This window comes from Serratia sp. OS31, from assembly GCF_014164835.1.
Taxonomy (GTDB): domain Bacteria; phylum Pseudomonadota; class Gammaproteobacteria; order Enterobacterales; family Enterobacteriaceae; genus Serratia; species Serratia liquefaciens_A.
The window spans coordinates 1-57671 of sequence record NZ_JACJFQ010000021.1 but is presented as its reverse complement, the minus strand read 5'-3'; the positions used below and the strand labels follow the sequence as shown (position 1 = coordinate 57671).

The following is a 57671-nucleotide window of genomic DNA, read 5'->3' as shown; positions in this document are numbered from 1 at the left end:
AATATCCGGCGTTTACCAACCTAAAGTGCCGCAACGAAAGGTGGGATCCAAAAGAAAAGAGACCTGCTGACAAAAAACATGCTTCGCCTGAAGATAAAAAAATGCCGCGCCCGCGATGCATAGCAGCGAAATAACGATCCGTACTGACAGCTTCATGACCTTCCCTTCTCCCCGGCGATAAACTTTTGCAGCATACCGATGGCAACCTCAACTAAAGGCCAACGGCCTTCAGACCGGCCGAAGAGATATTCTTATGCCCGCAGCGGCAGGGTTGGGCGATTGTGTTAATCTTATCTGCAAACGCAGCGCATAACCCCGAGCCAACGGCGGTGACAAAGCCGGGCAGATTCAACGCGATGCAGCAAAAAATTGACGCGCCGGCGCTGCCCCGCTAGCGTAAACGCTGATACCAAGGTCTCGCTGTGCGTGCCCGTAAGGACAAAAGGACAAGAGAAAGTTATGCCAATCCGCAAAGTTAGTTTGCTACGCCTGATCCCGCTGGCCAGCCTGGTGCTGGCTGCCTGTACCACCACCAAACCCAGCGGCCCGGCCACCAGCCCGACATCACCGCAATGGCGCGCCCATGAGCAAGCGGTGCAGCAGCTTGAGCAGTACCAGACCCGGGGCTCTTTCGCTTACCTGTCAGATCAGAAAAAAGTCTACGCGCGCTTCTTCTGGCAGCAGTATTCGTCGGATCGCTACCGCCTGCTGCTGACCAACCCGCTTGGCAGCACCGAGCTTGATCTCAACGTGCAGAAAAATGTGGTGCAGTTGACCGACAATCAGGGCAAGCGCTATGTCAGCGACAATGCCGAAGAGATGATCCGCAAACTGACCGGTATGGCAATCCCGCTGGATAACCTGCGCCAATGGATGCTCGGCCTGCCGGGGGAAGCCAACGACTTCAAGCTGGATGATCAGTATCGCCTGAACTCGCTGACCTACCAGCAAGGCGGCCAGACCTGGACCGTCGACTACCAGGACTACAACAACAGCCTGCAACCGCAGTTGCCAAGCCGACTGGAGCTGAAACAGGGTGACCAGCGCATCAAACTGAAAATGGATAATTGGACGCTCAAATGATCCGTCAGTGGCCATCGCCAGCTAAACTAAATTTGTTTTTATACATTACCGGCCAACGTGAAGACGGCTATCACCTGTTGCAGACGCTGTTTCAGTTTCTGGATTACGGCGACACGCTGACCATCGATGTGCGACAGGATGACCGTATTCACCTGCTGACCCCGGTGGCGGGCGTGCCGGATGAAGAAAACCTTATTGTCCGCGCCGCACGTCTGCTGCAACAGTATTGCGATCGCCATGGGCTGGATACCGCGCCACGCGGCGCCGACATCAGCATCGAAAAGCGGCTGCCGATGGGCGGCGGGCTGGGCGGTGGCTCCTCCAACGCCGCTACGGTACTGGTTGCGCTGAATGAACTGTGGCGCTGCGGTTTGAGCGACGACCAGCTTGCTGAAATGGGGCTGGCGCTCGGTGCCGACGTCCCTGTCTTCGTGCGTGGCCATGCGGCGTTCGCCGAAGGCATCGGTGAACGTTTGCAGCCGGCCAACCCGCAGGAAAAATGGTATCTGGTGGCGCATCCGGGGGTCAGCATCCCTACCCCGGCGATTTTCGGCGATGCGGAATTAAAAAGAGACACCCCGGTTCGTCCGTTAAGTGTGCTGTTACAGGCAACTTACGCAAATGATTGCGAACCTATAGCAAGAAAACGTTTTCGCGAGGTTGAACAGCTTGTTTCTTGGCTGTTAGAATACGCGCCGTCACGCCTGACTGGCACAGGTGCTTGTGTGTTTGCTGAATTCGACACAGAAACCGCCGCCCGTCAGGTGTTAAATCAAGCCCCGGAGTGGATACGTGGTTTTGTAGCGCGTGGCGTTAACGTCTCTCCACTACATCGCATCCGTTCCGGGCAGATGAAACCGTAGTTCTCGTTTCGCTGCGCAGGGTCATTCACACCTGGCCCTGTAATCCCTGCGCCGCTTCGGTTTCACGTTGTTTTTTTACACACCCGTATGATATTGCGCCGGCGTCGCTAACTGCCCCTTAGCGAAGGCCGAATGACAATATCTTCTCTGGACGCATGCCTGAGGTTCTTCTCGTGCCTGATATGAAGCTTTTTGCTGGTAACGCCACCCCGGAACTAGCACAACGTATTGCCAACCGTTTGTACACCAGCCTTGGTGACGCCGCTGTAGGTCGTTTTAGCGACGGCGAAGTGAGCGTGCAAATCAACGAAAATGTACGCGGCGGTGATATTTTCATCATCCAGTCCACCTGTGCCCCTACCAACGACAACCTGATGGAACTGGTCGTTATGGTAGATGCCCTGCGTCGCGCCTCCGCAGGTCGTATTACTGCTGTTATCCCTTACTTCGGTTATGCCCGCCAGGATCGCCGCGTGCGTTCTGCTCGTGTGCCAATCACGGCCAAAGTTGTAGCCGATTTCCTCTCCAGTGTAGGGGTTGACCGCGTTTTGACGGTGGATCTGCACGCTGAACAGATCCAAGGCTTCTTCGATGTTCCGGTAGATAACGTGTTCGGTAGCCCGATCCTGCTGGAAGACATGCTGCAACAGAATCTGGAGAACCCAATCGTGGTTTCCCCAGACATCGGCGGCGTAGTGCGCGCCCGCGCTATCGCCAAACTGCTGAACGATACCGATATGGCTATCATCGATAAACGCCGCCCGCGCGCGAACGTTTCTCAGGTGATGCACATCATTGGTGACGTAGCAGGCCGTGACTGTGTGCTGGTTGACGATATGATCGATACCGGCGGTACCTTATGTAAAGCGGCTGAAGCGTTGAAAGAACGCGGTGCCAAGCGCGTATTTGCCTACGCGACGCACCCGATCTTCTCCGGTAACGCCGTGGAAAACATCCGCAACTCGGTAATTGATGAAGTGATTGTCTGCGACACCATTCCGCTGTCTCCAGAAATCAAAGCACTGAAAAACGTACGTACTCTGACGCTGTCTGGCATGCTGGCTGAAGCCATCCGCCGTATCAGCAACGAAGAGTCAATTTCTGCGATGTTCGAGCATTAATCAGTTCTCTTTTCGGTGCGGCGCCCTGCCGTACCGAAGGGATTGATGGCCCGAAAGCAGAAAAAGAAAAACCCGTTGGTGCATCTGCAGCAACGGGTTTTCTACGGGTAGTCAAACATGACCTTAAGCCTTAATGCGCGGCACGACTCCTTTGCCGTAATACCTGCTCCCTTCTCTCTTTCTAATCAATGCGACGAACGATGATGATCGTTGCGGCAACGTTTATCAAAGTGTTTTACCCACCAGTAACGATCCGCTACCTGCTCACGACCGCCAATACGCGCACCTACCAACCACAACAACGCCCCCACGAAGATACTCATGATTGCGCCATGGGCGAAAAACTGCGGCAGGTTGAACTTGGAAACTTCAGCAATAATGGAGTATCCGACGCCGCCGATCATCACGACCAGGCCCAGCCCCATAAAAAAGTTGCCCATTCTGTCCGCGTTTCTACGTTTCATATGCCACCTCCATAGTGCCATGTGCCAACCGGGATAACTCTCTAACTGATTAACCCACTTTGATTAGTTAAGTATAGTCTCAGGTTGGACAGGGTGATTGCGGAGACGATCACAAATGGTAAAGAAAACATGACAAAACTTTACCAGAATGAGTCTATTAGCGATCAAATTGAATGATTCCGCTAATGAATTATTCTCTTTTCTGTATATAGTTTCGTCAATGCACGAACGGGCATATCAGGATTTTGTCATTCATGGCGTCGACAGGTAGACTATTGCCCTTTCCATTATATCGATCATAGCGAATCTCCCAGTGAGCAGTATTAAATTGATAGTCGGCCTGGCGAATCCGGGCGCTGAATACGCGCAGACGCGGCACAACGCCGGCGCCTGGTACGTCGATTTACTGGCCCAGCGCCATAACCAGCAGCTAAAAGAAGAGAGCAAATTCTTCGGCTACACCGCCCGACTGAACCTGGCCGGTAACGACGTGCGGCTGTTGGTGCCTACCACCTTTATGAACCTCAGCGGCAAAGCGGTATTGGCGATGGCCAATTTCTATCGCATCGAGCCGGACGAGATCCTGGTGGCGCATGACGAGCTGGATATTCCCCCTGGCGTTGCCAAGATCAAACTGGGCGGCGGCAACGGTGGCCACAACGGGCTGAAGGATATTCAGAACAAGTTTGGCAATAACCCGAATTTCTATCGCTTGCGTATCGGCATTGGCCATCCGGGCGATAAAAACAAAGTGGTGGGTTTCGTACTCGGCAAGCCGCCGGCCAGCGAGCAAAAAATGATTGATGAAGCGATCGATGAAGCCGCACGCTGTACGGAAGTGCTGCTGACTGACGGGTTGGAAAAAACCGTTCGTCGCCTGCACAGCTTCAAGGCGCAGGCCTGATAAACGTTGCAGCGGGCATCGTGCCCGCTGCTGTCGTGCTTAGGTACGTAGTTTGAAGGTTTCTTCGCCGACGTTAGCGTCATCGGTTTGGTAACCTTCTTCCGCCACGTAATATTGCGGATCGTCCAGTTCATGGCTGCAAAACGGGCCGGCCTGTTTCAACAGGCGTACACAGTCACCGCTCAGATGACGTAGCCGAATGATTTTCCCCGCCGCCAGATAGCGCGCCGTCAGCTTATCAATCGCCTCCACGCCGCTGGAATCCATCACCCGGGTACCGGCAAAATCCAGCACCACATTTTGCGGATCGTTTTTGGGTTCGAACAGTTCGGCAAAGGCCGTGGCAGACCCGAAGAACAGCGGCCCGTCCAGCTGATACACCGCCACCTCTCCTTCCACCCGATGCTGACGCACGCGAATACGTGCCTGCTGCCAGGCAAATACCAGCGCCGAAATGATCACCCCGCTGATCACCGCCATCGCCAGATCGGTAAAGATGGTAATCAGGGTCACCAGCAACATCACCAGCGCATCCGCTTTCGGCATCCGGCGCAGACGGCGCAGCGAGCTCCATTCAAATGTGTTGTAACACACCACCAGCATCACCCCGGCCAGCGCCGCCACCGGCAGCAGGCCGATATAGCCCGACAGGCTGACCACAAACAGGATCAGCAGTATCGCGCCAACCACGCCGGAAATGCGCCCACGCCCGCCTGAAGTGAAGTTGATGATCGACTGGCCAATCATTGCGCAACCGGCGAAACAACCAAACAGGCCACAAACCGCGTTGCCGGCCCCCTGAGCGATGCTCTCGCGGTTGCCGTTGCCTTTCTTGCCGCCCATTTCATCCAGCACCGTCATGGTAAGCAGCGATTCGATCAACCCTACCAGCGCAATCACCAATGCGTATGGCAGTACCACTTTCAGCATGTCCAGGGTAAAAGGCGCCATCGGCAGGCTAAAGTGCGGTAATGCCCCGGAAATGTCCGCCAGATCGCCGACCCGTAGCGTTTGCAGGTTAAAGCCGATTGCCAGCGCAGATACCACGATTAGCGCTGCCAGCGACGCGGGGATAACGCGCGTCAACCGTGGGAAGAACACAACCACCAGGATCGCCAGCGCCACCAGCCCATACATCAGCGGCCCCTGCCCGGCAATCATATGCAGTTGCGCCAGCATAATGACAATCGCCAGCCCGTTCACGAAGCCGTGAACCGCGGGCAGCGGCACCAGTCGGATAAATTTGCCCAGGCGGAAAATACCGATCAGGATTTGGATAACGCCGGCAAAAATCGTCGCCCACAGCACGTACCCCATGCCGTACTGCGCCGCCAGGCTCATCAGCACCACCACGATTGAACCGGCCGCACCCGACACCATACCCGGCTTACCGCCAAACAGCGCGGTGACCAGCCCGATAATAAAAGCGGTGTGCAATCCGACGATCGGAGAAAGCCCGGCAACCAGCGAAAAGCCAACCGCTTCCGGGATCATGGAAACGGCCACCACAAAGCCCGCCAGCACCTCGTTCTTGACGGCCGACAGCCTGAAATTGTTCAGGTTAAACATGGATTATTCACTTCTGACAGATAAAACACATTCCCGCAGCACGGGAACCAAGGCCGCAGGGCGCGGCAAACCTCAGGAGGGGGAGAGCTTAGGGTGGACTGGGCAAGAAGGACATCCGGCACGTTTCCTGTAGGTTAATCAGAAGTGTCAGTATGTGTAAATGTGATCTAAATCTCAATCAAAAACCGGCAATGCGTGGCCATTTACCCATCACACACAGCCAGATCGAGAAAAACGGCCATTACGTGTATAATGGCGCCATTATTTCGTCCTTTATGCAGCGGGTTAAACCTAACCGGCTGATAGTTAAGATATTTAAGGTGATAACAACATGGGATTCAAATGCGGTATCGTCGGCCTGCCTAACGTAGGCAAATCCACCCTGTTCAACGCGTTGACCAAAGCGGGTATCGAAGCAGCCAACTTCCCGTTCTGCACCATTGAACCTAACACCGGTGTGGTACCGATGCCCGATCCGCGTCTGGACCAGCTGGCCGAGATCGTCAAGCCACAGCGTATCCTGCCGACCACCATGGAATTCGTCGACATCGCCGGCCTGGTCAAGGGCGCATCCAAAGGTGAAGGCCTGGGTAACCAGTTCCTGACCAACATCCGCGAAACCGAAGCGATTGGCCACGTGGTTCGCTGCTTCGAAAACGACAACATCATCCACGTTAACAACAAAGTTGACCCGGCTGACGACATCGACGTCATCAATACCGAACTGGCGCTGTCGGATCTCGACACCTGCGAACGCGCGATCCACCGCGTGCAGAAGAAAGCCAAAGGCGGCGACAAAGACGCGAAAGCAGAACTGGCAGCCCTGGAAAAATGCCTGCCACAGCTGGAAAACGCCGGCATGCTGCGCGCACTTGATCTGTCCGAAGAAGACAAGGCGGCCATCCGCTACCTGAGCTTCCTGACGCTGAAGCCAACCATGTACATCGCCAACGTCAACGAAGACGGTTTCGAGAACAACCCGTACCTGGACAAAGTGCGTGAAATCGCTGCGGGCGAGGGTTCGGTTGTGGTTGCCGTGTGCGCCGCGGTAGAATCCGACATCGCCGAGCTGGAGGACGAAGATCGCGAAGAATTCATGGCCGAACTGGGCCTGGAAGAGCCGGGCCTGAACCGCGTGATCCGCGCCGGTTACGAGCTGCTGAACCTGCAGACCTACTTCACCGCCGGTGTGAAAGAAGTCCGCGCCTGGACCATCCCGGTCGGCGCTACCGCCCCGCAGGCAGCCGGCAAGATCCACACCGACTTCGAAAAAGGCTTTATCCGCGCACAGACTATCGCTTTTGAAGACTTCATCACCTACAAGGGTGAACAAGGAGCCAAAGAAGCCGGCAAGATGCGTTCAGAAGGTAAAGACTACATCGTTAAAGACGGCGACGTGATGAACTTCTTGTTTAACGTCTAAATAAAATCTGTTGTCTCGTGAGGCTTCATTGGGCTTCATGACAACGATAAAACTCTAAAAAATCCACGCTATTGCGTGGATTTTTTATTTCATAGAATCTTAACTCATAAGCGCGTAAGCAAGTCGCAGAAAGAATCAACCCGGCGCAGGCTCGTCAGCTAGATAAGATCCGTAACATCCAGAACATATCAAACACCTTTGAGCTTATCGCCAAAGAGTGGTTGCAGATGAATGGGTAGGAAGCATATACAGCAATATTGATGTTTCTTAAACCATAATGCATTGGCATTTACATCTTGATAAGTAAGTATTTTTTGTTAGTAACAAGAAAAAGCCACACTTCAACCTACATTTTGTTAACTATCTGATTTTACGATTATTGTTACAATCCTCACTGAACGTTATACTTTCACCTCAACCAGTCACCATTATCGAGCATACTCATGAGCCGATACGACGTTTCCGGCAACGAAGGCCAATATGAGAAAGAGTCTGGCGAGCAGGTTTTGGCCAATAAGCTGGGTATTGCAGCTTCCGATGAGATAGATGAGGCTGAACTTGTCCTATTAGAACAACTCTACCAGTCTGTTTTTGAAGAACAGTTTCCGGAAGGGCAACTCAGCGTAGCTCTCCTAAAAAGCTGGCACCGCCGCTGGTTAGGTAACATCTACGAATGGGCTGGACAGGAAAGAACGGTGAATATCTGCAAGGGTGGTTTTATGTTTGCACCCTCAGCACAATTGTCAAAATTGCTGGATGAATTCGACACCAAGTATCTTGCGCATTACACCCCATGTAGCAGCATGAACGAAGAACAACTCATCACCGCTATCGCCATAATTCATGTCGAGCTGATACTTATCCATCCATTCAGAGAGGGAAACGGGCGCTTGTCGCGACTTTTAGCCGATGTGATGGCAGTTCAGGCTGGTTTTAAACCACTGGATTATCAAAGCTGGGAGCAGAACAAAACCCAGTATATCTCGGCTATTCATGCAGGCATGTCAATGGACTACGAGCCGATGAAACACTGGGTCAGTAAGGGATTAAGGAATTAAGCAAGGCGAAGATGTGCGAACTTCTTGCGTGCGGCTTCAAGCGAGGCTTCGATGCTAGCTGAGGGTTGTCCGGTTTCTACGGCCGTTGATGTCGCCACAGAACGAATAATGTCCGAGCGAGAAGGTTTAGCATAAGTTGCATGCTCTTTTTTTCTGTTATTGGTCATTAAACCCTCTCTACATCCAATGCAGTTACGCAAGAAACAATTATACAAACAGTGTACCAAAACTTTGAAACAACATCACGTTCCTCTGGAGTCACCCTGCCCCCATTTTAGCAACTATTCATTTTTTGAATACGAACAAAGGATCCAGGACGACCATTCAAATCCTGCGGAGGTATCATAGTCTGGTATATCTGATAGCCTGCTTGAATAGCATCTGAGTCCCCCACCTGACGTAGATATTTTACAGCAGCGCAATCCGCATCAAGTTCCGACTCATAACTGAGTGTTGGCAATGTCTGGGGAGGTGCACTGTACTGGGCAAGAACATGACCACGAAAGTGATGAGCATACTCGTGCGCGCGAATGAATCGGAAAGCTGGTGAGCCAATACCACCAAAACGCTCTATCCAGACGCTATCGTATAAAATCACTGGCTGCCCCCTATAGAGGGTAGCTAAACCGGAAAAACCTTGTCCGTTGCCCGGCTCAAGTATCTCGGTTATCTGCCCGACCCCCGGTAAGGGGCCGAGGTTGAGGATCTGCTGAGCAGGGATGCTGTATGAGGCAACTAGCAGGCTTGCCCCTATAGTCACTCCTTTTAACACTGAAAAACGTCTCGTGCTCTTATGCATAACTCCTCCGAAGAAGTACTTTTTTATAAACTCACCGTTTATTAGGGGTCACTCCCGTTGAAATTGGGCTTGGTATTATGGGTCCTGTGCATGGAATAGGACTTATACTCACATTGTGGCCAAAAACATGCCAATTTTTATCCTCGTCTGAACGTACGGATACGGATTCCTGACGACAACCATCAGAAAACTTCGTTCTAAATGAAATGACACGATAAATCCCTGCGGGGTAACCCGGTGGATCAATAATCATATCACTGCCTAACGGAGGAGTTCGCTCAATGACCTCACCATGAATATATCTTCCATTCTCATAGGCTGACTTAAAAAGATTTTTATCAGCTGCACTGGTGATTTTCGCATATTGGTCCAAAGATTCCCAAGCCTTGTCAAGGTGACCATCATCAATGTTTTTCAAATACTCTGAGAGGACTGAAGTGGTGTCTTTTTGTGTGGCCACAATATCTATAGCGGTTTTAACGATCTTGGGTTGATTGATTATAACTAAAACCAACACGGCCAACGCACCTCCAGACTTAATATACGGGAGTTCTACATTGAGTACTCCGGGAATAACGGCCGCAAATCCAGCCCCCGCCAGAGCCATAATAATGACAATCACCCAGCGAGCCATTTCACTGAGATCTTTTACAAATATGACTAAACCAAGAATGACAGATAAAAAAACAACACCAAAAACAAAGGCGAGTAAAACATTAATATTTACACCGCCAATAATTCTAGATCTGGCCATTTGACATCTCCCTCAAGGGGATTCATCTGCTATTCGGGCAGGAGTTGACTTCTCATTTAAAACCATAGCTCCGAGCAAACAATAATGCAAATAACAACGCTTATATAATTGACAATCAATTTTTTTTAAAAGTAGTTTTATCATTTAGATGAATATTATTTTTATTACGGTGCCAATAGCCCCGCGCACATCACTGAATGTACCCTGGCTAACTTTGGGCTCTTAAAAATGGCCGTAAATATCAAGCTATTCAATCTTGATCATTATTACCGTACTCAGTAATAAGACCCCACGCTAGGCTTGCAGAAAACGCAAAATTTTCGACCTGAATCATTCTCTCACTCTCAGCGAGCCCTTAACACCCTATCCACCAGCCCCCATTCCACCGCTTGGTCGGCGCTCATAAAGCGATCGCGATCGAGCGCACGCTCAACCTCTTCGTAGCTGCGACCACAGTGTTCGGCGTACAGGCGGATCACGGTGTGCTTGGTGCGTTTCATCTCTTCGGCGTGGATAAGGATATCTGACGCTTGCCCCTGAAAACCGCCCAGTGGCTGGTGCACATGCAGGCTGGCATTGGGCAGCGCCATGCGGTGGCCGGCTTCTCCCGCCATCAGCAGGAATGACCCCATCGAGCGAGCGGTGCCCATACACAATGTATGCACCGGCGCGTTGATGTACTGCATGGTGTCGTAGATGGCGAAGCCGCTGGTGATCACCCCGCCCGGTGAGTTGATATATAAATTTATGGGTTTTTCCGGGTTTTCAGCTTCAAGAAACAGCAGTTGAGCACAGAGCATCTCTGCCACCTGATCGTTGACCTCCCCATTGAGGAAAACGATGCGATCACGCAGCAGCCGCGAATAAATGTCGAACGAGCGTTCTCCCTGGCTGGTCTGTTCTACCACCATCGGGACCAGCAGCATCGATTCACGCATCGGTGAACTCCTGTTTTCAGATTGGAATGATGAGTTGAGCGTCAGGCAGCGCGCATCAGGTGCAATCCACCGTCGTTCGCGGCCGTCAACCTGGCGTCGTCGAGTCGGTGAATGACGCGTAATAGGCTTCCGCCGTCGGCGGCGGGCAGAATTTGCAAAGTCACGGTGCTCTCAAGGTACGGCGGCCGATCATCACGCATCCGGTAGCTGATTGCTTCGCCCGGCGTTATCGCTACCGGTTCGATATCGGCCAGTTCAGCATTCGGTAACCATTGTTCGCGCAATGCCGGGATCCCCATAGCCCGCCAGACTTTCTCTGGCGGCGCATCGAGTTGATACTCCAGCACCAGCGGCGGCAGCTGGGCGTCGGTCAGGTTCATTGATCCATGTCCTTTAGCAAAACGTTCAGGCTGTCGATGCGTGCCGGCCAGAAGGCGCGGTACCTGTCCAGCCATTGCGCGATAACCGCCAACCCTTGCGGGTCAATCTGATAATTGACGAAACGGCCCTGCCGCGCCTCGCACACCAGGCCCGCCTGCCGCAACACGGCCAGGTGTTGAGACATCGCCGACTGGCTGATCGACATGCCTTCACGCAGTGCGCTGGCATTCATGCCGCCAGCGGCCAGTTTTTCGAAGATGCTGCGCCGGGTGGGATCCGCCAGCGCTTTGAAGAGGTCATTTTCATTCATGACTATACATTAGTATTCACTTATCTAATGCGCAAGTTTAGCGCGGAAAATAATCACACTCACGCCAAAGAAAGGGCGTGATCATAGCGTCACGCTCAAAGCGCCAAGACCGATAAACAACCCGGCGATGGTGGCGCTCATCAGGTTAGACAAGGTGGCGGCCAGCAGCGCGCGCAGGCCCAGGCTGGCAATATCCGAAGCGCGTTCCGGTGCTACCGCGCTGAACGCCCCCACCACCACGGCGATCGAGCCAAAGTTGGCGAACCCGCACAGCGCGAAAGAGATGACGGCGATGGTTTTAGGATCGAGCACCGCGACGCTGTCTTTGAGATAGGTTGAAAAATTCACGTAAGCGACGAATTCGTTGATCGCCAGCTTCTGGCCAATCAGCCCGCCGACCACCCCTGCGTTATCCCAGCTAACCCCCATGATGTAAGCCAAAGGCGAGAACAAATAACCGAACAGCCTTTCCAGGCTAAGCTGTTGCCAGCCCAACAGGCCGCCGACCCCGCCGATCAGGCCATTGATCAGCGCAATTAACGCCACAAAGGCCATTACCACAGTAGCGACGCCCACGGCAATTTTCAGCCCGAGCATCGCGCCGCTGGCCGCGGCTTCGATAATGCTAGCCGGGCGTTTTTCACTGAACGCCATCTGGCTGAACTCGACCTGCGACGCCTCGGTTGCCGGGCTGAGCATACGTGCGAACAGAATGCCGCCGGGGATCGCCATCAACGACGCCGCCAGCAGATATTCAATCGGTACGCCAAGGCCGGCATAACCCACCAGCATCGATCCGGCGATCGACGCCATTCCGCTGCAAATCACGGTAAAGAGCTCATTTCGGCTCATCTTGTTGATAAAAGGCTTAAGCACCGCGGGCAGTTCGTTTTGGCCTAAAAAGATGGTGGTCACCGCGGCAAAAGCCTCAACCTTGCTGATCCTCAGCATCTTTTGGAATACATAACCCAGCAGGTTAATCATCCACCCCATCACCCCAAGGTAATAGAGAATCGAAATCAGTGCGGTAATAAAAATAATGGCCGGCAGAACATGAAAAGCAAAAACAAAGCCTGCGCCGTCAAACAAGACATTCATTTTCGGGCCGACCAATCCGCCAAAAATAAATGAGCTACCGGCATCGCTGTACGAAATCACCTTATTGACCCCGCCGGCAATGGCATTAACCACCCATTTACCGGCGGGCACATACAACATTACTGCACCAAGCAGCACCTGCAGTATTAATGCGCTGCACACGGTTCTCAGACTGATTCTTTTGCGGTTGTTGGAAAAAATAAAAGCAATAAGGAGAAGAATACAGATACCTGACAGGCTGCGTAGTAAGTCCATAAATCCATCCCTTAATTCCCGTGGTATTTCAGCCGTAGCTGAAAATTCATTGGGTATGTAAATGTACCTGTCCTGAAAGGTGAAAAGGGCAAAGCACTCCCCTCCACCTTTCAGGCTGGCGTTTTTATTTAATGTTGTTTATAGGGTAAAACTTAAGGAATAACGCGTCGTCTCAGGCGGCGGCCTCCTGATAACAGCAGGCAATTTGCGCAGCCAGCCTGGCGTTGTTAAACACCAGTTGAATATTGGCGGTCAGGCTGTCGCCCCCGGTCAATTCAGCCACTCTGGCCAGCAAAAATGGCGTGCTATCCTTGCCCTGAACCCCCTGTTCCACCGATTCCCGCACTGCCCGCTCGATGGCGGCATTAATTTTTTCCTCAGGCACCGCATACTGCACCGGGATTGGGTTGGCAATCACCATGCCGCCATCCAGGCCGGTCTGCCATTTGGTGGCCATGGCGCGGGCAATCTCCTCCGGGGCATCCAGCTGAATGCTGACCCTGAAGGGGCTGGTACGGCAAAAGAAGGCCGGCAGCGTTTGGGTCTGGTAGCCGATCAGCGGTACGCCGTGGGTTTCGAGGTATTCGGTGGTCAGCCCCAAATCCAAAATAGACTTGGCACCGGCGCAGATCACCGCGACATTGGTGCGTGCCAGCTCCTGCAGATCCGCCGAGATATCAAACGTGTGCTCTGCGCCGCGGTGCACGCCGCCGATGCCACCGGTGGCAAAGACGTGAATGCCCGCCATCTCGGCAATAATCATGGTTGACGCCACGGTGGTCGCCCCGTGTTTACCGGCGGCGACGATGAACGGCAGATCGCGACGGCTCACTTTCGCCACCTTATGGCCCTCTTTACCCAGCAGCTCTATTTCCTCACGGCTTAATCCCGCCTTCATGCGGCCGTTAATGATGGCGATGGTCGCGGGCACCGCGCCGTGATCGCGGATCTTTTGTTCCACTTCCAGCGCCGTCTGCGCGTTCTGTGGGTACGGCATACCGTGAGAAATGATGGTGGATTCCAGAGCCACAACCGGGCGTTTGTGGGCCAAAGCCTCGGCCACCTCCGGCGAAATGTCCAGATAGTCATGGGAAATCATTTTATTTTTCATGCTTGTAGCTCCAACAGTTTTTGTACGCTGCCATTCGACAGGTTCGGGTTATTGGTAAATTCGGATGCCAGCGTCAATGCCGAGCAGCCCTGCGCAAAACGAATGCTATCCGCCAGCGTCATATCTTCCAGCCAGCAATGGGCCAGGCCCGCCATCATGGCGTCGCCGGCGCCGGTCACATTGACGATGTCGACGACCAGCGGCTGCGACCAGCCTTTTTGCCCATCAATTTCGCTGTAATAAACACCGGCCGCCCCCATGCTGAGTGCCAGGCGTTGCACCCCTTGCTGATGGAACCACTTGGCTACCGTCGGCGCATCCTGCGGCCCGTGGATCGCCATACCGCTGAGGATTTCGGCTTCAAGGCGATTGGGTTTGAGCGTATGGATGTGCGAGAGCCAACGGCGGATTTTGGGCGCTTTAAATGCCGATACGGTGTCAACAAACACTGGCACGCTACCGGAGTGCCCGAATAGCCAGGCCAGTGCATCCTCGGTCAGGTTGCAGTCAACCACCAACACGCCCGCATGCATGATCAACTCTTTGGACGTGGCCAATAACGCCGGCGTGAGTTTCTCGAGGATACGCATGTCGTTAATCGCCACCAGCATTTCGCCGCTGTTATCGAGTAAGGAGACATAGGTCGAGGTATTTTCACCGTGCAATTTATGGAAGCTGTCGACATGGACCCCCGCCAGCTTTGCCTGTTCGAATAAGGTTTCGCCATAGAAGTCGTCACCGACGACGGAAATAAGGTGGCACTCCCGGCCTAATAAGGCGACATTCTGCGCAATATTTCTGCCCACCCCGCCGGGCGTACATTTTATTTTCCCCGGATTGGAATCCTCATACACTAATTTAGATGAGGCATAACCGCAGACATCCATATTGGTGGAACCTACGGTTACCACATAGCTGTGCTCCGACAATATATAACCCTTACCCTTTATATATCCTTTATTCATTAAATTCATAATATGTCCGGCGACACCAGAGCGGCTAATACCTAAAACATCGGCAATTTCCTGCTGTGGGATCAAAGGATCACGTCTCAGAAGCTGCAATATCTGTTTTTCTCTGCTGGTCATATTGGACACTTGTTTGTTTTTAAACATACGTTTGTTTTATATCGGGCATGAAAAACAGTAAAGTGAGATTAAAGGCTTTAGCGAGGATTTGGGAAGAAGATCGTAAGATGAATGAACCGAATTTCAGCGTTAATTCTGTGATGTCCATCAAATAATAAAGTCGGTTTTATCCTTAAAAAAGAGTCAAAAATAATCATTGGCTGCGACACAGCATTTTATTCTTATAATAATCTTAATAAAACAAGTGGATAGAGTTTTCCGAGACACAACCTAACATTTGTTGGGTTAACCGAACTTTACCCTTTTCTGATGGAGTTTAGGCAACCCGTGTTATCACCGAAAAGAGACGGCTTTCACATTTGTATTGAAAGGAAGCCGCGTTATGGAAACTCAATGCCCCTCAGCGAATGCCGAGGGGCGTGGATGAATCACTAATGCGTTTACAAAGGGGTACAGCCCAGATCGCCATTTGGGGTCTTTTTACCCTCCTGCGACTCCAGCGCAATCCTCGCTAATGGCGTGTCCTCATCATACCGGGCTTGCGCGTCCAGGCTCTTCGAATAGCGGTTGTATTTCCACCAGGCGTAGCCGAGGAACACCACCAGGCCCCCGACGTTATAAAACACAATGGTCATGATACTGGCGCCGGTCGGGAAGGTTGACGCGATAAAGCCCACGGTGAAAATGACAATCAGCGTGCTGACAATCGCAATCCCCTGCAGCCGGGAGCCCATTTTAAAATCACGCTCCACGCGATCGTACTTCAAACGCAGGTTTAGATAGGCCAGCATGATGAACAGCGGCGGTAACATCGAAGCGGCGGCGGTCATATTAATCAGCGTATTCATTAACTCCTGCACGCTGTCGGAACCCAACGTCGGGATCAGCATCAGCGGGATGACGATAAAGAACTGCAGCCAGGCGGCACGGGTTGGCACGCCATGCTGATTCAACCGAATGGTCTTCTCGCCAAAGATGCCTTTAGGGATCTCGGTGAAGAAGATTTTGACCGGTGCGGCGGTCCACATCAGCAAAGAGCCAAACATGGCGGTAAAGGAAACCAGCCCCACGAAACGGTTCATCAGCACCGCCGGCAGGCCAAAGTGCGCCGATAGGCCTTCGAACACCTGCACCGTGCCACCGGTAAAGTGCAAATCGGCACGGCTAACGAACACGTTAAGCAGCAAGGACGCTACCGAATACAGCACGCCAATCACCAGCCCCGAGATGACTATCACCTTAACAAAGGAGCGGCTGCCGCCCTTGACGTCGTTGACGTACACCGCAACCGACTCTGCCCCGCCCGCGGCCTGAAAAATCCAGGCGGTGATGCCGAGGAAGGCCCAGTTAAAGCTTGGGGTCATGGCTTCTACGGTGATCGGGTTAGCCGGTTCTATACCGCCAATCACCGCCGCGCCGGCCAGAATGATGTAGGAAAACGTCAGTAACAGCATCAACGATGAGGTCACCGAGGTCATCGGGCCCAGCAGTTTGGCTCCGCTGTTTGAGATATAGGTCGAAAATGCGAACAGGAAAATGCTGATGATCGCGGTAGTTAATGGCGTAAAGACGTAGTCATACCCTAAAAACGCGTAGGAAGCGTAGGCGATGACCCTCGGCAACAGCGCGGTGAAGAAGAATAAATTCACGAACCAGTAGGTATAGGCGGTCATAAATGCCCAGCGCCCGCCTAAAGCGCTTTTTACCCAAGCGTATACCCCCGCCTCAGAGTTTTTATTCAACGAGACGAACTCGGCAATGATCAGGCAGAAAGGAATAAAATAGATAATGGTCGCCACCAGGAATACCGGGGCGGATGCGATGCCAAGCTGGATATTATTATTTATCACATTATTGAAGCTGAACACTGCCGCGAACGTCATCGCCAGCAGGCCAAACTTGCCGATAGTATTTCTATTCGACACAGCCATAGACACTCTCCGAAATTTGTAGGGTACTTATATTTGGAATAAGAGATTGCCGCTATTTATTCACAAAATAGCTGTCTTCGACGGTCACTTTTAAAATGACTTTTTTTACCTGGTGACTCTCTTTAAATCGGTGCGCCTGATGGTTCTCAAAAATAACCACGTTGCCCTCGCCTACGCGGTGTATTTCCCCCTGCCCGTTGAAAAATTCTCGGTCGGTTTCATCCTGATAGGCCACTACCGAAGTCAGTTCGCTTTTATCGGCAACCTCAATGATCTCCTGGCCGGCCAGGTAATAGTGCAGATCAAAATAGCGGCGATTTCCCTCCAACTCACTACGCTGTTGCCCAGGGCCGGACGTCAGTCGGTAGACCAGCGAGTCGCCGACCGAATGAAAGACATTCGGCTTGATATTATTAATATTATTGATGGCCTCCATGCAGCGTAGCCATTTTTTCCCTGAGCGGTAAATGCGCTGAAACTCCGCTAATGATTCGACAATAATCATGAGTTCGCCTTTTCTGACTGAGCGTTATTATTGACCGGCGCGTAATTAAATTCGGCCAGCTTCTCTGCCTGGGTTTCCTGCCGATTGAAAGGCACCAGCGTAAAGCCGTAGCTGAACGGCGACAGATAAACCCGATACGAATCCAACACCTCCGATCCCCAGGAGTTGGAACCAAGGCCCAGAATTTGATCGTCAAGGTTTAACGTCAGGTAATCGCTTTCTTGCAGCTCGTTAATGTGCTGAGCCTGATGCAGCATGTCGGCGCTATAAGGCCACAGGCTGAAATTGATCGGGCGTCGCGGCTGAATAAAGATCCCTTTGCCTTCGCCATCCTGCAGGCTCAGCCAACGGACCTCCTGGCGGTTGCCGTTATCCTGCGGGAACGGGTAGTGTTCAAACAGCTCGCCCACCCGCTGCTGATAATGGCCGATCAGGTTGGCCTGGCAGCTGTCCTGATAGTTTTCACCCGGCCCACGGCCATAGTATTCCACCTGTTCAAAGCGGCGGCTGAGGCCGAAATCCAGCCCAATCTTCGGAATGACCTGTTGGAAGTCGCCGTAAGGCGCGCCCGACAGATCCAGGCTGACATGCCCCAGCGGCGATATCTGCCAGCGGTAACGGCAGCGCATGCCGAAATCGAACACCGGCGGTGCAATCAGGGTGCAAACCTCAATCACCAGATCATCGCCCTGCCGTTCCCAGTGCAGACTGCGGAAGTGATGCTGCATAATCTGCAGGTGGTGCGGATGCCAAATCCCTTCGTACTCTTGCTTATGGTTATCGATCACCGGTTTGAAGAAGGAAAGGTGTGGTGCACGCCCCACCACCTCGTCCCCCGCCACCAGCCAAGAGAGCAGCTCACCGCTCAGATGCGAGAAAGACAGGCTGAAATTGTCGCCGCTGACCACCAACCGGTGGTTTTCGTCATGGCATTGCAGCGGCGAAGCGCGTTTATCTACCGGCGGCGCAATGAGTGTCGGTGCAGCAGGTTGCAACAGATGCTGATACTGGCCAAGCAAATCGCCGCTTTCGCTGTATCGGGTGGCGCTGTCTTTATACACGGCTACGTCAATAAAGGTTTCTTGCGTGCCCAGCGCCAGCTCAGGAAGATGCAGCTCTTCAGACTCGCCCGGCTGCAGGTGCGGCAGCTTGATGTCGTAACTGGCCAGTTGACGCCCCCCGGCCTTCACGCTGACGACCAGCGTAATATCGGCCAATGAACTGAACCAGTAGCGGTTTTTAACCCGCAGCACCGGCCTCCCCTTGCCTGCGCCGCTGACCTCTACCGGGCACAGCACCTGCTTATATTCACGCAGGCCAGGACCGGGGCGCTGATCCGGGTAGATCAGGCCATCCATGCAGAAGTTATAGTTATTCGGGTAATCGCCGTAATCCCCACCGTACTGATAGCGTTCACGCCCCTGCGCGTCATGACTCAGCAAACCGTGATCGCACCACTCCCAGATGTAATGCCCCTGAAGGCTGGCATGGCGGTTAAACACCGACTGATACTCGAACAGGCCTCCCGGCCCATTGCCCATGGCATGAGCGTATTCACACAAAATGCGAGGTTTGGCATGGGGATACTCGCCAAAGGCATTCATCATCGCCACCCGCGAATACATGGTGCTGATCACATCGACCACTTCCGCATCGCGGTCTTCTTCGTAATGCACCAGGCGAGTGGGATCCAGCGCCTTACAACGTTTGGCCATAGCGCGGATGTTGCAGCCATAGCCGGACTCGTTGCCCAGCGACCAGATAATGATTGAAGGGTGGTTTTTTTGCGCCATCACATGACGCTCAATACGCTCGACGTAGGCGTTTTCCCAGCGAGGATCGTCGGTGATGCGGCTAATATCGCCGACGTTAGCGAAACCGTGGCTTTCCAGATCGGTTTCCGCCATCACAAACAGGCCGTAGATATCGCACAACTCATAAAAGCGCGGATCGTTCGGGTAGTGGGCGGTTCGCACCGAGTTGATGTTGTGTTGTTTCATCAACACGATGTCACGCTCCACCCGCGCCATATCAACCGCGCGCCCTTTGCGATGATCGTGATCGTGGCGGTTCACGCCATGCAGCTTCAAATAACGTCCGTTGACGTAGAACAGCCCCTCACGCACGCCGATCTCACGGAACCCGACTCGCTGCGGCACCACCGACACCAGATTACCGGCGTTGTCGTACAGGCTGAGCAGCAATTGATACAGATACGGGTTTTCCGCATTCCACTGCTGCGGCTGGCTGACCGGGATCTCGAATCGGCAGCGGGCGCTGGCCCCGATACTGAGCTCATTTTCCCAGCGTTCGGCGACGCAGTCTTCACCGTCAAAAAGCTGAGCCTGCAGGCGATAACCGCTTGCCACGGCCGGGTTCAGGTTGCCAAGCTCGACATCCAGCGCCAGCACTGCATTGCAATACTGTTCATCGAAGCGAGTAACCAGCGTGAGATCGTGAATATGGGTGCGTTGTTGACCGATCAGATAAACGTCGCGGAAGATGCCGGCCATCCACCACATGTCCTGATCTTCAATATACGTCGAGTCGGCCCACTGCATGACGCGAACGGACAGCAGGTTTTCGCCCGCTTTCACATAGTCGCTAAGATCAAACTCGGCGGACAAACGGCTGCCTTTGCTGAAACCGACATAGCGACCGTTGAGATACACCTCAAAGTAGGTTTCCACGCCGTCAAACTTGATGATGACCTGCTGATCTGCCCAGTCGTCGCCAAGCGTAAACTGACGTTGATAGGCGCCGGTGGGGTTGTTGGTCGGCACGTAAGGCACGTCGATCGGGAAGGGATAGCCTTCATCGGTATACTGCAGTTGGCCGTGACCTTCCATCTGCCACATGCCCGGTACCGTGATGTCGCCCCAATCCGCCATCGGCTGGCTATAGAACGCGGCCGGCACCCGATCGGGGTGTTCGAAGTAACGAAACTGCCAACGGCCGCTCAGCAGTTGAAATGCCGCACTGGCGTTGCGATCAAAGCTTAATGCCTGCGTGGCATTCCGATAGCTGAAGAAGCTCGCTCGCGGCGGTAAGCGATTCTCTGATTGTTTTTCTATGTTTTCCCAATGATTCACGTCACGTCTCCCGACAACTTTCAATGGGAGAACGATAGTAAATATTTAGTAAAAACTACAGATCATATTTACCTAATGACGACGGGATCACAATAAATATGAAATGTCTTTTTTAATCATGACGTTAATTTTTAGCCGTTCGGCCTCCCTGTGCTGCCGCGATCGGCATAGGGCACAGGGGACCTTTTCAAGCAACGGTGGTATCGCGCAACTGAAGCGAGCTGGGAACAAAGATCGATAATGGAATGGTCCGTTCGTCACGAATACGCTCCGTCAACAGATTGACGGCCTGAGCGCCCATGGTTTCGGAAGGTATGCGAACGGTGGATAATGCAGGGAAAATAAAACGTGCGGTGGGGATATCGTTCACGCTGATCAGCGCAATCTGGCCAGGAACCTGAACCGAATGCTCGTGCAAGGCACGCAATACCCCGATGGCGATAGAGTCGGTCGCGACCAACAGGGCTGGCGGATAACCGCCCTTCTTGTCCAGCATTTGCCTGGCGCACTGGTAGCCCGCCTGACTGCTGAAATCGCCGGTGTAAATATCCTGCGGTCGTACCACGTTTTTCAAGCGGCCGTATTCCACAAAGGCTTGTTCACGCTGATCGGCCAGCGCCGGATCGTCGCGTCCGCCGATAAACCCAATCCGCGAGTAACCGCATTCGATGAAATAGTCGATCACCTTCTGGCTGATCTTGGTCAGGTCGACATTGACGCAGTCGAACTGCGGGTCGTCGATGACACCGTCAACGAACACCACCGGCACTCGCTGCTGGCTTAGCTGTTCGTAAAGCGCAGGCTGCGGCCGGCCGATGACCAGCAGCGCGTCAGCCGCAGGCAAGGTTTTTTCACCGTTGAAGTCGTAGCAGGCCACCAGCGAAACATCCAACTTTTCGCATTGAGTTTCAATGCCATAGCGCATCGCCAAATAGTAGGGATCGTTAATCTCTATGGCTTGTTTATAGGTGAAAAGCGCGGCGAAAGTCAGCCGATGCCCGCTGTGACGTTTTGAAGGCTGGACTTTGTATTCGAGACGTTCCGCCGCTTCCAGGATTTTTTGCCGGGTTTGCGCCTTCACGCTCAGCGTGGGGTCGTCATTCAACACCCGTGAAACGGTAGCGACAGACACGTTTGCAGCTTCTGCGATTTCTTTCAGTGTGGCCATAGAGTCTCAACGAATAGACAAAAACGCTAGCTTACCGGGACAGCTCAACGAGGTATACGCCTCGATACTCTCCCCCCTTTAAACCGCCAGAAACGTCCTTTTACCTCCAGCGCGGCGGTATCTGGTGCCATGCGTAGTTCTGCGGTTCGCAACGCCCGTAGCGAAGATACCCATTTCACCCTTTGTGATCAAGTTAACGATTTACTGATATATCGGTATTTTTTACTAAAAAATTTACTAATATGTGCTCCGTTTACCGCCGGTATGCGACGGTGTTTTTATCTCCTCCCAGGGAAAAGGGGCCGACCCACATGGCGTTAACGGTTCAAGTTGGCGGGCCCCCCGCAGGCTCGCCAATGACCCAAACCCAATGCGTGTCCACATGAAAATTAAACCCAAGAATAAAATATTGCGCACGTTACTGCTGATGTTGCCGCTGCCGTTGTTGGCTCAGGAGTCTGTGGTGCCGGCGGAACATAACGTTCTGCCGCCCCCCGAACTGACCAATACCGGCCCTACCGCCCTGCGCTTTTACGGCGAGTTGGGTATCGGCGGCAGCGTCTATTTAAACGGGGAGCACCAGCATAAATACAGCGATGGCACCTATATCGAAGGCGGACTGGAGATCAAGCACGGCCAGTGGTTCGGCCTGCTCTACGGCGAAGGCTGGACGGTACAGGCCGACCATCAGGGTAATGCCTGGACGCCGGACCACAGTTGGGGCGGGTTTGAGGGCGGCATCAACCGCTTTTATGCCGGTTACCGCACCGATGACGGCACCGAAATGATGCTTAGTCTGCGTAATGATTCTTCGCTGGACGATCTGCAATGGTGGGCAGACTTTACCCCGGAATACGGTTATGTGATCCCCAATACCCGCGATCTCACCTATGCAGCCAAGTTGCAGAACCTGACCGGTAAATTCCGCTACAGCCTGACCGCCGCACCGGAAAGTCGCATCGACGAGAGCAAGGCGCTGTTGCACTTTGGCAAATATGACCGCTATTCGGATAAGTACCGCTACCGGGCGATGGTCAACGGCTATACGCAATACGATCTGCAGGAAGGCCTGACGTTGTTAAACGGTCTGGAAATCACCGACGGCATGGGGCAACTCTATTTGCTGGGGCTGAAAGGGGAAAACCTGGCCGGTCGGGTCTGGCAGCACACCGGCAAGGGGGACGGCAATCACCCGGGCTCGGAGTCGGGCCTGATGCTGAGCGCCATGGTTGAAGCCGCCAAGGGGCTGTATTTCTCGACGGCCTACAGTTACGCCCGCCATCGGCTGGATAATGCGCCGGACACCGCAACCTCTTACGCGCAGGCCGGTATCTGGTACGAATATGCCGGCGGCAAGCTGGCCACTGCGTTGGACAGCAAATTTTATATGACCAACGACAGCACCGACACCAGCAACTCGGTGTTTCTGATGCAGTATTTTTATTGGTAACACATAAAGGCAAACATAATGAAGATGATTAATAAACTGCCGTCTCTGGCCCTGGCTGTCTCCGCGGCCCTGACGATGTCAGGCTGCGTCTCTCACCCGGGTAACGAAAGCCCTTTGCGGGCGGAAGCCTATAAAAACGTGATTAATCGCAGCGGTGCCCCACACTACATGCTCGATTATGATTTCGATGAACACCAACGCTTCAATCCGTTTTTTGATCTTGGCGCCTGGCATGGTCATTTGCTGCCAAACGGCCCGGAAAGCATGGGCGGTTTCCCGGGCCCGGCGCTGCTCACCGAAGAATACATTAACTTTATGGCCAATAACTTCGACCGGCTAAGCCTGTATAAGAACGGTGAGAAAGTCCACTTCAACATGACCGCCTACAGCATCCCCGGCGCGCTGATCCAGCGGCTTACCGCCCCAGGGATCGCGGTTAAACTGACGTTGCGATTCGCTACTGCCCGCACTTCGCTGCTCGAAACCCAAATAATTAGCGATACGCCACTGGAACTGGTGTGGGATGGCGAACTGTTGGAAAAATACTACGCCAAAGAACAAAAACCGCAGTCGCCGCCAACCATCGAGCAGGCATTCCCCGACTATACGCGGCACCTGTTGCCAACCAACGACGGCCTGCGGGTTACCTTCGGCAAGGTGCGCGCCGCTTCACAACTGATGACTTCCGGCGAGTCCGAATACCAAATTCATAAGTCGCTGCCACAGCAAACGACGGTCAATGGCCATAGGTTTATCGCCAAAGCCACGATTTCCGGCTCCACCACCTTCTATACCACCTACTCTCACCTGCTCACCGCCGCAGAAGTACAGCAGGAACAAAGCAAGATTGCTTCGATCCTCGCCGATCCACAGCGCTACATGAACGCATCGACCCAGCGTTGGGAAAATTATCTCGACCGGGGGCTGTCGAATCCGCATGCCACCCAGGCACAGGAACGCGTGGCGGTTAAAGCGATAGAAACCTTAAACGCCAACTGGCGCGGGGCCGCCGGTGCGATGAAATTTGATTCGGTGACGCCTTCGGTCACCGGGCGTTGGTTCTCCGGCAACCAGACCTGGCCCTGGGATACCTGGAAGCAGGCCTACGCAATGGCGCATTTTAATCCCAACGTCGCCAAGGATAATATCCGTGCGGTGTTCGCTTTCCAGATCCAGCCTGACGACCCGCTGCGCCCGTGGGATGCCGGCTTTATTCCCGATTTGATCGCCTATAACCCCAGCCCGGAACGCGGCGGCGATGGCAGCAACTGGAATGAACGCAATACCAAACCCAGCCTAGCGGCCTGGGCGGTAATGGAGGTGTACCACACCACCGGCGATAAACAGTGGCTGGCCGAGATGTATCCTAAGCTGGTCGCCTATCACGACTGGTGGCTGCGCAACCGGGACCATAACGGCAACGGGGTGCCAGAGTATGGCGCCACGCGCGACAAGGCACACAACACGCCGGACGGTCGGATGCTGTTTACCGTTAAACGTGGACAGCATGAGCAAAAGCTTGCCGGGTTGAACAACTATGATCGGGTGGTACGCTCCGGGCGTTTCGACAGTATTGAAATCCCGGCCCAGGTCGCCGCATCCTGGGAGTCGGGCCGCGACGACGCCGCCGCCTTTGGCTTTATCGATCCGGATCAGTTGGCCCGTTACCTGGCGCAGGGCGGTAAACGGCAGGACTGGCAGGTGAAGTTTGCCGAAAACCGTGCCGCGGACGGTACCCTGCTCGGCTATTCGCTGCTGCAGGAATCTGTCGATCAGGCCAGCTACATGTACAGCGACAACCGGTATCTGGCCGAGATGGCCGATATTCTGGGCCGCAATACCGAGGCCGCCACCTTCCGCAGCAAGGCCGATAAACTGGCGGATTACATCAATAACTGCATGTTCGATAGCGCCAGCGGTTTCTTCTACGACATCCGTATCGAAGATAAACCGCTGCCCAATGGCTGCGCCGGTTACCCCATCGTGGAGCGAGGTAAAGGGCCAGAAGGTTGGTCTCCATTATTTAATGGCGCCGCCAGCCAACAACACGCCGACTCGGTAGTTAAAGTGATGAAGGATCCGCGTGAGTTCAACACCTACGTCCCTCTCGGTACGGCAGCGCTGACCAATCCGGCGTTCGGTGCCGATATTTACTGGCGGGGGCGGGTCTGGGTAGATCAGCTGTATTTCGGGCTGAAAGGCATGGAGAGCTACGGCTATCGTGCCGACGCTGTCGCCATGGCCCAGGCTTTCTTCAACCACGCCGACGGGCTGGTGACCGACGGTCCCATCCGCGAGAACTACAACCCGCTGACCGGTATGCAACAGGGCGCGCCGAATTTCTCCTGGAGCGCGGCGCACCTCTACATGTTGTATAACGACTTTTTCACCCAGTAGTCTGTCCGTCACCCTGCCAGAGTGAATACTGGCAGGGTTAATGCTCTGGCTATTGTTTGATTGGTATAACCAGCACGTCGACATTCAACTGGTTGATGGCATGCTGGGTTGAGGAAAACAGCTTGTTCCACAGATCGTGGTGATGGCCAAAAACCACCAGGTCGACGCTTTTATCCACCACCGCATTCTTCAACTCTTCGATAAAATCGCCGTGTCCGATGATCGCCTCGTTGACCGGGTAATTCACGTTTTGGGTCAGCGGCTCCAGCTCTTTCTTGATCTTCTCTTCAAAAGGGACGCCGTCGTAGCTTCTCTCAGAAAAACCAATCGCCGCGTGGTAGGTATCGTAATGGATATCCACGTAGATCAGAGAGAGCCTGGCCTGCAATGCCGCGGCCAATCTCGCGCCTTTTTCCACCAACCGTTTTCCGTCATCACTCAGGTCGGTGGCAATCATAATATGTTGATAGCACATAGCGCCTCCTGTCATTGATTCATAGAGACCCCGATTTGCACGGCAACATTTCTGTTGTCCCGTTATGGATAATTTTAGTTCAGAAACCGGAGGGACGAACGGGCATCTTGCCGTTGGAACAGCCCCGTTACCGGGGCTGGGTACGCTATGATGACGCGGGCCGTCAGCGCGTTATTTCTGGCTTTGCGTGTAAGGGGTATACACGCCGGTCAGGCTTTCGAGGAAGGCAACAATATCATCGACATCCTGCTGCGGCAGTTCGGTACCCACCTGATAGCGCAGCATCAGTTTGACCGCCTCATCCAGCGTGGCGACATCCCCGCGATGGAAATAAGGCGCCGTCAGTGCCACATTGCGCAGGCCGGGCACCTTCTGCCGTAACCTGTCGCGCGCTTCGCTGGTGACGTTCATGCGTCCGATATCCGCGGCGGTAATTTCACCAAAATTGAAGTCGCGTTTCAGCCCCAAGGGCTCGAAGGAACGCCCCCCCAGGATGGTTCCCCCGTGGCAAGTGGCGCATTTGTTGTCCTTGAACAGTTGATAACCGTGTTTCTGCTGCATCGTCATGGCATTGTCATCGCCGCGCAGCCAGCTGTCGAAAGGCGAGTCCGGCGTGATTAAGGTTTTTTCAAATTCGGCGATGGCATCCGTAATAGTCTCGCCGCTGAGGCCCTGCGGATAGGCGGCGACAAAATCACGGGTTAATATCGGATCCTTGTCCAGCTTGCCGATGATCTCCTCCCAGGATTTGGAGGCCATTTCGATAGGGTTGAGCGGCGGTCCACCGGCCTGCACCTGCAACGTTGGCGCGCGGCCGTCCCAGAACTGCTCGCTGTTGAACACGGAGTTGAATACCGTTGGCGCATTTATTGGCCCTACCGCGCCGCCAACGCCAATCGACGTTTTTCTGCCGTCTACACCTCCGGTATTGAGTGAATGGCAGTGGGCACAAGAGAGAGTGCTGTCTCCGGAAAGACGCGGGTCGTGATACAGTCGAAAACCCAACGCCACTTTCTGTGCGTCGACGGGCAATGCCTTGGGGATCGGCTGAATCGGCTCATTGCGGTGTTCCACGGCGGCCTCGTTACTGGCGTAGTAACGCGCGCGCTGCTGCGCTATCCAGCCAAGCAAGGTCTCGCGCTCTTGCTCATTCACCTGCCCCGCCCAATGCAAGGCGACATACCGTGTCGGCGGCATGGTCTTATGCTGCATCACCCATTCAATCTTGTTCAGATCGCTTTGTGATACCGCTTTATCTTCGATCAGGCTGGCACGCACAGGTTCCAGGTTAAAAGACTGATAGCCGAGGCGGATATCGTATTCCATCAGCTGTTTGGCAATGGGAAAAGAGGCATAGAAGGGAAGTTCGGCAGAAGGTGTATGGCAATAATCGCAGCCCTTTTCTCTCAGCAATCCGAGAACCTGATTATTTTTCTCCAGCGCCGAGCGCGGTGCCTGGCTGTACACCGTTCGCTGAGTATCGTGATACCAAACATAGCCCGAAAGCCCCAGATAACATAAGACCATGCCGGTAAGGGACATCGCCGCAATACGGGTGACCTTTTTCATTTTTCTATCCTTATGAGGTATTGCCCATCCAATAGACAGTCGCCCGGCAATAGTAGAGAGGAAGATGCGCCGCATAATTGATAACAATCAATGAATAACCCAGCCTGCGCCTATAGCTGTAATAGCGTTTGCCTATCAGCGTGCCGATATAAAATCGGCGGCTATTTTCTTAAGGCATCCAGGCATTGAAATATCCCAGGATTTCAAACGCCTGTTTATTTTCTCAATCCGGATAGTCCTTTGATTTTATAAATAATTAAATCGGCAAGCGTGACACAAAAAATAAATCACCGCTTCTCTCCACTCATTTCCATATTGAAACGCTTCTTTAGGGTTTATGCCCCCCTGCCTGCCCCCTGCTCTCAAGCGGTCATTTTGGCTAAAAGCGCCGTTGACAGGGTTTTTATCAAATGCGAGGATAATGGTATCGACTCGATACCATATTAATATTCAGATCAACAAAAAAAGGATAAATAACTATGCATATCAATGTATTTGACACTCATGTACATACCAGGGATGGTCGCTATCTGCATTTCGACGTGTTCACTGACAGCAATGATCTGGCGCAGGCCAGACGCTATGCGCAACAGTTTCTCAAGCAGAACAACATTGAAGAGGACAATATCAGCCAAAGCAGCTGCGCCTTCTGTCACAGCGAGTCCTCCAGCCCTGAGGTGGAGCAGGCTATTGGCCAAACGGGCTATTACATTTTTAAAATGCAGGGTTGCCAGGGGATGTCATGACAACTTACCGGCCCATAGACTGCGAACTGCATGATTATTTGGAAATTGCCTGCCTCTACGGCTACCGGCTGAACGTTGAATTGGTTAACGGGCAGTGTTTTCAGGCGACGGCGTTAACCACCCAGACGCTGGAAAATGAGGGAGAGTTTATTTATTTCGATAATCAACGGGTTTGCCGCCTGGATCAGCTTTCGGCAATTACTCCGCAAGGGCGTCATGCCCTCTTTGGTCGCATCGCGCTGACGCAATGAGGGCAGGACAAAATAACCCGATGGCCGGGATCACCGCACGCGCTGGGCTTCAAACCAAACGTTACACACCGACAGGATCAGCGTGTTGGCATCTTTTACCAGCACGTTATCCCCTGGCACGCCGTCGGTACCCTGATCGGTAATGCCTTTGATTGTGGTATCGGCATGCTGGATCATCACCCGCTCAACCGCCGGCGTGCTGATACCCAGCATCGGGAAATCGATATAAGAACTGCTGCCGGAATTGTCCTCGACGAACTCCTGCGCTTCCACCGTGCTGAGGGTCGCCCCTTCGCTTTTCAACTCGGTGCCATTCCAGGTGAAACTCCCTGCTTTATAACCGATCTTGCCACCGATCAGGCCTTTCGCCTGCTGTTCATCCCAGCACCCCACGGTTTGGGTCGGCAGGATCTTGCTGACATGCCAGTTGCCCAATAACGTTTTCGGGATAGGTGCCGCTACGCTCTCCGCCGCCTGCACCTGAGCCGCTGATACGCAAGTCAAAACCACCAATGGCAGCAACGCCTTGCGCCACATGTTAAATCGCATTGTCTTTTCCTTTGGCTATTCGCGCCCCGGTTGGGCTTTCCGTCATCATAATAAGCAGGCGGATCCCCCGTCAAAACAAACTGTATACCAGGGCACAAACAGGATACACCGGGCCGATTAGCCCAGTGGCCACCCCCGGCGCCCCTCTTCCCCTTCAACCCACTGCGCTTCTCCCCCTAACGGCAAGCGCCGATCGTCCAGATAACGGTAGTGACGGCGAGCCTGCTCTAACAGGGTAAAATCCAATGTGGCAGACAGCGCCCCCGCCGCACGGCCCAATCCGGCGACTTCGCGCCCGAGCGGATCGACAATCAGGCTTTCGCCGGCGAACTGCATCCCCCCGCCGTCGCCACAGCGATTGGTCATGGCGACAAACATCTGGTTATCCTGCGCGCGGGCCAGCGCGGCATTGCGGTGCACCGGGCCATAAGGGTCCATATTGCCGTTGGTCACCAACAGCAATTGGCAGCCCATAACGGCTAACGCCCGGGCGTTTTCCGCGAACTCAAGATCGTAGCAAATCAACAGCCCGATACGCGTTCCACGCCAAACGCCACACACCAACGTATCGCCGGGAATGACGGCAGCACGCTCATCCGGCCACAAATGGGTTTTGCGATAGTGCAGATAGATCCCCTGCTCCGGCGTGATCAGCACCGTACTGTTGAACACCCCCTTATCGGTGCGTTCAAGAAAGCCAATTCCCAGCGCGACATCGTATTGGCGGCTGGCCTGCACCAGCTGCTGTAACGCCGCGCCGTCGCTTTGCAGGGCATAGTCGGTGTCGCCCTGCGCCGCAGCGAAACCGGTGAGCTGGGTTTCCGGGAACAGAATAAGGTTGCCGCCCTTGGCGTAACGCTCGATAAATGCCAGAACCTGCGCCAGGTTGTCGGCGACGCAGCCTTCCCGGCAGGGCAATTGGGCCAGGGTTATTTCCATTTTATCCTCCACGCGGAACACAGTAATAATAATGGTAGTATGCCCGAAACAGCCATTCTGGCTATTCCATGACAGGGGTAACATCAGTGGGTAACAGCAGCCTTATTTCTCCCGAGACGCTGGCCTGGCATCGGGCATTCGGCCAACTGGTCGATAACCTCGACGGGGCGGATTTCTGGCTGAGCTGTACGCGCCTGTTGAAGGGGCATATCCCGTTCGAAAACTGGGTGGCGCTGCTGTTTTCTCCACAGCATCCACCACAGATCCTGGCTGCCAGCGACGAAAGCGACGGCAGTGACGAAGCGCTGTTTCACGATTACCAGAAAGGGCTCTATCTGCTCGACCCTTTCTATCTGGATGCCTGGGCGCGCCGGCGCACCGGGCTGTTACGTCTGGACGACGTCGCGCCCGCCAATTTTGCGGCGACGGAATACTATCAACACTATTTCAACCATAACGTCGGTGGTGATGAGGTGCATTTCAACCTGCTGGTGGAGCCGCAGCGCATGCTTTGCCTGTCGTTGGGCGCCTCTCGGCGCTACAGCGATCGTCACCTCGGCTTGCTGGCTCTGGTCGAAAGTTGGCTACTGCCATTGATGCGCCAGCGGATGCGTTTCGAAAACGCCAGCGATGATAGCGACAGCAACTTCTCACTGTCGTCGTTGCCCGGCGGCGCACCATTGACGGAACGGGAAAACCAGGTCAGCCAACTGATGCTGGCGGGCTGTTCTACCAAGGAGATCGCCCGCCGCCTGCAGATTTCTATCGAGACGGTACGGGCGCATAAAAAGCATCTGTACTCGAAACTGGGCATCAACACGCAGTCCGAACTGTTTGCGCTGTTTTGGCGCAGCCGCGGAGCCTGACCTCCCTCATAGCAAATCGCTATTAATCATAGAGAATCAGTATTTTATTTTAGTCAGCCGATTATCTAGAGTCAGTGCCACTCTTCAGCCTGCAATAACCAGCAGGCTATTTTGACAAGGACTCTGGGAAATGACATTTACACTGAAAAAACTCGCCGCGGCGCTGGCGGTGACAAGCAGCCTGCTGCTGACTGCCTGTGGACCGACCGAACAAGACAACCATCACATCAAAGTCGGCATCAGCTCCGGCATCGATCAGGCGATGTGGGCGGTCGTGCAGAAAGTCGCCAAACAAAAATACAATCTGGATGTGGAAGTGGTGACCTTCAATGATTACGTGTTGCCCAACGAAGCGCTGAATAATGGCGATCTCGACATCAATTCCTTCCAGCACAAGCCTTACCTGGAAAAACAGATCCAGGAGCGCGGTTATAAACTGGTGGCGGTAGGCAATACCTTCGTTTATCCGATCGCCGGCTATTCGAAAAAAATCTCATCGCTCAGTCAACTGGCCGACGGCGCGCAGGTTGCCGTCCCCAATGATCCGACCAACCTAGGCCGCTCACTGTTGCTGTTGCAAAAACAGGGGTTGATTGTGCTGAAGGAAGGCGTCGGGCTGCTGCCTACCTCATTGGATATCGTCAGTAATCCGAAGAACTTGAAAATCGTCGAGATCGAAGCGCCACAGCTGCCGCGAGCACTGGATGACAAACAGATCGCACTGGCGATCATCAACACCAACTACTCCAGCCAAATTGGCCTGTCGCCGGCCAAGGACGGGCTGTTTGTCGAAGACAAAAACTCCCCTTACGTCAATATCTTCGCCAGCCGGGTGGATAACCAGAACAGCGAAAACGTGAAGAATCTGGTCAAGGCCTACCAGACCGATGAGGTTGCCGCCAGCGCCGCCGAAATCTACAAGGGTGACGCCGTTAAAGGCTGGTAATTTGCATTTCCCCCGTGGCGCCCGTCACGGGGTTCTTCCCTTCTCCCCCCTAACTCATTGCTTATTTCCCGATCGTTTTTCACTCGGTTAGATCACAAATTGAACAACGGCCGCTAGGTAAAAAAAGCTGCAATGTTGTATACAAGTTTGCGTAAATGTTTTCTATTTGTTTCAAAAAATTTCGGGTGAAAATAATGAAAAATAGAAAAATCAAGCTGTTGCTGGCCGCGGGGGCTCTGGCTGCCGTCGCGGCGCTGGCGGTCGCCGGCAAGGTGGAGAATGCCGACAAGACCTTCCTTTCCGTGGCCACCGCCTCCACCGGCGGCACCTATTACCCGATGGGCGTCGGGCTGGCCAACGTCTGGAGCAACCGCCTGAAGCAGAACGGCATCCAGGTCAGCGGGCAATCCTCCGCGGGATCGATAGAGAATATCGATCTGCTGCAGAAAAACGAGGCGCAGTTGGCGATCCTGCAAAGCCTGATCGCCGTCGAAGCCTATGAGGGTGTGCGCAATTTCGAAGGCCGCGCCTACGGCCCCCTGCGCTCCATCTCGATGCTGTGGCCAAACGTAGAACACTTTGTGATGCTGGAAAACAAAGTCAAGGACGGCACCCTGAATGACATCGCCGGCAGCCGTTTTTCGGTGGGACCACAGGCCAGCGGCACCGAGCAGTCCACGCTGATCATTTTGCAAGGGGTTAACCTGAGCAAGAAATCGCTGACGCCGGAGTATCTGGGCTATGGCGACACCGTTTCGGCCATGCGCGACGGGCGGCTCGACGGCGGTGCCCTGCCTGCCGGGGTACCGGCGGCAGCGGTCACCGACATGTATGCCAGCGGCGTACCGTCACGCATTCTCGACGTCACCGATGAACAACTGGCCAATATCAACGCCATCGCCAATTCCTGGTTCCGTTTTGATATCAAGGCCGATACCTACCCACGGCAGAGCAAAGCGGTCTCTACCATCGCCCAACCCAATATTCTGGTGGCCCTGAATGGCCTTGATGAAAAGCTGGTATATGACCTGACCAAAACCCTGTTTGAAAACCTGCCGGAGGTGCATCAGGTCCACAGCGCCGCCAAATACATTTCGCTGGAGAATGCGCTGAAAGGCGTCTCTGTGCCGCTGCATATGGGCGCTTATAAATATTATCTGGAGGCAGGGGTCAGCGTGCCCGACTACCTGATCCCACCGGAAGCGGCAGCGCTTGCCGCCAATCGATAAGGAGGTCGTATGAGTACTAACAACCTGTCACCGCAAAATGCCGTCGATCTGGATAAGGAAGCCGGCGCCGGCAGCCGCCCGCTGAGCGGTATCTACTTGCAGTTGGCCACGGTGCTGGCGATAGCGATTTCCGCCTATGCCATTTATGCCAATGCGCTGTCGAATACCCAGGAGTTCTACCGCAATACCACTTTTCTCAGCGGCATTCTGATCCTCGGGTTCATTTTATTTCCGTTCTCTCGCCGCCACGCCACCAGCAAATTCAACCGCTGGGACTACCTGTTTATCATCCTGACGCTGGTCAGCTACGGGTATTTCTACGCCAGCTATCTGGATTTGCACGTGGTGCGCAAGAGCATTCCCAATACCACCGACTACCTGATGGCGGTGATCGGCATCGGCGTACTGTTTGAAGCCGCACGCCGCACCACGGGGTATTTCATCCCTGGGTTGGCGACCTTCGCTATCATTTATGCGCTGTTCGGGCAGTACTTTATGGGCATTTTCGGCCACGGCGGCTTCTCGTTCGAACGCCTGCTGTACCGGCTGTTTATGACCAGCGAAGGGATCTTCGGCATCACCCTGTCCACCGCCTCCACCGCCATCGTGGTATTTATCCTGTTTGGCGCGTTCCTCAGCGTCAGCGGGGCCACGGCGTTGTTCAACGATTTGGCGCTGGCGATGGCCGGCCGGCGTCGCGGCGGCCCGGCGCAGGTCGCGGTGATCTCCTCGGCGCTGACCGGCTCCCTGAGCGGCAGCGCGGTGGCCAACGTCGCTACTACCGGCACCTTCACCATTCCGCTGATGAAAAGCATCGGCCTGTCGCCCCGCTTTGCCGGTGCGGTTGAAGCCACCGCCTCCACCGGCGGAATGATCATGCCGCCGATCATGGGGGCCGCCGCCTTTATCATGGCCGGCTTCCTCGGCATTTCGTATACCACCATCGTGATCGCCGCCATTATTCCCGCATTGCTCTATTACGCGGCGCTGATTATTGCCATCGATCTGGAGGCTAAAAAGCAGGGTCTGAAAGGCATCAGCAAAGAAAATATTCCCAAAGTGAAAGCGGTGCTGAAGGCGCGCGGCCTGCTGTTGCTGCCGTTGTTCATCGTTATCGGCACCCTGTTGTTGGGCAAAACGCCGATCTATGCCGGGTTCCTCGGTATTATTTCGATCATCGTCGCCAGTTGGATCACCCCCGATACCACCGTGCGCATGACGCCGAAAAAAATCGCCGAGGCGCTGAACGAAGCGGCACGCGGTTCTATTCAGGTGACGGTAGCCTGCGCCGCCATCGGGGTGATCATCTGCGTGGTCACCATGACCGGCATCGGTTCCACGCTGGCGTTTAATATCGTCGCGATGACCAACAATACCCTGTGGATGATCCTGCTGGTGGTGATGCTGGTGTGTATCGTACTGAGTATGGGGCTGCCCTCTACCGCGCTGTATATCGTGGTGGCGGTTACCGTTTCGCCGATCCTGATCAAGGCCGGCGTGATGCCGCTGGCGGCGCACTTCTTTGTGTTCTGGTTTGGCGCCTTGTCCAACATCACGCCGCCGGTGGCGCTGGCCAGTTACACCGCCGCCAGCATCGCCCGCGCCGACCCGATGCAGACCTCGTGGGACGCCGTACGCCTTGCGCTTCCGGGCTTTATTATCCCGTTTATTCTGGTCTACAACCCGATGCTGCTGATGCAGAGCGACGACCTTAATACGCTGTCGGTGATCCATATGGTGATCAGCGCATTGGTAGGGATTTATGCGCTGTCGATCGCCAGCGCCAACTTCTGGATGATGAAAACTCACTGGCTGGAGCGGATCTTGTTTAGCGTAGCGGCTATCCTGCTGATTAAACCGGGGCTGCTGACCGACTTGGGCGGCGCGGCGTTAATTGTTACTGCAGCGTCCATGCACCTGTTACGTTTCAGGCGGAGCCATCCGCAGAGGGCGATGAATGATCAATAAAGTGACGCGCCAGAAGGCCTCACATCAGGTGCTGGCGCAGTTGAAAGAAGGCATCAGTAACGGCACCTTCCCCGTCGGGGAAAAACTGCCGTCAGAGAACCTGCTGGCGGAGGCCTTTGGCGTCAGCCGGGTGCCCGTGCGTGAGGCGCTCGGCATCCTCGAGGTCAGCGGCATTATTTCTTCACGTCAGGGGGGCGGCCACCGGGTGGAACAACATTCCCTGCTGAGCAAATACCAGCCGCTGGTGTTGGAAATAGCCGATCCTGATGAAGTGGAAGCGCTGCTGGAAATGCGCGAGGTGATTGAACAACAGGCGGCGTGCATGGCCGCCGAACGCCATACCGAACAGGAACTACGGGCGATAGAATTGACCCTTAACGACTTCAAACGCTGCACCCTCGACGAAGGTTTGATTGGCCACCGAGAGGATTACCTGTTCCACCGCGCCATTATGCAAGCCTCGCACAACCCGTTTTTCGTGCAGATCCTGGATAACATGCACGAATTATATCTCGGCGTGCTGGTGTATTCACTCAGCAAGAACCTTGGCCGTCAGGCCGAACGCCAACGGGTGATCGACGAGCACCAACGAGTATTTATGGCGATCAAGGCTCGCGATCCGGCGGCGGCCACGGCCGCTATGCGGAACCATCTCAGCAACGTACGCGGTAAATTGCGCCGCCTGGACCATGAGGAGTTAGGGTAATCATGCATGACGTGATCATTATCGGCGCAGGTCTGGTGGGATTGGGGATCGCCAATGCGCTACAGGAAGCGAACCCGGTGCTGCGCATCCTGATCCTGGAAAAAGAAAATGGCCCGGCGGCCCACCAAAGCGGCCATAACAGCAACGTAGTGCATTCCGGCATTTACTACACTCCCGGCAGCCTGAAGGCGCGGCTGGCCAAGCTGGGCAATCAAAGCATGTTCGCCTTCTGCCGCGAGCATGATCTCTATCAGGAGCAGTGTGGCAAAGTGATTGTGGCAACCCAATTGAAGGAACTGGCTTTACTGGAGAATATCTACCGGCGCGGGCGACAGAACGGGCTCGCGGTCAGCCGATTATCGCAGGCGCAGTTAAAGGAACGCGAACCGCACGTCAACGGAATTGAGGCGCTGCTGGTGCCGGATGCCGGCATCGTCAATTACAGCCAGGTGGCGGCAAAGCTGGCTGAGGTCATCCAGCAACGCGGCGGCGAGATCCGCTATGGACAACAGGTAGAAAGCATTACTGAACGCAGTGACGGCGTCAGCATCGGCACTCAGCACGCGGCGTATCAGGGCAAGTGGCTGGTTAACTGCGCCGGTCTGTTCAGTGACCGCATCGCCGCCCTGGCCGGCTATCAGACCGGCATGAAGATCGTGCCGTTCCGGGGTGAGTATTTTGTGCTGAACGAAGAAAAAAACCATCTGGTGAATCATCTGATCTACCCGGTACCTAACCCGGACTTCCCTTTCCTCGGCGTGCATTTTACCCGCATGTACAACGGCAAACGCGACGTTGGCCCCAATGCGGTGCTGGCATTCAAACGCGAAGGTTACCGCAAGTGCGATTTCAGCCTGCGGGATCTGGGCGAAGTGCTCGGCTATCGAGGATTCTGGAAAATCGCCGGCAATTATCTTGGCGAAGGGCTGGCAGAAGTTCGGCGCTCCCTGTCACGCCGGCGCTTCACCGAGAACGCACGTCAGCTTATCCCCGAACTGCAGCCGGAAGATATCCGACCCGGCCCGGCCGGGGTTCGCGCCCAGGCGCTGACCGCCGACGGCAAACTGGTGGATGATTTTCATTTTGTGAAGGGCCGCCGCTCGCTGCACGTCTGCAATGCACCCTCCCCGGCAGCGACCGCCTCACTGGAGATTGGCCGCGAGATCGTACGCCAACATCTTGCTGCGCTTTGATGTTAAAGCCCGCGGATGCGGGCGTTTCCAGCTTACTTTGCCGCGTATTTTTGCATATTGGCCGGCGTGACCAGTTCAAACGGGATCCAATAATAGGGTTCCAGCTTTTCGCCCTTGATCATCCGCTGCGCCACGTCGACCGAGGCCTTGCCCTGGCCGACGGCGTCCTGGAATACCGTGACCTGCATCTTGCCGGAAGATAACGCTTTCAGGCCGTCCGGGGTGGCGTCGATTCCGCCGATCAACACTTTGTTGTCCTTTTTACCCGCCTGTTGCAATGCCATGATCGCGCCAATCGCCATCTCGTCGTTGTTGGCCGCGACGATATCAATGGGCTCACCGTTGGTTACCCAGTTCAGCATCAGATCCATACCCTCGCTGCGCGAGTAGTTGGCGCTTTGCTTCTGCACCACTTTCATTTTCGGGTACTTGGCCACCACCTGCTCCACGTCTTTGGTGCGTTGCAGCGCACCGGCGTCGGTCAGGTTACCGATCATGATGGCCACGTTGCCCTGGTAATTCGCCAGGCGCGCCAGCTCTTCCATCTGCAAGGTACCGGACTGTTTCTCGTCGGAGCCGACGAACACCACGCCGGAAGGCAGCGTACTGTCGCCCGGCGTACGATTCACATACACCAGCGGAATACCCGCCTTGGTCACCAACCTGGTGATCGCAGGCGTGCCCGCCGAGTTGACCGGATCGACGATAATCGCGTCCACCCCAGCGCTGATAAAGCTCTGCACCTGATCGGTCTGGCGGCCAACGTCACCGCGGGCATCTTCGAACTGCACGGTAATACCGCGCGCCTTGGCCTCTTTGTCGATCGAATGGCGGATAATGGTCAGGAAATTCTGGTCAAAATAGGCCATCGATACGCCGATAGTCTCCGCCAGTACCGAGGTGGAACAGCTAAGCGCCGCCACCAGCACGATTCTTTTTAGGTATTTCATGGTGATTCCCCTGAGGTAAAAAAAACCGCCGGGCAAGCCGCACCGGCGGAGATTTACGGCAATCAGTGTTTTTTGCGGTTACGGTGCATGTCGATAGACACGGCGGCAACGATAATCACGCCTTTGATAATGTCCTGAATATAGGAGTCCACGCCGATAAAGGTGAATCCGCTTTTAATCAGCCCGAGGATCACCGCACCAATCAGCGTGCCGGTAATGCGCCCGACGCCGCCCATCAGGCTGCTGCCGCCGATGACCGCGGCGGCAATCGCATCCAGCTCGTAGGACATGCCCATGCTCGACTGGCCGCTGCTGACGCGCGCCGCCAGGACCACGCCCGCCAACCCGGCCAGACCGCCGGCGATGGTATAGACCGTCACCAGGTATTTATTGACGTTGATGCCGGAAACTCTCGCGGAGGTCATGTTGCCGCCGATGGCGTAGATGTACTTGCCGTAGCGGGTATGTTTCAACGCGATGTGGAAGATCACCGCAATCACCAGGAAGATGATCACCGGCATCGCGCCCTGACCGATTGAGGTGAAGCCGTCGGACAAGAAGCTGACCGGGTTGCCCTGGGTGTAATACTGAGCCAGGCCACGTGCCGACACCATCATGCCCAGAGTGGCGATAAACGGTGGAATGCCAGTACGGGTGATCAGGAAGCCGTTGATAAACCCGCAAACAATACCTACCCCGATCCCTGCGCCGATCGGGATCGCCGCCGGCAGGTCTAGTAGCGCCGGGTACATCGGCGAAATGCTGTCTGACGTTTGCGCCAGGCTGGCCGCCACCACCGCCGTCAACGCAATCAGCGAGCCGGAAGAGAGATCGATACCGGTGGTGATAATGACCTGGGTCACGCCCACCGCGATGATGCCGATAATCGCTACCTGCAACACGATCAGCAGCAGCCGGTTAGGGTTCATCAGGAATGACTGGTCGCGGATGTACCAGCCAAGGATTTCAAAGACCAGTGCGATGCCGATCATCACGATAAAGATGCCGGTATCTTTCGGCATTTTGCCGCTCAGGCCAGAGAACAGGGGCGCTTTACCCGCAAGCGGCTTCTCAATTTTTACATTACTCATGGTGGTTCACCTTTGCGTTATTCAGAGGCCAGCGCCAGGATTTTTTCCTGATCCGCTTCTTCTTTATCCAAAATGCCGGTAATACGGCCGCCGTGCATCACCATCACCCGGTCGCTCATGCCGAGAATTTCCGGTAATTCCGACGACACCAAAATAATGGCGACGCCGCGGTTCGCCAGCTCGCTGATCAGGCGATAGATCTCCGCCTTGGCCCCGACGTCGATGCCGCGCGTTGGCTCATCGAGGATCAATATTTTGGGCTGGGCCAGCAGCCAGCGGGCAATAAGCACCTTCTGCTGATTACCACCGCTGAGGTTATTGATGATTTGGTCCATGGTCGGGGTTTTGATATTGAGCTTTTTGATCTGCTCCATGCAGTCTTTGGCCATTTGCACATGGCTGACAAACCCGTTCTTGCCGATGTACTCCGACAGGTTGACGATGCTCATGTTCTCGACCACCGACAGCACCAGGAACAGCCCGGATTTTTTGCGGTCTTCGGTGAGGAACGCCAGGCCGAGTTCGATGGCCTTTGAAGGGGAATCGACCTTTGCTGCCTTGCCCTCGATAAAAATACTGCCGCCGTCCGCCGGGTGCATGCCGAACAGGCTTTCCATCACCTCGCTGCGCCCGGCGCCCACCAGCCCGGCGACACCGAGGATTTCGCCGCGCTTCACGCTGAACGAGACATCGTGGAACCAGTCCGAACGCCGCAGCCCTTCGACCCGCAGCACTTCCTCGCCGATATTGTTGTTGAATTTAGGGAACATCTGGGTCAGTTCGCGGCCCACCATCATGGTGATCAGCGACTGTTTGGTCAGGTTTTCGGTTTTATCGCTGGCAATAAAGGTGCCGTCGCGGAAGATGCTCACCTCATCGGTGATGGCAAAAATCTCGTCCATCTTGTGGCTGATGTAGATAATGCCTTTGCCCTGCTCACGCAGCTCGCGAATGATGGCGAACAGATGCACCACCTCACCCTCGGTCAGGGCCGAGGTGGGTTCGTCCATGATCAGGACGTCCGCGTTGTAGGAAACCGCCTTGGCGATCTCCACCATCTGTTGGCTGGCGATGCTCAGTTCGCCCACCATCGTTTCCGGTTTGAGTTTGATGTTCAGCCGCGCCAGCAGCTCGCGGGTTTTCTTGTTCAGTTGATCATGGTTTACGAAGCCCAGCTTCGCCGGCTCACGCCCCAGCCAGATATTTTCCGCTACCGTCATATAAGGCACCAGGTTGAGTTCCTGGTGAATCATGGAAATGCCCGAATGCAGCGCCTGCAGCGTGTCGCTGAAGGTCACCGGTTGGCCTTTTATTTTAATGGTGCCTTCATCAGGGTGATAAATACCGATTAAACATTTCATCAGCGTGGATTTTCCCGCGCCGTTTTCGCCCATTAAAGCGTGCACGCTGCCTGGTTTGATTTTAATTGAGACCTTGTCCAGCGCCTTTACGCCGGGAAACTGCTTACTGATCCCTTCAGCCTCAAGAACATAAGGATACATACTGATAACCTCCGCCGTTCGTCAATGCATCCCTGCCGTATTTACCGCCGTGTACCGGGTAAATACGGCAAAGGATATAACCGCGCTGCTTTAACGCTTATTTTCTGTTCTTGTCGGCAAATTCCTGATAATTGGCCTTGGTGATCAGCTGATAAGGGATCAGGACGTTGCTTTCCACCTTCTCGCCTTTAACCAGCTGAATGGCGGTTTGCACCGCACCTTCGCCCTGGCCTTTAGCGTCCTGGAATACGCTCAGCGCCAGATCGCCCTTCTTGATGAATTCCAGCGCGTCCGGGGTACCGTCAACGCCGGCCACCAGCACGCCCGTTTTCTTCGCCTGTTTCAGCGCCAGGATCGCGCCAATGGCCATTTCGTCGTTGTTGGAGGCGATGGCATCAATCTGCTGACCGGTCAGCGCCCAGTCGGTGGTAATGTCTACGGCCTCCTTGCGGCCCCACTTGGCGGTTTGCTTGTCGAGGATTTTGATGCCGGGATACTTGGCCGCCACCTCTTCCACGCCGCGGGTACGGTCGCGGGTCGCTTCATTGGACAGTTCGCCCATCAGGATCATCACGTTACCCTTGCCGTTCATCAGCTTGGCCAACTCTTCCATCTGCAGCTTGCCGGCCAGTTTGGAATCTGAGCCTACGTAGGCCATGCCCGCAGGCAGCGTCACTTCCGGACGGCGGTTAACGAACACCAGCGGGATCTTGGCGCTTTCCGCCAGTTTGATCATCGGTTTCACGCCCTGGGTATCGACCGGGTTGAGGATAATGGCGTCGACGCCCTGACTGACGAAGTTCTCAATCTGTTGGATCTGCTGGGCGATATCCCCTTTCGCATCCTCAAATTGACCGCTGACGTTGCCGTCCTGTTTCATTTTGCTCTGCATTGACTGGCGTAGGATGGTGAGGAAATTGTCATCGAAATAAGCCATTGAAACGCCGATTTTGATGTCTTTTGCCAATACGCTGGCCGGCAGCATGCACATCAATACCGAGGTGACGATCAGTTTCTTCAGCTTCATGTTCTGTACCCTTTAATCGTTAGAGTGAAGAGGCCTGTTGATTTGACAGCTAATGAAAAATATTTTTTACATTCAAACAACAATCCGGTCGGTGTTATCCCTTTGATACGGCAGATTTACCGCTTTTTTTCCGTCTTCTGGCAGTGTGTGAAATTTTGATCGATGTCTCAAAATAGATTAAAAACAATCAATTGAAATAAACCTTTTGGCAAAGACGTGACGCCCTTGCGTCACTATTAAATGTTTATTTCATAATTGAGATTATTGAAACTTTTTAACCCAAACAAGCGAAACATGCGTTTTGGAATAACCAAGTAACAAAAACATGACACGGATCTAACAAATGACGCAAAAGCCACCAGCCCGCTCGTGGCTTTAGTGCGTTCAGCGGCGGGAAGCGATCTGCTGCGATGAAAAAAGGAGAGGCGTTCTCTCAGTAAATATGCGAGCGAGCGCGCAGTTTGCGGATCCGTGGTTTCCTCCCCCGGTTTACTCGACAATACTGAATGGACATGTGTTTTCAGGAGGATCTGACATGCAGCTCAGCAGTAAGGTACGGATGAACCGGCTGTTCAATAACGGCAAGTGCCTCGACGTGGCGATTGACCACGGGATCGCCAATGAACCGGATTTTTTAATCGGCCTGGAAGATATTGAGCGGGTTATGAATAGCCTGATCGTCGCCCGCCCCGACGCCATTCAGGTGAATTACGGCCAGGCGGATTTGCTGCAATGCTCGCCACAGCGCGATAAACCGGCGCTGGTGATGCGTACCGACGTCGGCAACGCTTATAACGCCGCGCGTCACCGTGAAATGTGGGCGGTGTTGCATAACCCGGAAGCGCCGATCCTCGCCGCGCTGCAGATGGATGCCGCAGCCGTAGTGGTGAATCTGTACCTGATCCCCGATGAGCCTGGCATTTTCCGCCAGTGCGTGGAAAACATCGGCCGTCTGCGCCATGCCTGCGATCGCTATGGCATGCCGTTGATGGTCGAGCCGTTGGTTATGGCGCCTGCCGGTCAGGGGTCGGCTTATGGCTCGTTGGGCGACGTCGAAAAAATGGTGCCGCTGGTGCGATTGGCGCGTGAGTTGGGCGCCGACATCATTAAAGCCGACCCTACCGAACGGGTGGAAGATTTCCACCGCATCGTTGAGGCGGCGCGCTGCCCGACATTGGTGCGGGGCGGCGGTAAAGGTGAACTGGGCGCAGTACTGAAGAAATCCGCGGCGCTGATGGCACAGGGCGCATCCGGCATGGTGTATGGCCGCAATGTGTATCAACACGACAATCCTTCAAAAGTGGTCCGCGCGCTGATGGCGATCATCCATCAGGGAGCCAGCGGCCAGCAGGGACTGGAAATCTACCATCAGCCCTGATCCCGGCTTTTGTAATTAAAATAATCCCTCACCCGGCGGCAGCATGTTATAACCTGCTGCCGGTCGCTGCCCCGCGCCCCATTCCCCGCTAAAATCCTGATACGCCCATTCGGAGAACCGCCATGCCCAAACAACGGATACCGCTGAAACTCAGCACCACCCTCACGCTGATGGTGTCTGCCATTATTGCTTCGGTGCTGCTGGTGGTGTACGCGCTGTTTTTTGTGCAGATGAATCACGAGGGGCAAGATCAGCAGCGCCAGAAGGCGATGGCAATTGCCGAAACGGTGGCGCTTTCCGGTAACGTCGTTGACGGCCTGCAGCGGGAAGATCACAGTGGCGCGATCCAGCGCTTCGCCGAGCAGGTACGCCATCAAAACGAACTGCTGTTCGTCACCGTGGTGGACATGAAAGGCATCCGCTATTCGCACCCTAAACCCTGGCTGATCGGCCAACATTTTATCGGCGACGATTTAGAACCGGCCCTGCACGGGAAAACCAACAGCGCCATCAACCGTGGCGCGCTGGCGCCTTCACTGCGCGTCTTTGCACCGGTCTACGACAGCGAGCGCCGACAGATAGGGGTAGTGGCGTTGGGTATCGCACTCGATACCGTTCACCGGGTGGTGGCAGAAAGCCGCTGGATCATCTATTTGACCCTCGCGTTCGCCGCGCTGGTCGGCACGCTCGGCACCTTCTTCCTGGTGAAAGCGTTAAAACGCATCATGCTCGGTTTTGAACCCTACGAAATCTCCAACCTGTTCGAACAGCGCAACGCCATGCTGCAATCGATTAAAGAAGGCGTCATCGCGGTCGATAACCAGTCACGTATCACCATCGTCAACGATGAGGCGAAACGCCTGCTGCGCCAAAGTGGCCCTTTCGAAAATCTGCTGCTGGAGTCCGCCAGCAAATACTGGCCGGCCCAACTGCATTTGGCGGAGGTCTTGGCCAGCGGTAAACCGCTGCGTGACCAGCAGATCAGCTTCAACGGCAGCGAACTTCTGACCAATACCGTGCCGGTGATCGTCAAGGGCCAGGTGATTGGTGCCATCGCCACCTTCCGCGATAAAACCGAAATCAGCCAGTTGGTGCAGCGCCTGAGCGGCATGGCCCACTACGCCGACGCATTGCGCGTGCAGTCGCACGAGTTTATGAACAAACTGCACGTGATCCTCGGCATGCTGCATATGAAGGCTTATCAGCAGTTGGAAAACTACATCATCAACACCGCCAGTAACTACCAGGAAGAGATCGGCGCGCTGCTACGCAAAATACAGTCGCCAGAGGTCGCCGGTTTCTTTATCGGCAAAATCAGCCGTGCCCACGAAGCCGGTATTGAGCTGACCATTGATGAAGCCAGCCTGCTGCCGGAAACCGACGACGCGGAAACCACCCACGTGCTGATCAGCGTACTGGGCAACCTGATTGAAAACGCCATTGACGCCATCGACGGCGTTGAAGGACACGAGATCAACCTGAGCTTTCATCACAATGAGAATCACTTACACTGTATAATCAGCGATGACGGCCCCGGCATCGATCCGGCTCTGGGCGCCCGTATCTTTGAGCAGGGTGTTTCCACCAAAGGGCCGGGGCGCGGTATCGGCCTGGCGCTGATCCGCAGCAGCCTGGAAAAACTGGGCGGCAGCATTGATTTTGAATCTGAACCGGGTGTACTGACCCAGTTCTTTGTCCATATTCCCTATCAGGCCAAGGGCTGACCCATGATTAACGTATTGATTATTGATGACGACCCGATGGTAGCGGAGTTGAACAAATACTACCTGAGCCAGGTAAGCGGCTTTCACTGTCAGGCCACCGTTGCCACGCTGGCGCAGGCACGCGAGTTGTTGGCCGATAGCGAGATCGGTATCGATCTGGTGCTGCTGGATATCTATATGCAGCAGGAGAATGGCCTGGATCTGCTGCCCGGTCTACGCGAACTGGGTGAAAAAACCGACGTCATTATCATTTCCTCCGCCAGCGACGTGGACACGGTGCAACGCGCCTTGCACTACGGCGTGGTGGATTATCTGATTAAACCCTTCCAGTTCGGTCGCTTCAAAGAGGCGTTGAGCAACTACCAGCAGCAGTCGCAGATCCTGGCGCAGCGCGAATTCTCGCAGGCCGATGTCGACAGCCTGCTGCGCCGCCAACCCAACAGCAGCGAAGGCAAGAAACTGCCGAAAGGGTTAACCAGCATCACGCTGAGTACGGTGTGCGAATGGATTGAACAACAGCAGGACGGGGAGTTTTCGACCGACAACCTGGCGAACGCTATCGGCATTTCACGCGTTTCCTGCCGTAAATACCTTATCTATCTGGCGGAGAGCGGCATTCTGGGTACCCGTATTCTCTACGGCACCACCGGTAGGCCGGTCTATCTTTACCAGTTAAAGCCGGACGCGATTGCCATGCTGAAAGAGTATTGCCGCTAGGCGATGCCCCCCGGTGAGGGCCGGGGAGCAAAGGGCCATTACTCCGTTTTACGGATCAGGCCAAAATCACGCAACGCCACGTACGGATCCCAATATTCACGGGCGCTAACTATCTGCCCATGGCTGATAGTTACGATAGCGATAAACTGCTGGTTATACTCGCCGCCGCTTTTTTTGATTTTTCCGTTACTGGTGTATTCAAACACAAATACGCCAGGCTCTGCCGTCACGATTTTATTCCACCCTTTCCAATCGGCGTATTTCAGATCGCCGAGGTACTCACTCATGTTGGTAAAGTAGCGAGTAATATTTTCCCGCCCTTTGGACGCCTTGGAAAAGAAGCTGAAATCCGCCACCGGTGCATAAGGCAGTTCAAATACCCCCTGTGGCGTAAAGTATTTAGCGACATTAGCCGGGGTTTCCGACCAGCCGTTCAGGCTGCGCCAGTAAAACTCAGCGACATCGTTAACGCCGTACCCCGGCTGTAGATAATACAGCCCCTGTTTTTCGATGATATGGTCATTGGCCTGCGCAGACGCACCCATCAGCCCCAGCAGGGCCGCTGAAAAGAGTCGTTTCATATTATTTACCTTATGAGAAATTACATACGAATAACGGCTTTAATGGTTTCACCGGATTGTGAATCCGCCATCGCCTGGTTGATGTCATTCATGGCATAAAAACGAATGAGGCGATCTATTGGAAAGCGCCCCTGTTGGAAGAGCTGTGCCAGCATCGGGATAAATACCGTCGGCGAAGCATCGCCCATAATGGAGCCCTGCACCGCCCGGCCACGGATCAAATGCATAATATCGAGTGGCAAGGACTCTCCCTGCGATACCACGCCGGTCAGCACACATTTGCCATTTTCCGCCAGCACCTGTACTGCATCGGCCATTACGCTCGCGTGCCCGGCGGCTTCAACACTGTAGTCCGCGCCGTGCCCATCGGTCAGTTGATTAAGCACCTCAGCGACATCAACTGTTTTCGGATTTAAGGCCGCGGTGGCTCCCAGCTCTTTGGCTAACGCCAGACGGTTTTCTTTGATATCCACGGCGATAATCTGGCCGCATCCGACTACCCGGGCGGCCATGACCGCTGCCAGGCCTACGGCCCCCAGACCAAAAACCACCAGTGTTGAGCCCGCATGTGCTCGCAGGGTGTTGATGACGGCACCCGCCCCGGTCATAAATCCACAAGCCAACGGCCCAAGGTATTCCAGCGGGACTGTCTTATCGACAGGCACAACGCTGCTGGCATCAACGACCGCATATTGCGCAAAGGAGGACTGGCCGAAAAAATGGCTGTGCACATCACCATTCCCATCATGCAGACTGACCGAACCGTCGGCGCGCTGAGCCTGCCAGTTAAGCGGAACATGTTGGCGGCAATAGGTCGGCATGCCGATACTGCACTTGTCGCAGGCGCCGCAAGAGGCCAATGACAACACCACATGATCACCGGGTACCACTTTCTTGACCCCGGCACCAACTCGCACCACAACCCCAGCCCCTTCGTGACCCAACACCACTGGCGCAGGCACAGGTATGACACCTTTGTGTGCCGCAATGTCGGTATGACACAGGCCGGTAGCCACCAATTTTACCAATACTTCATCAGCACGGGGTTCTCCAAGCTGGAGTTGCCTGAGGGTAAAACCCTGCGCTGCGTTCTCACTGACTGCTGCTGTAATTTCCATATTTTCTCCCACGGTGCCTGACGCTATTGCGTCGATGTGGGGCAGTATAAGATGCACTATTGGGCGCAAAAAGATGCCATACTCTGACTGACTGTTCTCAAATTAAGGACAATGATGATGCAGAAAGGCATATTGAAGGACCTGAACGACCTTTATTATTTTGCACAGGTTGCCCAGTACGGTGGGTTCTCCGCCGCAAGCCGGGCGCTGGATATTCCTAAGTCCAAACTGAGCGCCCGCGTGCTGGCGCTGGAGGACCGCCTTGGCGTATTGTTATTCCAACGCACGACCCGGCGGGTCAAGCTGACAGAAACCGGTGCGCTGTTGTTGAAACATGCGCAGGTAGCAATCAACGAAGCGGAGATCGCCCAAGAGCTGATTGACCAAACTCGGGCAGAGCCTTCGGGACTGGTGCGGATCAGTTGCCCGAAATTGGCCGCCGATGTCCTTCTTTCGCCCTGCTTACCCGCTTTTATGGCCGCGAATCCAGGCATTCAGGTGCAGCTGTTGGCGACCGATAACCGGTTTGATCCGGTAACCGATAAAATCGACGTGGCGCTGCGTCTACGTCAACGTAAAGACATGACCGAAGGCATGATCGCGCGTGAACTGGGGCAAAGCGTGCGTATCCTGGTCGCCACACCGCAGTATCTGACGCAACACCCGCCATTGACCGATCCACAACAGTTAAGTGAACATGGGCTGTTAAGCCTGGTCGACGTGAGCGAAGAGCAAACCTGGAATCTGGATGGCCCCGGTGAAGAAAAACGTGTTGTCCGCGTTCGCCCGCGCCTGATGTGCAGCGAGTGGGGTGTTGTCCGTAGTGCTCTTTACCAGGGGCTGGGTATCGCGATGCTGCCGGATATCACCTGCCACCAGGCACTGATGCAAGGTGAACTGGTACGTGTGTTGCCACAATGGGCCTGTGCGCCACTGATCATGCATGCCGTGTTCCCTACACGACGCGGAATGCTGCCTTCGGTTCGTGCACTGGTGGATTTCCTGGCATTGAACGTACCGCCTCTGTTGCAGAAGGGCGCGGTTAAATAGCACTTCAACACCAGAGTTTCTCCCCACGTCAGGCCTCAACGATGAGGTTTAAAGTTCGGGGAATACATCCCCCGTCCCGGAGGAGCGCAAAGTTTGCCAGGCTGTTGTTTGTTTTTGCCACAGCGGTATTCGCCATACTGAGTTTTAAGCTGCTGCCGGTTCGCCTGCTCGGCGGCGGCACGCTGCCGTTCCAACTCAAGCGCCTTCTCATTGGCCGACGCCACGCCCTCGGCACTCCATACTTTATGTTTCAACCCGCTGCGCTTTTGCTGGTACTCCTCAGAGATTTTGTTATCCAGCGGCTGTGCGGCATGGTATTGCCAGTCAACCGACGCCTGTAATGAGACGCAAGACCACTGCGCCACGCAGGCAAGAAAAATCCGTTTCACTGATAGACTCCCGATATTAAATTCACCTGTTGACCCCAAAAAACTATCTTCTGGCTATGGCACTCTTTCCGACTAAAAACAGCGGCACAGGTGTTGCCCGACATTCACGCGGCAACATGGCGGACTCCAACGCTTTGCGTTCAAGGCGTATCGCGGCAAGCCGCGCCTGTTCCGAACGTAGTTGCTCTACGTACCACAGATGTTGCAACAGCCCGTTAAACCGTAACCGGTAATCCACGGCGCTTTCCCCCGCCTCGAAATCGGCGTGCTGAGCGTGCTTGTCGACAAACGAATAGCAACAAGAGGACGCCAACAGGGCGAGTGCCGCTGTCATCAAAGAGGTCAATTTCAAAAACAAAAACTCCATTAGTGCATGAGGCTAGCAACCGTTGATAAGCAGCGGTTGTTCTTCGCGCGGCAATGCCGAGGGATGCGGTTCACTCGCGGCGGCAGCCTTGCCCCTCTGCCCTTTGCAGGCTTTGCGCTGGGCCAGCGTATTGTCTTCACTTTGCGTCGATATCAGAGGTCGCGGCTTCTCATTGCCCATCTCGTCCCACAAGCCATGAGCCACCTCTTTCAGTTTTTTGCGAAACAGCACCGAAGAGACGCCTTCATACTCCCGCTCATAACGCGCGGCGGAGGCCTGATGACACCAGGGCAACAATAAAAATATGAAAATGACGGGGATGCCTTTTTCCACAATAAACTCCTGTAATAAGGCCCATAATGGCGCTCATTTCCATTAAATAAAGAAAGATATTCAGTGCCATCAAAACAAACAATACGAGGAAATAAACATATTACCCGACAGACAACAAACCCTAATTAAATGAGTGCCATTGGGCTTATAATTCGCAATCAAAATATATTTGGTGAATTAACGATCCCACAATTTTGACCAGTCGATGGTTCCGCCGATACTCGGCCCTCTCTCGTTCAGTACCGCAGAGGCTGACTCTCCGGCGCTGATGCGCTGCCTTTGCTCGCGGGTAGCGGGCTTTGGCTTCTCCCAGCCGGACCCTGAAGATGACAAACCGGGTTGAATATGGCTGCAACCACTCAGCATAATTAATAGTGCCGGGATCCATTGGCGTAATTTCATATATCCTCCTTTAAAATAAACGTTATCGTTAACCGCAGCAAATAAAAAAATTACTTTTTTTAGTTTAATAACCCGTATTCAACCACGGGCAAAGCAAGGGCAGCCTCATTTAATTTAAATAAGGCCGCTAATAATTTAACGTAAAATAAACCTATCCTGAGTGTCGGTAATAAATATCAATTCGTCTATTGACGATATGGCGTGCGGAGCACGCCATCGGGTTAGCCTTCGTTATCCGGTTGCCAGGCCAGAAGATCGCCAGGCTGGCAGTCGAGGATCCGGCAGATTTTGTCTAACGTTTCCAGTCTGACGCCCTTCACTTTGCCGTTCTTCAGCAGGGACAGATTTTGTTCGGTGATCCCCACCTGTTCTGCCAGCTCCTTCGAACGCATCTTCCTTTTGGCCAACATGACATCAAGACTTACTATTATCGCCACTCTATTCTCACACGAAAGAAAGCTGTTCTTCATTCAGCCGCAACGCTTCCAGGAATACCCGGCTAAACACCAGGATTGCGCAGCCAACGATCAGCGAGCGTATCGACTCGCTGTTGACGCCATAATAAATTATTAGCAGCATTTTTTCATTGGCCGTCAGTATCATCACCTGCAACATCCCAGCCAGTGAGGGGAAGAGCACGTCGACAATCAGCAGGATGCCGATGACCTGCAACAACAGCATATTGTTGCGGTGCCACACGTTGCCGCGATAGAACTGGTAAAACAGCCCGGCGCCGCACAGCAGTGCGCTGTAATAAGGCACACAGGAGAACATATCCAACAACAGAGTGGCCACCATAGCCCAACGCTGCTGCGGAACGGCATAGGCGTTCAGTTCCGGGTAATAGTCGCGGTAGGACGCCACGATGCTGTTGAACGCCTCGCCCTGCACCCAGCCCTGGACAATCATAAACATCTCCACGCCGGTGCTGACAATCAGCATCGTCATGATCAACAAACACAAGCAGCGTACGTAAAGCGGAAGGTGGATCCGTGGCACAGCGCCCATAACGAGTTCATCCATAAAAACAGCAATAAGTTATCGTAAAACGATAACTTATTGCTGTCAACGATCAACTGGACTGATGAGCTGTTGGGTGACAGGCGTAAAAAAGGCCGGAAGCCCGGCCCTTTTCAATGCTCGACGGATTTAGACCAGCTCAATCACATCAAACTTAACTTCACCGCTGAGGTCGGCTTCGTAATCAACACCTTGCAAACCAAAACCGAACAGACGCAGGAACTCGGCCTTGTAGCCCAGGTAATCGGTCAGTTCGTTGATGTTGCTGTCGTCGATTTGTGCCCAGATTTCACGGCAGGTGTTCTGCACGTCGTCGCGCAGTTCCCAGTCGTCCAGACGCAGACGGTGCTTCTCATCGGTATCCGGCGCGGTGCCGCTGTACAGTTTGGTGGCGAACAGACGCTGGATCTGCTCGATGCAGCCTTCGTGGATCCCCTGCGCTTTCATGATTTTGAAAACGATGGAGATATACAGTGGCATGACCGGGATAGCGGAGGAAGCCTGAGTCACCACCGACTTCAGCACGGCAACGTAAGCCGCGCCGCCTTTGGCCTTCAGTTTCTGATCGATGGACTGAGCCGCACGATCCAGGTCTTCTTTGGCTTTGCCCAGCGTACCGTGCCAGTAGATTGGCCAGGTCAGATCGGTACCGATGTAGGAATAAGCCACTGCCTGCACGTTGTCCGCCAGCACGCCGGCTTCTTCCAGTGCGTCCATCCACAGTTGCCAGTCCTGGCCACCCATCACTTTGACGGTGTCGGCAATTTCCTGCTCGTTGGCCGGCTCAACCACGGCTTCAACCAGCACGTCTTTGTTGGTGTCGAGCGCCACGGATTTGTACGGTTCGCCGATAGGTTTCAGCGCAGAGCGCACCACTTCACCGGTTTCCGGCATTTTACGCACCGGCGAAGCCAGCGAGTAAACCACCATGTCGATCTGGCCCAGATCCTGTTTAATCAGGTCAATGACCGTTTGGCGGCATTCGTTGGAGAACGCATCGCCGTTAACGCTTTTCGCGTACAGGCCTTCTTCTTTAGCTGCCTTGTCAAAACCGGCAGAGTTATACCAACCGGCAGAACCGGTTTTGCCTTCGCTGCCCGGCTTTTCAAAAAATACGCCGATAGTGGCCGCACCGCTGCCAAAGGCGGCATTGATACGTGACGCCAGGCCGTAACCGGTGGAAGCACCGATCACCAGCACTTTTTTCGGCCCGTTTTTCAGTTCGCCACGTGATTTAACGTAGGCGATTTGCTCACGGACATTGGCTTCACAACCTGCCGGGTGAGCGGTAGTGCAGATAAAACCACGAATTTTAGGTTTGATAATCATAGTAATTTTTTCTTGGTAGCTAAAAACCGAAGGACAATATACCTGATTTTATCAATATACTTAAGCTGGGTGCATGGCAGAATTGCAACAAGCCCAGTGAGCAGACCAGTCTCACGCCTTAAATTTCAGCCTTAAAGGAAGTGCGCACGTGAGTTTTATCGCCAAATTACACGCCGACGAAGTGGATATTGATCTCAACCTGGTGACTTCCATGCTCGCCAGCCAGTTTCCGCAGTGGGCGGCTTTGGCGATAACGCCGGTCGCTATTGCCGGCACCGATAACGTGATGCTGCGGCTGGGCGACGAGCTCTATATTCGTCTGCCGCGCACGCCGTCGGCTGCGGCGGCGCTTGAACGGGAAAACCGTTACCCGCCGTTGCTATCCCGTTATCTGCCGGTCCCAGTTCCCGTTCCGCTTGCGCAGGGTCAGCCCCAATCAGGCAACCCTTTTAACTGGTGCGTCGGCCGTTGGATCAAGGGAACAATGCCGGTTTGCGGCGAAGGCAGCCACGCGTTGGCGCAACAGCTGGGGGAATTTGTCCACGCGCTGCATGCCATCCCTATTACCGATCCTGAGCTGCAAAAGAGCCTGACCTCCTATCGCGGCGGCCCGCTTGGTGCCAGAGACGCCCTCACCCGCAGCGCGATAGCGCAATGTGCTGACTATCTCGATACGGATATTCTGCTGCACGTGTGGGAAACCGTTAGCCAGATACAGGAGAACAGCGCTGGCCCATGCTGGATCCACACCGATATCCAACCGGGCAACCTGCTGATCAACGAAGGTAAGTTGGCGGCGGTGATCGACTGGGGTGGAATGGCGATTGGCGATCCGGCGGTGGATTTGATTGTCGCCTGGAATTTATTGAGTCAGGACAACCGCAAGTATTTTAAACTCGCCGTGGATACCGATAAAGCCACCTGGCTGCGTGGCCGCGCCTGGGCATTGTCGATTGGCGTGATTGCGTATGCGTATTACGTTGAAAAAGATCCTGCGTTGGCGCGGACTTCGCGCTATCAGATTGAGCAGGTGGCGACGGACGTTGGGTTATCGCTTTGAGGTTATCAGGTCAGGACATTCGGCCCCGACCTGCATACGACTATCAGACCTTGTTCTTTTCCAACTGCTCGACTAGCGTATAGCGCAGCGAAGAAGCGTCGGCCGGGACGTTTTCCAGTTCGGTCACTTTAACCTTCAGGCGGTAGCGGTAGCCGGGTTCGAAGGTAAAGCCTTCGATCTGGCTGTAAAACATTTCCCACTGGCCCTGCACAGAGTGACGAACCTGCATGCATTTCATTGGGGCAACGCCCATACAATCTACCAGCGCGCTGTTAACCAGCAACACTTCCGTATGATCTCCGTCTTTATTCACGGGTTGGCTCACTTTCGCTCCCTCCTGGCTGCAGCCGGCGAGGCCGACTAAGGCGATAAATAACAACGCTTTGATTTTCAAAGTAATGCACCATTGAGACTTTAGGTGGGCCGATAGTAACAAAGCCACTGCCACCGCGGCCAGCGGCATGTTCTTAATTTTCAGGCGCGTTAAGGTTGAACGAGCCGAAACTCCAGCTTATTACTACAGGCCTGAGCATTCGCGGCCCGAATCGCCTGATGCCCCCACGGAACACAAATACCCCTGCTCTTTCTGGCGCGAACGTTACGGCTTTTTCGTTCACGCGGCCCACCCAGCCCATTCCTGCTGGCCAGATTTGCCAAGCCCACCTTCTGGGGCTAAGTTTATGAAACTAATAATCCTGAAGGGGTTTTCTATGCGTCCGCTTTCTTGCCTTTTGCTCGCAAGTTCCTTGGCGTTATTGTCGGGCTGCGCCAATCAGCCGCAGGTGACCAGTGACTACGACCACAGTGCTAATTTCAGCCAATACCATACTTATGGCTTTGCCCCAGAGGCTGCAGGCCAATACCAAACGCTGACGGGTAAGTATATTCATAGCGCCATAGCGCAACAGATGGAGCAACGTGGCTATACACTCAGTGCATCCCCAGACCTGTTGGTTTACAGCAGCGCAATGAAGCAAAACAAAGTGCAGGTGAATGATGCCCCGGTTCCTGTTGGTCGCAGAGGTTATGCAGGCTGGGGCGGCTATAACCAAACCGTTTGGAGCTATACCGAAGGTACCCTGACGGTGGACCTGGTGGACAGCAAGAAGAAGCAGCTGGTCTGGCGCGGAACCGCCAGCGACACGCTTAATTCAGACGCGCAACCCGCCAGCCAGGCGCAGATCCAACAGGCGGTAACCGCGCTGTTTGCCGCTTATCCCTTCCGGGCAGGAGCTGCAAGCCGCTGATGGTTTTGAGTCATCAGCAGGAAAACCCAATCCCCCTCGCAAGCCCTATTTAGACCAATAGGGCTTGATGTATCTGTTGCACTCTTAAGCTCACAGATCACCGCTTTATCCCCCAACACCTCTCGTCCCCCTCGTAGCTATCATGCAAAAAGACGATCTTTCCTCTGTAGCGCGTTTTGTTATTGGGATTTGAGCTTGGGGAAAGCCGGGGTTGCAGCTTATTTTTCTAATTGCAGAAAATTAACTGATAAATCAAACACAAAAAAAGACCGAATACGATTCCTATATTCGGTCTAGGGAAATGGCTCTTGGGAGAGAGCCGTGCGCTAAAAGTTGGCATTTTGTGCAAGGCTTGTTCAGCCGTGCACTTTAAGAGTAGCTTACCGCGCTATTTTTGCCAGCCAGCTGCACGGCCGGTGATAGTTTCATTACGGAATTAATTTCGTGCAATTCTTCATCACCGGTTAACCTCACACTAAGCCATTGGGGGATAAGTGATTAGTTCGCGCAGAGCTTCTCGGCGCGTTCGCGGTACGGCTCAACACTCATCTTATGGCCCGGATTGGCGGCGTCATCGAGCAGGATCACGTCCAGCGGTTGAGCGCGTTGCTGCCCTGCTTTCACCTGCGCTTCTGCGGCCGCGTTAAGCGGGTACTGCATCAGCGTGCTGTTGTTGAGCACGAACAACGCACCGCCGCTGCGGCACTGCAGCGTCACTTCTTCTTTGGTGAACGCCCACTGCTTGCCGTATTCCAGCTTGGTGATGTTCACCAGTTGATCTGCTGCCAAAGCACCGGTCGCGGTTGCCAGCAGCGTCATGCCAAGTAATACCGATTTCATGTTATGGCCTTAGGGTTGCTATTTGATTCAATTTTCCCGCAGTTTGGGGGCATCCGGCAAGCCGGAATGTTATACTGGCGCATAGGTTGCAAATAAACTGACCAGCAGCAGCACCGCCGCCCCTAGCCCCAACTCCGCCCAGCAGGCAAGCACCAGCCCGCGTTGCGCCAGCCGTGGCATGCTGCTCATCGCCGGGACGACGGCGTAGCGGTTGGCTAACGCCACCATGACCATCAGCGCCACCAGCGCGGTTTTGAACAGCAGCAGGCGCTGGTACGGAGAATCTACGTCCAACGGCCAACTGCCGAGAATGATCAAACTGTTGATCACGCCGGTCAGCAGCACCAGCGCTACCGCCAGGTGTCCCCAGCGCGAGAAGCGTATCAATGTGGTCACCGCGTCGCAGCGCCACTGCGGTTGGGCCAGATAGCGCAAACAGACCAGCAGCGGCAACAGGCTGCCAAACCAGTACCCGGCCGCCAGCAGGTGCAGCGCGTGATTGAAACGATGCAGTGCGCCAAGCCCCCCGCCATGCATCGCCGCATGGCCGATAAACGCCATGCTGACCAACAGCAGTGTGGAAAGCAGCGCCAGCAGTTGCGTACGGCGTGGCTCGGCCAGCCGCAGGCTCAGCAACGCCAGCATTGAAATGCCCAGGTGCCAGCGCCAAACCTCGCCAAAGGTGGTGCCCAGTACTGCCCACCACACGTCCAGCCGCCAGGTATCTGCCCAGCCGTCCCCCATCTGCCCGGCCTGAATAGCCAGCAACGCAATAGCGGAAAGCCCGGCAAACCAGGTGCAAGAGACCAACAAAGGACGCACATCACGGGTGAGATACGGGGAAAGGCGCTGCGGCGACAATAAGGCGGTGAATAAGCTGGAGCCAAACATCAGCATCACCGCCGCAAAGTGCACAAAGCGACACAGGACAAACAGGGTCGCCAGAGTCATGGGTCAGTTTACGGTGAAGCTGTATTGGCCCTTGGTTTTATGACCGTCGACCGACACCACATGCCAGCTGACGTTATATTTGCCTGCCGCCAGATCGCCTTCGATAGGCAGATTGACCTGGGTATTGTTGTTCGCATCGAGCTGCAGCTTGCCGGTTTTCACTTCGGCGTTGTCTGGGGCGGTGATTTTAATGCCGCTGAAGTTGGGCTCAATACCCTCGGAGAAATTGAGCGTCAGCACCTTGGGTGCCGGACTCACGCTGGCATCTGCCGCCGGCGTTTCAACTTTTAAATGGGCATGCGCCAGCGCCTGCTGTGACGACAGCCCGACAAACAGCACAAAAATGGTGGAAAGCAGGCGATAAGAAGTCCGAATTTTACCGATCACAGTGATATCCCTTAAAGCAATAATCGAGGGTGATAAGGGGCCAGGCTAACCGCCAGGGCGATGTATCAGCAGCCCAACCCACCGCAGATGATTGCGCCACGGGTAAACAGAATTATGGGAGTAACCCCCTGTTTTGACTCTCAACCTTCCCTGTAGCGTATCGCGTCAAATGATAACGAGTGTCATTATGCAAGTCGAGCAGAACGCTGGCATTTTGCGATCCAGTAGCACATATCGCTGTAAAACCGCGATAAATGCAGGGCATAAAAAAACCGCGCACCGGCCAACGCCGATACGCGGTTTTCTACAAAAGGATTAGGCCTGGCCGTTACCGTTTTCGCCGGCCGCACCCATTTTCTTCAGATCTTTATCAATGAAGAACAGGGCATTGCCGCTGTTGCCCACCAGCGCCAGTTTATCCAGCACGGATTTGAACAGCTTCTCTTCTTCGTGCTGCTCGGCAACATACCACTGCAGGAAGTTGAAGGTTGAATAGTCATGAGCGGTCATTGCCGCGTGCGCCAGTTCGTTGATCTGGCGGGTGATCAGTTGCTCATGCTCGTACGTCTGTTGGAACACCTCTGCCAGGGAACCAAACTCAACCGGCGGCGCGGCGATGGTGCCCAACAGCGGCAGTGCACCGGTATCGCTCAGGTATTCAAACAGGCGCTGCATGTGCTGCATCTCTTCCTGAGAATGTTCTTTAAGGAATGCCGCGGCACCTTCAAAGCCTTTATCGCTGCACCAGGCGCTCATTTGCAGATACAGGTTGGCAGAGTAGAACTCCAGGTTCAGTTGCTCATTCAGCTTTTTGGTCATTTCAGGCGTCAGCATAATCATTCCTTTATTTTGCAGGTATCAACTTAATTTTTCCGCATTATGCCCTGACGAAAACAAAATAAACACACCTGATTTACATCATCGATGATTTAATTTTAAATTAAAATAAAATCAAACGGTTATGCAAAACACCAATTATTCATTTAAATAATTATGATAACTATTTCCA

At 54.3% G+C, this 57671-nt stretch carries 59 protein-coding genes; 22 read left to right on the top strand and 37 right to left on the bottom strand.

The annotated features are described in order from the left end of the window. Window positions 1-459 precede the first annotated feature (459 nt). The 3 genes from lolB (at window position 460) to prs (ending at window position 3067) form a co-directional block, all read left to right on the top strand. Complete coding sequence (gene lolB, locus H5P17_RS17370) at window positions 460-1083, top strand: lipoprotein insertase outer membrane protein LolB (protein WP_020826445.1); 624 nt, start codon at window positions 460-462, stop codon at window positions 1081-1083. Then, a complete protein-coding gene (gene ispE / locus H5P17_RS17365) occupies window positions 1080-1946 on the top strand; it encodes a 4-(cytidine 5'-diphospho)-2-C-methyl-D-erythritol kinase (protein ID WP_182824271.1) in 867 nt (288 codons plus the stop codon). Before lolB ends, ispE begins: the two co-directional genes overlap by 4 nt. Window positions 1947-2119: 173 nt before the next feature. Next, window positions 2120-3067, top strand: coding sequence for a ribose-phosphate diphosphokinase (gene prs / locus H5P17_RS17360; protein ID WP_041414469.1), 948 nt, complete (start codon window positions 2120-2122; stop codon window positions 3065-3067). Window positions 3068-3252: 185 nt separating this feature from the next. Here prs and ychH read toward each other — a convergent pair whose 3' ends face one another. Beyond that, window positions 3253-3531 (bottom strand): stress-induced protein YchH, encoded by a 279-nt coding sequence (gene ychH / locus H5P17_RS17355; protein WP_044549961.1) that lies wholly within the window; start codon window positions 3529-3531, stop codon window positions 3253-3255. Window positions 3532-3844: 313 nt separating this feature from the next. Here ychH and pth point away from each other — a divergent pair, with 313 nt between their 5' ends. Further along, the gene (gene pth / locus H5P17_RS17350; RefSeq protein WP_020826441.1) at window positions 3845-4435 is read left to right on the top strand and encodes an aminoacyl-tRNA hydrolase; all 591 of its coding nucleotides are present in this window, start codon (window positions 3845-3847) and stop codon (window positions 4433-4435) included. A 39-nt stretch (window positions 4436-4474) separates the two neighbouring features. Here pth and H5P17_RS17345 read toward each other — a convergent pair whose 3' ends face one another. Next, a complete protein-coding gene (locus tag H5P17_RS17345; protein ID WP_182824269.1) occupies window positions 4475-6004 on the bottom strand; it encodes a SulP family inorganic anion transporter in 1530 nt (509 codons plus the stop codon). 331 nt (window positions 6005-6335) lie between these two features. On the opposite strand from H5P17_RS17345, the gene ychF reads away from it, so the two are divergent. Then, window positions 6336-7427, top strand: a complete 1092-nt coding sequence (gene ychF / locus H5P17_RS17340) for a redox-regulated ATPase YchF (RefSeq protein WP_020826439.1) — start codon at window positions 6336-6338, stop codon at window positions 7425-7427. A gap of 443 nt (window positions 7428-7870) precedes the next feature. Continuing rightward, complete coding sequence (locus tag H5P17_RS17335) at window positions 7871-8485, top strand: Fic family protein (protein WP_182824267.1); 615 nt, start codon at window positions 7871-7873, stop codon at window positions 8483-8485. Here the strand turns inward: H5P17_RS17335 and H5P17_RS17330 are convergent. The 13 genes from H5P17_RS17330 to ebgR all read right to left on the bottom strand — a co-directional run bounded on the left by H5P17_RS17330 (window position 8482) and on the right by ebgR (window position 21915). Then, window positions 8482-8652 (bottom strand): hypothetical protein, encoded by a 171-nt coding sequence (locus tag H5P17_RS17330; RefSeq protein ID WP_182824259.1) that lies wholly within the window; start codon window positions 8650-8652, stop codon window positions 8482-8484. The genes H5P17_RS17335 and H5P17_RS17330 overlap by 4 nt on opposite strands. Window positions 8653-8759: 107 nt before the next feature. Continuing rightward, complete coding sequence (locus H5P17_RS17325) at window positions 8760-9284, bottom strand: hypothetical protein (RefSeq protein ID WP_182824257.1); 525 nt, start codon at window positions 9282-9284, stop codon at window positions 8760-8762. A gap of 31 nt (window positions 9285-9315) precedes the next feature. Further along, the gene (locus tag H5P17_RS17320) at window positions 9316-10038 is read right to left on the bottom strand and encodes a DUF4019 domain-containing protein (protein WP_182824255.1); all 723 of its coding nucleotides are present in this window, start codon (window positions 10036-10038) and stop codon (window positions 9316-9318) included. 344 nt (window positions 10039-10382) lie between these two features. Further along, on the bottom strand, window positions 10383-10976 hold the full coding sequence (locus H5P17_RS17315) for an ATP-dependent Clp protease proteolytic subunit (RefSeq protein WP_182824254.1): 594 nt from the start codon (window positions 10974-10976) through the stop codon (window positions 10383-10385). Between the two features lie 41 nt (window positions 10977-11017). Beyond that, on the bottom strand, window positions 11018-11356 hold the full coding sequence (locus tag H5P17_RS17310; protein WP_182824252.1) for an SRPBCC domain-containing protein: 339 nt from the start codon (window positions 11354-11356) through the stop codon (window positions 11018-11020). Continuing rightward, on the bottom strand, window positions 11353-11667 hold the full coding sequence (locus H5P17_RS17305; RefSeq protein WP_182824250.1) for a helix-turn-helix transcriptional regulator: 315 nt from the start codon (window positions 11665-11667) through the stop codon (window positions 11353-11355). The genes H5P17_RS17310 and H5P17_RS17305 overlap by 4 nt, the downstream gene beginning before the upstream one ends. A gap of 81 nt (window positions 11668-11748) precedes the next feature. Then, on the bottom strand, window positions 11749-13020 hold the full coding sequence (locus tag H5P17_RS17300; RefSeq protein WP_182824248.1) for a NupC/NupG family nucleoside CNT transporter: 1272 nt from the start codon (window positions 13018-13020) through the stop codon (window positions 11749-11751). Between the two features lie 172 nt (window positions 13021-13192). After that, window positions 13193-14131, bottom strand: coding sequence for a pseudouridine-5'-phosphate glycosidase (locus tag H5P17_RS17295; protein WP_182824247.1), 939 nt, complete (start codon window positions 14129-14131; stop codon window positions 13193-13195). Further along, on the bottom strand, window positions 14128-15246 hold the full coding sequence (locus H5P17_RS17290) for a PfkB family carbohydrate kinase (protein WP_182824245.1): 1119 nt from the start codon (window positions 15244-15246) through the stop codon (window positions 14128-14130). The genes H5P17_RS17295 and H5P17_RS17290 overlap by 4 nt, the downstream gene beginning before the upstream one ends. 413 nt (window positions 15247-15659) lie before the next feature. After that, the gene (locus H5P17_RS17285) at window positions 15660-17150 is read right to left on the bottom strand and encodes an amino acid permease (protein ID WP_182824242.1); all 1491 of its coding nucleotides are present in this window, start codon (window positions 17148-17150) and stop codon (window positions 15660-15662) included. A gap of 52 nt (window positions 17151-17202) precedes the next feature. After that, window positions 17203-17655 (bottom strand): beta-galactosidase subunit beta, encoded by a 453-nt coding sequence (locus tag H5P17_RS17280; RefSeq protein ID WP_182824240.1) that lies wholly within the window; start codon window positions 17653-17655, stop codon window positions 17203-17205. Next, a complete protein-coding gene (gene ebgA, locus H5P17_RS17275; RefSeq protein WP_182824238.1) occupies window positions 17652-20747 on the bottom strand; it encodes a beta-galactosidase subunit alpha in 3096 nt (1031 codons plus the stop codon). Before ebgA ends, H5P17_RS17280 begins: the two co-directional genes overlap by 4 nt. A gap of 187 nt (window positions 20748-20934) precedes the next feature. Beyond that, the gene (ebgR, locus tag H5P17_RS17270; protein WP_182824236.1) at window positions 20935-21915 is read right to left on the bottom strand and encodes a transcriptional regulator EbgR; all 981 of its coding nucleotides are present in this window, start codon (window positions 21913-21915) and stop codon (window positions 20935-20937) included. Window positions 21916-22342: 427 nt separating this feature from the next. Here ebgR and ygjJ point away from each other — a divergent pair, with 427 nt between their 5' ends. Together ygjJ and ygjK are read left to right on the top strand one after the other, a co-directional pair. Further along, entirely contained in the window at window positions 22343-23365 is a 1023-nt protein-coding gene (gene ygjJ, locus H5P17_RS17265; protein ID WP_255477950.1) for a protein YgjJ, read from the top strand. Between the two features lie 18 nt (window positions 23366-23383). Then, on the top strand, window positions 23384-25762 hold the full coding sequence (gene ygjK / locus H5P17_RS17260; RefSeq protein WP_182824232.1) for an alpha-glucosidase: 2379 nt from the start codon (window positions 23384-23386) through the stop codon (window positions 25760-25762). Between the two features lie 49 nt (window positions 25763-25811). On the opposite strand, the gene H5P17_RS17255 is transcribed toward ygjK, so the two are convergent. Beyond that, window positions 25812-26237, bottom strand: a complete 426-nt coding sequence (locus H5P17_RS17255; RefSeq protein WP_182824230.1) for a universal stress protein — start codon at window positions 26235-26237, stop codon at window positions 25812-25814. Between the two features lie 171 nt (window positions 26238-26408). After that, window positions 26409-27806, bottom strand: a complete 1398-nt coding sequence (locus tag H5P17_RS17250; protein ID WP_182824228.1) for a cytochrome-c peroxidase — start codon at window positions 27804-27806, stop codon at window positions 26409-26411. A 479-nt stretch (window positions 27807-28285) separates the two neighbouring features. On the opposite strand from H5P17_RS17250, the gene H5P17_RS17245 reads away from it, so the two are divergent. Continuing rightward, window positions 28286-28552, top strand: coding sequence for a DUF2024 family protein (locus H5P17_RS17245; protein WP_044549920.1), 267 nt, complete (start codon window positions 28286-28288; stop codon window positions 28550-28552). After that, the gene (locus H5P17_RS17240) at window positions 28549-28803 is read left to right on the top strand and encodes a Rho-binding antiterminator (RefSeq protein ID WP_182824226.1); all 255 of its coding nucleotides are present in this window, start codon (window positions 28549-28551) and stop codon (window positions 28801-28803) included. Before H5P17_RS17245 ends, H5P17_RS17240 begins: the two co-directional genes overlap by 4 nt. A 30-nt stretch (window positions 28804-28833) precedes the next feature. Here the strand turns inward: H5P17_RS17240 and H5P17_RS17235 are convergent, their stop codons facing one another. Further along, window positions 28834-29352, bottom strand: a complete 519-nt coding sequence (locus tag H5P17_RS17235; protein WP_044549914.1) for a hypothetical protein — start codon at window positions 29350-29352, stop codon at window positions 28834-28836. Between the two features lie 117 nt (window positions 29353-29469). Then, complete coding sequence (locus H5P17_RS17230; RefSeq protein WP_182824224.1) at window positions 29470-30291, bottom strand: carbon-nitrogen hydrolase family protein; 822 nt, start codon at window positions 30289-30291, stop codon at window positions 29470-29472. Window positions 30292-30377: 86 nt separating this feature from the next. Here H5P17_RS17230 and H5P17_RS26830 point away from each other — a divergent pair, with 86 nt between their 5' ends. The 6 genes from H5P17_RS26830 (at window position 30378) to lhgO (ending at window position 37199) form a co-directional block, all read left to right on the top strand. Continuing rightward, window positions 30378-31157: a LuxR family transcriptional regulator gene (locus tag H5P17_RS26830; RefSeq protein ID WP_220496887.1), complete on the top strand. Its 780-nt coding sequence runs from the start codon at window positions 30378-30380 to the stop codon at window positions 31155-31157. A gap of 130 nt (window positions 31158-31287) precedes the next feature. Further along, window positions 31288-32103 carry a MetQ/NlpA family lipoprotein gene (locus H5P17_RS17220; protein ID WP_182824221.1) on the top strand — a complete coding sequence of 272 codons (816 nt, stop codon included), beginning with the start codon at window positions 31288-31290 and terminating at the stop codon, window positions 32101-32103. A 194-nt stretch (window positions 32104-32297) separates the two neighbouring features. Then, window positions 32298-33332, top strand: a complete 1035-nt coding sequence (locus tag H5P17_RS17215) for a TAXI family TRAP transporter solute-binding subunit (protein WP_182824219.1) — start codon at window positions 32298-32300, stop codon at window positions 33330-33332. Between the two features lie 9 nt (window positions 33333-33341). Continuing rightward, entirely contained in the window at window positions 33342-35300 is a 1959-nt protein-coding gene (locus H5P17_RS17210) for a TRAP transporter permease (protein ID WP_182824217.1), read from the top strand. Then, entirely contained in the window at window positions 35290-36006 is a 717-nt protein-coding gene (locus H5P17_RS17205; RefSeq protein WP_182824215.1) for a FadR/GntR family transcriptional regulator, read from the top strand. Before H5P17_RS17210 ends, H5P17_RS17205 begins: the two co-directional genes overlap by 11 nt. 2 nt (window positions 36007-36008) lie before the next feature. Next, window positions 36009-37199 (top strand): L-2-hydroxyglutarate oxidase, encoded by a 1191-nt coding sequence (lhgO, locus tag H5P17_RS17200; RefSeq protein ID WP_182824213.1) that lies wholly within the window; start codon window positions 36009-36011, stop codon window positions 37197-37199. A 32-nt stretch (window positions 37200-37231) separates the two neighbouring features. Here the strand turns inward: lhgO and H5P17_RS17195 are convergent, their stop codons facing one another. The 4 genes from H5P17_RS17195 to H5P17_RS17180 all read right to left on the bottom strand — a co-directional run bounded on the left by H5P17_RS17195 (window position 37232) and on the right by H5P17_RS17180 (window position 41769). Next, window positions 37232-38149 (bottom strand): sugar ABC transporter substrate-binding protein, encoded by a 918-nt coding sequence (locus H5P17_RS17195; RefSeq protein WP_044549898.1) that lies wholly within the window; start codon window positions 38147-38149, stop codon window positions 37232-37234. 62 nt (window positions 38150-38211) lie between these two features. After that, entirely contained in the window at window positions 38212-39240 is a 1029-nt protein-coding gene (locus H5P17_RS17190) for an ABC transporter permease (protein ID WP_020826399.1), read from the bottom strand. Between the two features lie 17 nt (window positions 39241-39257). Further along, window positions 39258-40742 (bottom strand): sugar ABC transporter ATP-binding protein, encoded by a 1485-nt coding sequence (locus tag H5P17_RS17185; RefSeq protein ID WP_182824211.1) that lies wholly within the window; start codon window positions 40740-40742, stop codon window positions 39258-39260. Between the two features lie 97 nt (window positions 40743-40839). Next, the gene (locus H5P17_RS17180; protein WP_182824210.1) at window positions 40840-41769 is read right to left on the bottom strand and encodes a sugar ABC transporter substrate-binding protein; all 930 of its coding nucleotides are present in this window, start codon (window positions 41767-41769) and stop codon (window positions 40840-40842) included. A 535-nt stretch (window positions 41770-42304) separates the two neighbouring features. Between H5P17_RS17180 and H5P17_RS17175 the strand changes: the two genes are divergently transcribed. The 3 genes from H5P17_RS17175 (at window position 42305) to dcuR (ending at window position 45588) form a co-directional block, all read left to right on the top strand. Next, the gene (locus H5P17_RS17175; protein ID WP_182824208.1) at window positions 42305-43147 is read left to right on the top strand and encodes a class I fructose-bisphosphate aldolase; all 843 of its coding nucleotides are present in this window, start codon (window positions 42305-42307) and stop codon (window positions 43145-43147) included. 122 nt (window positions 43148-43269) lie between these two features. Next, window positions 43270-44871, top strand: a complete 1602-nt coding sequence (locus H5P17_RS17170; RefSeq protein WP_182824206.1) for a sensor histidine kinase — start codon at window positions 43270-43272, stop codon at window positions 44869-44871. Window positions 44872-44874: 3 nt separating this feature from the next. Then, window positions 44875-45588: a two-component system response regulator DcuR gene (dcuR, locus tag H5P17_RS17165; RefSeq protein ID WP_182824204.1), complete on the top strand. Its 714-nt coding sequence runs from the start codon at window positions 44875-44877 to the stop codon at window positions 45586-45588. A 38-nt stretch (window positions 45589-45626) separates the two neighbouring features. Here the strand turns inward: dcuR and H5P17_RS17160 are convergent, their stop codons facing one another. Beyond that, window positions 45627-46169, bottom strand: a complete 543-nt coding sequence (locus H5P17_RS17160) for a nuclear transport factor 2 family protein (protein ID WP_182824202.1) — start codon at window positions 46167-46169, stop codon at window positions 45627-45629. Between the two features lie 20 nt (window positions 46170-46189). Beyond that, window positions 46190-47287 (bottom strand): NAD(P)-dependent alcohol dehydrogenase, encoded by a 1098-nt coding sequence (locus tag H5P17_RS17155; RefSeq protein WP_182824200.1) that lies wholly within the window; start codon window positions 47285-47287, stop codon window positions 46190-46192. Between the two features lie 117 nt (window positions 47288-47404). On the opposite strand from H5P17_RS17155, the gene H5P17_RS17150 reads away from it, so the two are divergent. Continuing rightward, the gene (locus tag H5P17_RS17150; RefSeq protein ID WP_182824197.1) at window positions 47405-48337 is read left to right on the top strand and encodes a LysR family transcriptional regulator; all 933 of its coding nucleotides are present in this window, start codon (window positions 47405-47407) and stop codon (window positions 48335-48337) included. Between the two features lie 35 nt (window positions 48338-48372). Here the strand turns inward: H5P17_RS17150 and H5P17_RS17145 are convergent, their stop codons facing one another. From H5P17_RS17145 to fabV, 7 genes are all read right to left on the bottom strand, one after another. Beyond that, window positions 48373-48726 (bottom strand): hypothetical protein, encoded by a 354-nt coding sequence (locus tag H5P17_RS17145; RefSeq protein ID WP_182824196.1) that lies wholly within the window; start codon window positions 48724-48726, stop codon window positions 48373-48375. A 43-nt stretch (window positions 48727-48769) separates the two neighbouring features. Beyond that, window positions 48770-49078, bottom strand: a complete 309-nt coding sequence (locus H5P17_RS17140) for a hypothetical protein (protein WP_255477946.1) — start codon at window positions 49076-49078, stop codon at window positions 48770-48772. A gap of 27 nt (window positions 49079-49105) precedes the next feature. Next, the gene (locus tag H5P17_RS17135; RefSeq protein WP_182824192.1) at window positions 49106-49426 is read right to left on the bottom strand and encodes a hypothetical protein; all 321 of its coding nucleotides are present in this window, start codon (window positions 49424-49426) and stop codon (window positions 49106-49108) included. Between the two features lie 177 nt (window positions 49427-49603). Beyond that, complete coding sequence (locus H5P17_RS17130; RefSeq protein ID WP_182824191.1) at window positions 49604-49828, bottom strand: hypothetical protein; 225 nt, start codon at window positions 49826-49828, stop codon at window positions 49604-49606. Window positions 49829-50049: 221 nt separating this feature from the next. Next, the gene (locus H5P17_RS17125; protein WP_026142313.1) at window positions 50050-50265 is read right to left on the bottom strand and encodes a helix-turn-helix transcriptional regulator; all 216 of its coding nucleotides are present in this window, start codon (window positions 50263-50265) and stop codon (window positions 50050-50052) included. 7 nt (window positions 50266-50272) lie between these two features. Further along, entirely contained in the window at window positions 50273-50836 is a 564-nt protein-coding gene (locus H5P17_RS17120) for a DUF2975 domain-containing protein (RefSeq protein WP_182824316.1), read from the bottom strand. A 141-nt stretch (window positions 50837-50977) separates the two neighbouring features. Beyond that, entirely contained in the window at window positions 50978-52177 is a 1200-nt protein-coding gene (fabV, locus tag H5P17_RS17115; protein ID WP_182824189.1) for an enoyl-ACP reductase FabV, read from the bottom strand. A 148-nt stretch (window positions 52178-52325) separates the two neighbouring features. Here fabV and H5P17_RS17110 point away from each other — a divergent pair, with 148 nt between their 5' ends. Beyond that, a complete protein-coding gene (locus H5P17_RS17110; RefSeq protein WP_370570046.1) occupies window positions 52326-53237 on the top strand; it encodes an aminoglycoside phosphotransferase family protein in 912 nt (303 codons plus the stop codon). A 43-nt stretch (window positions 53238-53280) separates the two neighbouring features. Here H5P17_RS17110 and H5P17_RS17105 read toward each other — a convergent pair whose 3' ends face one another. Further along, the gene (locus H5P17_RS17105) at window positions 53281-53631 is read right to left on the bottom strand and encodes a DUF4377 domain-containing protein (protein WP_041415315.1); all 351 of its coding nucleotides are present in this window, start codon (window positions 53629-53631) and stop codon (window positions 53281-53283) included. A gap of 316 nt (window positions 53632-53947) precedes the next feature. Between H5P17_RS17105 and H5P17_RS17100 the strand changes: the two genes are divergently transcribed. Continuing rightward, window positions 53948-54484 (top strand): DUF4136 domain-containing protein, encoded by a 537-nt coding sequence (locus H5P17_RS17100; RefSeq protein WP_255477945.1) that lies wholly within the window; start codon window positions 53948-53950, stop codon window positions 54482-54484. A 498-nt stretch (window positions 54485-54982) separates the two neighbouring features. Here H5P17_RS17100 and H5P17_RS17095 read toward each other — a convergent pair whose 3' ends face one another. From H5P17_RS17095 to ftnA, 4 genes are all read right to left on the bottom strand, one after another. Beyond that, the gene (locus tag H5P17_RS17095; protein WP_020826380.1) at window positions 54983-55324 is read right to left on the bottom strand and encodes a YebY family protein; all 342 of its coding nucleotides are present in this window, start codon (window positions 55322-55324) and stop codon (window positions 54983-54985) included. A 69-nt stretch (window positions 55325-55393) separates the two neighbouring features. Continuing rightward, the gene (gene copD, locus H5P17_RS17090) at window positions 55394-56275 is read right to left on the bottom strand and encodes a copper homeostasis membrane protein CopD (RefSeq protein WP_182824185.1); all 882 of its coding nucleotides are present in this window, start codon (window positions 56273-56275) and stop codon (window positions 55394-55396) included. Window positions 56276-56278: 3 nt separating this feature from the next. Beyond that, the gene (yobA, locus tag H5P17_RS17085) at window positions 56279-56662 is read right to left on the bottom strand and encodes a CopC domain-containing protein YobA (protein WP_182824183.1); all 384 of its coding nucleotides are present in this window, start codon (window positions 56660-56662) and stop codon (window positions 56279-56281) included. Window positions 56663-56977: 315 nt separating this feature from the next. Then, window positions 56978-57496 (bottom strand): non-heme ferritin, encoded by a 519-nt coding sequence (gene ftnA / locus H5P17_RS17080; RefSeq protein ID WP_020826377.1) that lies wholly within the window; start codon window positions 57494-57496, stop codon window positions 56978-56980. Window positions 57497-57671: the final 175 nt, after the last annotated feature.

Coding starts and splice junctions, on each gene's coding strand:
- lolB (WP_020826445.1), top strand. CDS start 460: ATGCCAATCCGCAAAGTTAGTTTGCTACGCCTGATCCCGCTGGCCAGC.
- ispE (WP_182824271.1), top strand. CDS start 1,080: ATGATCCGTCAGTGGCCATCGCCAGCTAAACTAAATTTGTTTTTATAC.
- ychH (WP_044549961.1), bottom strand. CDS start 3,531: ATGAAACGTAGAAACGCGGACAGAATGGGCAACTTTTTTATGGGGCTG.
- H5P17_RS17345 (WP_182824269.1), bottom strand. CDS start 6,004: ATGTTTAACCTGAACAATTTCAGGCTGTCGGCCGTCAAGAACGAGGTG.
- ychF (WP_020826439.1), top strand. CDS start 6,336: ATGGGATTCAAATGCGGTATCGTCGGCCTGCCTAACGTAGGCAAATCC.
- H5P17_RS17335 (WP_182824267.1), top strand. CDS start 7,871: ATGAGCCGATACGACGTTTCCGGCAACGAAGGCCAATATGAGAAAGAG.
- H5P17_RS17330 (WP_182824259.1), bottom strand. CDS start 8,652: ATGACCAATAACAGAAAAAAAGAGCATGCAACTTATGCTAAACCTTCT.
- H5P17_RS17325 (WP_182824257.1), bottom strand. CDS start 9,284: ATGCATAAGAGCACGAGACGTTTTTCAGTGTTAAAAGGAGTGACTATA.
- H5P17_RS17320 (WP_182824255.1), bottom strand. CDS start 10,038: ATGGCCAGATCTAGAATTATTGGCGGTGTAAATATTAATGTTTTACTC.
- H5P17_RS17315 (WP_182824254.1), bottom strand. CDS start 10,976: ATGCGTGAATCGATGCTGCTGGTCCCGATGGTGGTAGAACAGACCAGC.
- H5P17_RS17310 (WP_182824252.1), bottom strand. CDS start 11,356: ATGAACCTGACCGACGCCCAGCTGCCGCCGCTGGTGCTGGAGTATCAA.
- H5P17_RS17305 (WP_182824250.1), bottom strand. CDS start 11,667: ATGAATGAAAATGACCTCTTCAAAGCGCTGGCGGATCCCACCCGGCGC.
- H5P17_RS17300 (WP_182824248.1), bottom strand. CDS start 13,020: ATGGACTTACTACGCAGCCTGTCAGGTATCTGTATTCTTCTCCTTATT.
- H5P17_RS17295 (WP_182824247.1), bottom strand. CDS start 14,131: ATGAAAAATAAAATGATTTCCCATGACTATCTGGACATTTCGCCGGAG.
- H5P17_RS17290 (WP_182824245.1), bottom strand. CDS start 15,246: ATGTTTAAAAACAAACAAGTGTCCAATATGACCAGCAGAGAAAAACAG.
- H5P17_RS17285 (WP_182824242.1), bottom strand. CDS start 17,150: ATGGCTGTGTCGAATAGAAATACTATCGGCAAGTTTGGCCTGCTGGCG.
- H5P17_RS17280 (WP_182824240.1), bottom strand. CDS start 17,655: ATGATTATTGTCGAATCATTAGCGGAGTTTCAGCGCATTTACCGCTCA.
- ebgR (WP_182824236.1), bottom strand. CDS start 21,915: ATGGCCACACTGAAAGAAATCGCAGAAGCTGCAAACGTGTCTGTCGCT.
- ygjJ (WP_255477950.1), top strand. CDS start 22,343: ATGTTGCCGCTGCCGTTGTTGGCTCAGGAGTCTGTGGTGCCGGCGGAA.
- ygjK (WP_182824232.1), top strand. CDS start 23,384: ATGAAGATGATTAATAAACTGCCGTCTCTGGCCCTGGCTGTCTCCGCG.
- H5P17_RS17255 (WP_182824230.1), bottom strand. CDS start 26,237: ATGTGCTATCAACATATTATGATTGCCACCGACCTGAGTGATGACGGA.
- H5P17_RS17250 (WP_182824228.1), bottom strand. CDS start 27,806: ATGAAAAAGGTCACCCGTATTGCGGCGATGTCCCTTACCGGCATGGTC.
- H5P17_RS17245 (WP_044549920.1), top strand. CDS start 28,286: ATGCATATCAATGTATTTGACACTCATGTACATACCAGGGATGGTCGC.
- H5P17_RS17240 (WP_182824226.1), top strand. CDS start 28,549: ATGACAACTTACCGGCCCATAGACTGCGAACTGCATGATTATTTGGAA.
- H5P17_RS17235 (WP_044549914.1), bottom strand. CDS start 29,352: ATGCGATTTAACATGTGGCGCAAGGCGTTGCTGCCATTGGTGGTTTTG.
- H5P17_RS17230 (WP_182824224.1), bottom strand. CDS start 30,291: ATGGAAATAACCCTGGCCCAATTGCCCTGCCGGGAAGGCTGCGTCGCC.
- H5P17_RS17220 (WP_182824221.1), top strand. CDS start 31,288: ATGACATTTACACTGAAAAAACTCGCCGCGGCGCTGGCGGTGACAAGC.
- H5P17_RS17215 (WP_182824219.1), top strand. CDS start 32,298: ATGAAAAATAGAAAAATCAAGCTGTTGCTGGCCGCGGGGGCTCTGGCT.
- H5P17_RS17210 (WP_182824217.1), top strand. CDS start 33,342: ATGAGTACTAACAACCTGTCACCGCAAAATGCCGTCGATCTGGATAAG.
- H5P17_RS17205 (WP_182824215.1), top strand. CDS start 35,290: ATGATCAATAAAGTGACGCGCCAGAAGGCCTCACATCAGGTGCTGGCG.
- lhgO (WP_182824213.1), top strand. CDS start 36,009: ATGCATGACGTGATCATTATCGGCGCAGGTCTGGTGGGATTGGGGATC.
- H5P17_RS17195 (WP_044549898.1), bottom strand. CDS start 38,149: ATGAAATACCTAAAAAGAATCGTGCTGGTGGCGGCGCTTAGCTGTTCC.
- H5P17_RS17190 (WP_020826399.1), bottom strand. CDS start 39,240: ATGAGTAATGTAAAAATTGAGAAGCCGCTTGCGGGTAAAGCGCCCCTG.
- H5P17_RS17185 (WP_182824211.1), bottom strand. CDS start 40,742: ATGTATCCTTATGTTCTTGAGGCTGAAGGGATCAGTAAGCAGTTTCCC.
- H5P17_RS17180 (WP_182824210.1), bottom strand. CDS start 41,769: ATGAAGCTGAAGAAACTGATCGTCACCTCGGTATTGATGTGCATGCTG.
- H5P17_RS17175 (WP_182824208.1), top strand. CDS start 42,305: ATGCAGCTCAGCAGTAAGGTACGGATGAACCGGCTGTTCAATAACGGC.
- H5P17_RS17170 (WP_182824206.1), top strand. CDS start 43,270: ATGCCCAAACAACGGATACCGCTGAAACTCAGCACCACCCTCACGCTG.
- dcuR (WP_182824204.1), top strand. CDS start 44,875: ATGATTAACGTATTGATTATTGATGACGACCCGATGGTAGCGGAGTTG.
- H5P17_RS17160 (WP_182824202.1), bottom strand. CDS start 46,169: ATGAAACGACTCTTTTCAGCGGCCCTGCTGGGGCTGATGGGTGCGTCT.
- H5P17_RS17155 (WP_182824200.1), bottom strand. CDS start 47,287: ATGGAAATTACAGCAGCAGTCAGTGAGAACGCAGCGCAGGGTTTTACC.
- H5P17_RS17150 (WP_182824197.1), top strand. CDS start 47,405: ATGCAGAAAGGCATATTGAAGGACCTGAACGACCTTTATTATTTTGCA.
- H5P17_RS17130 (WP_182824191.1), bottom strand. CDS start 49,828: ATGAAATTACGCCAATGGATCCCGGCACTATTAATTATGCTGAGTGGT.
- H5P17_RS17120 (WP_182824316.1), bottom strand. CDS start 50,836: ATGGGCGCTGTGCCACGGATCCACCTTCCGCTTTACGTACGCTGCTTG.
- fabV (WP_182824189.1), bottom strand. CDS start 52,177: ATGATTATCAAACCTAAAATTCGTGGTTTTATCTGCACTACCGCTCAC.
- H5P17_RS17100 (WP_255477945.1), top strand. CDS start 53,948: ATGCGTCCGCTTTCTTGCCTTTTGCTCGCAAGTTCCTTGGCGTTATTG.
- H5P17_RS17095 (WP_020826380.1), bottom strand. CDS start 55,324: ATGAAATCGGTATTACTTGGCATGACGCTGCTGGCAACCGCGACCGGT.
- copD (WP_182824185.1), bottom strand. CDS start 56,275: ATGACTCTGGCGACCCTGTTTGTCCTGTGTCGCTTTGTGCACTTTGCG.
- ftnA (WP_020826377.1), bottom strand. CDS start 57,496: ATGCTGACGCCTGAAATGACCAAAAAGCTGAATGAGCAACTGAACCTG.